We start from the raw sequence: 55318 nt of genomic DNA, 5'->3' as shown, positions 1-55318 counted from the left end.
TCGATTCGAATCACAAAAAAGCGGCTCATTTGGTAAAAGAACTTTGCCGTAAATATTCCAAAGGGTACACCGATATCACCCGAAAGCAGATCAACAAACTCAGGGATCGTTACAGCCTCAAAAACAGTAATGTTGAACCGCGCGTCTTTACCTTTATTGAACCGCACGGGGTTAAAATCAGTGCATGGTATCTGACAAATGCCTACGCGACGTTAACGTTACGCAGTACGATCTCTGCCGATATTATTGATGCATTCAATGGTGAGTCAGATATTACGATTGCCTATCCGACACAGACGTTCTATACGGCTCCGATACCGCCGAAATCTCCGCCGCCGCCGATGGACGTGTAATGAAGCCGAAAGTTTATTTCAAAACGTTCGGTTGCCGCACGAACGTTTTTGATTCGCAGGTGATGATGTCTGCCTTGAGTGACTATGAAGTGACCGAAGATGAGGGGAGCGCCGATATCGTTGTCGTCAACTCCTGCACGGTGACCAACGGTGCCGATGTAAGTGTCCGCGGTTACATCAATCAGATGGATAAACAGGGGAAAAAGCTCTTTTTAACGGGATGCGGGGCTCATACTAAGGGCGAATCTCTTTTCGGTGCAGGGAAAATCCAAGGGGTCTTCGGCCCTTCTGAAAAAATGAAAATCAACACACTACTCTCAACCGAGAATCGCTTTTATGAGATCGGTGATCTGAACTACATCGATGATGCGATTGTCGATGAGTTCGTCGGCAAATCGCGTGCATTTATCAAAATCCAAGAGGGGTGCAACTTCCGTTGCAGCTACTGTATTATCCCTTTTGTTCGCGGTGATGCACGCAGTATGGATGAAGCCAAGATTTTAGAGCAGGTATCACGACTCGCAAGCAACGGTTTCGGAGAGTTTGTCCTCACGGGGACGAATGTCGGAAGTTACGGTCAGGGTGAGGGGCGAAATATCGCGGAATTGATGAAAAAAATGTCGCTGATCCGTGGGGTTCGTCGTATTCGTGTCGGGTCGTTGGAGCCGATACAGGTCAATGAATCGTTTCGGGAAATTTTGGATGAACCGTGGCTGGAACGCCACCTTCACATCGCGATTCAACACAGCAGCGATTCGATGCTTCGCCTTATGAACCGTCGCAACCGTCATGTGAGCGATATTGAGTTATTCGGGATGTTGAATGATAAAGGATTTGCCCTCGGAACCGATTTCATTGTCGGTCATCCGGGAGAGAGTGATGTGATCTGGAAAGAGGCGATGGAGAACATTCGCGCTTTGAACCTTACCCATATTCACCCTTTTACCTACTCAAAACGTGACGGAACACCGAGTGCGCTGATGAAGCCCGAAGTAAACGGAGCCATCTCATCACAAAGAATGGTTGAGCTTAATGGTATCATTGAATCGAACAATAAAGCATTCCGTCAAAAAAAGACGAATGTTCCGTTGGAAGTACTGGTTGAATCGGGTGAGGGGACTCAGTATATCGGATACGATCAGTTTTATAACAAAGTAGTGATTGAATCGCTCGAAGATATTAGCGGCGATTGGATCACACTGCAAAAGTATGAGGTACACGATGAATATAACATGGCCAAATTTTAACCGTAATCAGCTGATTCTCCTCATTTCTGGCGGGATTGTTTTACTCTTGCTCCTTTTCGCTCTTTTACGAGACAGCAGTGACACCGTAACCCTCTCTGAAGCGGCAAAACTTATCGAAAATGATCAGATCGAAAAAGCATTCAGCGACGACGGATACACCTATTTCGCGACGAAAGAAAACGGTGTGGTGAAAATCGCGTCGTCCCAATTACCCTCAGAATTGACCGCTCATCTCATTATCGAACCCAAAGGGGGGAGCGGTTGGGGATGGTTTTTTATCTTTTTTGCCCTGATTAGCGGTGCCGGATTTTGGGCTTGGAAAAGTCGCCTCGGTTTTGAGGATGATACCCCGATAGAGGTACCGGTTGCCAAAGCTTCTGCTGAGCCTGAAGCGCCGTCTTCTTCTATCACTCCGGCGAAATCGACCGTCCGTTTTAGCGATATCGGCGGAATCGGCGATGTTAAAGAGGAACTCGAAGAGATTATCGACTTTTTACGCAACCCGAAACGCTACTACAGCTTCGGTGCGCGTATGCCGCGCGGTGTGTTGCTCGTAGGCCCTCCGGGTGTCGGCAAAACGATGATCGCCAAAGCGGTTGCCGCCGAAGCGGATGTTCCCTTTTTCTACCAAAGCGGTGCGTCGTTTGTTCAGATTTACGTCGGAATGGGGGCGAAACGGGTGAATGAGCTTTTCTCTGCCGCCAAGAAAAATGCCCCTGCCATCATCTTTATCGACGAGATCGATGCGGTGGGTAAAAAGCGTGAGGGGGGACGAAACGACGAACGTGAAGGAACCCTCAATCAGCTCCTAACCGAGATGGACGGATTTGAAGAGACAAGCGGTATCGTCGTTATCGCCGCGACCAATAACATCGACGTTATGGACGCGGCATTGCTCCGCGCGGGACGGTTTGACCGCCGTATTTTCGTCGAGCTTCCGACCGCAAGTGAACGTGAAGCGATTTTGCAAAAATACCTTCGCCATATTCCGAATGATCTCTCGATAGCGGATATTGCCAAAATGACGGTCGGATTTAACGGTGCATCACTCGCGGCATTAGTCAATGAAGCGGCACTTCTTTGTATGCGTCAAAACGAGATTCAAGTGAAGCAAGAACACTTCTTAGCCGTCAAAGACAAGGTGATGTTCGGGAAGAAAAAAATCGCGATGCTCAGTGACGAACAACGCCGTTATCAGGTGCGCTATCAAGCGGGAAAAGTATTTGCCGCCACGTGGTTTGATCTCCCGTATGAAAAGATCACTCTCACCAACGACGCGATTACCCCTCCGACAGCCGAACCGCAATTACGTCATGAGATAGAAGCTCATATACGGGTTCATTTGGCGGGGATCGCATCGTCGCATCTTCGTTTCGGCGAACACGCCAGCAACGCGTCGCATGATCTGGGTGTCGCCAAAGATTTGGTTCATGCGATGGTCTATGAGTACGGGATGGGAAGCACGGTTCTCCCCTCCGATGAGGACGAAGCAAAGTTGATGGATCGCCTTTATACCGAGATGGCTACTCTTTTGGAGCGGAATGAAAAAATTCTTTCCAAATTTGAAGCGATTTTGGATGAGTACGAACACATCTCCAAAACCCTTGCCAAAGCAACGATGAATGAGATTTTATAGCGGTTTCGCTCTGAGTGAGGAGCAATGTTTTTTTGATCCTTATCTCAAACACAGTGACTACACAGTGGCGGGATTTAGCTACGGTGCGATCAAAGCGGCTCAGTATGCGGCTGAATCACATGAGCGTATAGATACCCTCCAACTCTTCTCCCCCGCTTTTTTTCAAACGAAAAAAGAGTCGTTTCGCCGTCTTCAGATGGGGGGATATATCAAAGATGCCGAACGGTATCTGGAAAACTTTTTGACGAGCTGTTTTGCCCCTTCGCCCGTCGCCCCTATTTCTCTTGGAAGTAATGATACCGAATCGTTGCAAGAGCTTCTCTATTATGAGTGGACACCTGAACTGCTGGAGGCTATCCGCACCAAGGGGATACGGATCGAGGTCTATCTGGGGCTTAATGATCAGGTGATCGATGTAGTAGGAGCGAGGGAGTTTTTCCTCCCCTATGCCACCGTCATCTCTATTCGAAGAGGAAACCATTTTTTACAGGAGAATTTATGATTAAAATAGGGGTTATTACCGCATCAGACCGTGCAAGTGCAGGTATATATGAAGATATTTCAGGGGTTGCGATCCAAGAGACGATGAGCGATTATTTAAAATCGGAACATGAGATTGTATACCGCTGTATTCCCGACAATCAAGATACGATTGAAGAGACGATGATGGAGTTGTGTGACCGTGAGGGGTGCTGTCTCGTGGTAACGACGGGGGGAACAGGTCCTGCAAAGCGAGACGTGACCCCTGAAGCGACCGAAAACGTGTGTGAGAAGATGATGCCGGGGTTCGGTGAGTTAATGCGTCAAGTGAGCCTTAAATACGTTCCTACAGCGATTTTATCTCGACAGACGGCGGGAATCCGAGGCAAAAGCCTTATTATCAATCTTCCGGGAAAACCAAAATCTATCCGTGAGTGTCTGGACGCCGTATTTCCTGCCGTTCCGTATTGCATCGATTTAATTGAGGGACCGTATTTGGAGTGTAACGAAGAGGTTATAAAAGCATTTCGACCGAAACAGTAAGAAAAATGAAAATACTCTTTTCATTTTTTATAACGCTTCTTTTCCCCCTCTCCAATCTCTTCGCTCAATCGAGTGTCTGGAAAATCAGTGACGGTATCCACACGATGTATCTCGGCGGAACGATTCACGTTCTCCGTGCATCCGATTATCCTCTACCTATAGAGTTTGATGAAGCGTATTCGGAGGCAGATTATGTCGTTTTTGAGACCGATTTGTCTTCGGAAAATACCCTTATATTGCAGAAAATATTGACTCAAAAAATGATATTGCCCATAGGTCAAACGCTCGGTGATAAACTCTCTCCTCAAACGTATAGAGAACTGAAGCGGTATCTCGATTCCCAAGGTTATTCGATCACACAGTTTGATCGATTGGAACCATGGGCGGTGATGTTGACGCTGACACAGTTAAAACTCTCCTCGATAGGGATTGATCAAAGCGGAGTCGATAGTCATTACCGAAACCGCGCGGTGAACGATCACCTCCCACAACGTTATCTTGAGAGTATTCAGGAACAAAGTGCCATTATTACCGAGATAGGTCAAGGGGAAGAGGATGCAATGATTCTTCAAACGCTTTCGGATATGAAAGAGTTAAGTACGATGATCACGTGGATGGTAGAGGATTGGCGGCAGGGTAAAACTGAACGGTTGGAACGTGAGTTGGTAGATGAGATGATGGTGGAGTCACCGAAAATGTATCGTCGTGTTTTACAAGAGCGTAACGGTATCTGGATGAAGACGTTAGTAAGGATGATGAAAGAAGAGCAGAGGGGATTCGTCCTTGTCGGAGCGATGCATTTGCTTGGGAGTGATGGGCTGTTGGAGCAGTTTCGAAAACAAGGCTACAAAGTCGAATTAACGAAAACCGAATAAACAAAGAACGAGAAGGATACGGCGTGAGCCGTACCGTTTTACCAGTCGCGCACGAGGTTATGACAGCGCATACAGGCACGTTGAATATCGAGATAGGCATTTTGTGCGGTATCACGACGGACGTTATCCATACTCGATTTAATAATATCGACGTTATCGGTGATCAGGTGTGCTGATGTTGTCGCAATTCTAGCTTTATGAGCTTTCTCTTTCGGGAGCATTTTGCTCATCATCGCTTCGTTGCCCAATAGTTTTTGACTCTCTACCCCTAGAGCTTCGGCGGCTTTGAGCGCTTTTTGTTTATCCCCTTCGATAAAACCCGCCTGCATAATCATCATGTAATTATTGAGTTTGTACATATTGTCTTTGAGATCGTATTCACTTGCAGAGAGTACCGAACTAAATGCCAAAGCCGCAACGGCACCGATTAAAAACTTTTTATCCATGAAAACTCCTTGAATGACATTACTAATACTATAAGTTAATATTGATTAAATGAATATTAATTCATGTAATATTCACTTCTCTGCGGACGGCTGAAAAGGAATCCTTGAAATGCATTACATTGCATATCCCTCAAGAGTTCAAATTGCTCAACCGTTTCGACCCCTTCGGCGATTACCTCAAGCCCGAATGTTTTTCCTATTGTAATAATCGTTTGAATAATAATCTGATCAGAGAGGCTATCGGGCAAAGCTTTGACAAACGATTGATCAATTTTTAGTTCGTCAATGGAGAGATTTTTTAAGTAAGAGAGACTTGAATATCCGGTGCCGAAATCATCAATAGAGAGGGTAAATCCGATTGCTTTTAAGGTGTGAATTTTCTCCATCGTATTTTGAATATCGTGTATCAACAGCCCTTCGGTGAGTTCAAGACGTATTTTGGCCGGATTAATCTCAGTAAGGCTAAGTTGTTCTTGAAGTTTTGCTATATAACGTTCTTCTTCAAACTGCTTCGGACTTACATTGACCGAAATACGCCAATTTTGCTTGATAGGGTGGGTATCCCATAATCGGATTTGTTTGGTAACTTCGTTAAAAACCCAATCCCCCAAAGCGATAATCATTCCTGAACTTTCTGCCAGAGGTATAAATAAGGAGGGTGGAATCAGTCCACGTTCGGGATGATCCCATCGTAACAGCGCTTCAACCCCTTGCGTCACTCCCTGAATATTGACTTGTTCCTGATAAACGACATACAGTTGATTCCCCTCTATAGCCATTCTAAGCGCATGTGTTAGACGGGCATTTTCAGCCATCGTCTCTTGGAGGAGTGAATCATAAAAACGGGACGTATTTCGTCCGCTATTTTTTGCCGCATACATCGCACTGTCCGCATATGTAAAGAGCTGGTCTATGGTTGAGTCTTCACCGAAAAATAAGACGATACCGATACTTGCACTAAGATAGAAAGGATGGTTGTCGACGATAAAAGGCTCTTTAGCAGCTTCAAGAATTTTATTGGATGCTGTTTGGATAGCCGCAGCCGCTTCTTGCTGTATGGCTCCGATATTTTCAATCAGGATGACAAACTCATCCCCTCCGAAACGGGCAACGGTATCGGATTGTCGTAAAATTGTCGATAATCTTTGCCCCATCTGTTTGAGGACTTCATCACCGGCTATATGACCGTTGATATCATTAATTGCTTTAAAATTATCCAAATCGATAAACAGGAGACCACCAAATTGCAGTGTACGTGAACTGGTGAGCATGGCTTGTTTAAAGCGCTCTATCAGTAACCGTCTGTTAGGGAGTTCCGTCAAGGGGTCATAAAAAGAGAGTTTTATAATATTTTCTTTTTGGTAAAATGAGTTTATCGCAAATCCCAAATCCCCTGATAATTCATCGATCATGGCTGTCTCTTCGGCCGTAAACCCGTTTTCCTGAGAGGTGCAAATCATCATGACCCCAAATGCCTCTGACGCTAAGTTATCCTTACGCAGTGTTGCTGCATAAACGGCGGTTATACCGTATTCAGCAACTTTACGACGACACTCTTCGGAAATATCGGAACTGAAATCGGTTAAAATAATAGAGGTATTCCGCTCAAGTGCTATCCTCTCAATCGGAAGAATATGCCACTCATTATCTATACCGTTGGAGGCTTTTACTTGTAACTCTCCATTTTCGATTAAGGAGATCTTTACACTTAAAAATGCTTTATTCGCTACTAAACACAAAGCTGTCTGCTGAATCAGTTCTTCAAGCGACTGTGCCGTGATGAGGATTTTATTGCTGTCCGCAACCGTTCGAAGGATGGAGTAGAGGTGTTGCTGGTAGGCATTCGAATCTTTAAGATCCTGAGTTATTTCCTGAAGTTCTGATGTCCGATTTTTTACTTCGCTCTCAAGTAATTTTTTGGCTTTTACCTCTTTGAGGGTCAGTTGACGTATTGCATAATGGATGAGTCCCAATAGAAAAAAGATGATCGTCCAGCTTAATAAAGCTTCTTTCCAAAAGATGGAAAGTGTTTGATCGGCAATCGTTTTACGAGGAATTTTAATACTGGTTACCCCCCGAATATCTCCAATTTTATAATTATAAGCACTCTTATAGCGTTTAGCGATATATGGGATTATTTCTTCCTTTTTACCGTGACATTTTATGCAGTAAGATTCTATTTTTAGAGGAGAAGAGTAAAAGAAATACTCTTGATTATTGTGTTTAATTCGGGTGAGTTTTTCTTTAGCGTCAGAATTCTCAGTAAAGTAGCGTATGGCTGCAAGCTCATAAGCATCGGCTCGATTACTAGGGTTTCGTGGACGGTCGGTGACATTGCGGATCGTTACCCCATCTTGTGAGCGTTTTTCAAACTCGTCACTAATAAATGCTGCTGCATGGGCGGGTAAAAATCCGACGGTTGAATCGTTTAGATCTAAACCGCTTTTCAAAAATTGCTGATGATAGACATAGCGCATTGAGACAAAATACGTTTGAAGGGATCTGGCTTTTTGAAGCGCTCTGGATTCTATAAGAACTTGTGTTTGTTGATAAAGATAAAAAGTGATGAGGAGTGTTGCAACAACTATAAAGGAGGCAATTATTCGAAAAAGCTGCTTTGTAAAATTGATTTTTCGCATACCTGCTGATCCACCAGAGAGATCTTTTTAAGAGTATAGCATTATTTTAAATTATAAAAGTTAAAAAAATTAATTTTTGTTGGAAAAAGTAGAGAATCCCCATAAAGGGGATGAAGATTATACGAAATCGACTTTGGTAACGTGGTGATTGAGACCAAGTTCCGCAGGAGTACATCCAAGGGCAAGACCTACCATTTGCGGCATATGTAAGACCGGAAGTTTGACATCGCGTCCCAGTGCTTTAGATGCACCGTGGTTTTGAACGTCAAGTTTAAGATGGCAAAGAGGACACGGTGTAACCATCCAGTCTGCATTGGCATCCATAGCACCGGCAATTGCATTACCGGTAAGAATAGCCGCTGTACGAGGAGATTGAAGTTCGGCATGGAACCCGCAACATTTATTTTTTTCTTCGTAATGAACGTTGACACCACCGCACGCAATGATCAAATCATCGAGGGATGTCGGAGTATAGGGATTTTCACCGCCGTTACTGAGATTTTGAAGCTCTGAGGGGCGGATGTTATGGCATCCGTAAAATGGTGCAATGTTAAATTGGCTCAAAGGTACTTCTACTTTGGCCGCAAGGTTTTTCAAACCGAAATCTTGGATAAGAGCATAAAGGAAGTGAGTCACTTCTGAACTCCCTTTGTACTCCAAGCCAACTTCCGCCAATTTCACATTGACCTTTGCTTTTAGCTCAGGATTGGTATCGAGGCGGTGCTTGGTCATGGCCGTGTTAAGCTGACACGTATTACAGATGGTCACCATGGTAAGTCCAAGTTTCTCAGCGTAGCAGATGTTACGGGCATTAAGAACCAATGAGAGGAAATCATCGTAATCTTGGAGATGTGACGCACCGCAGCACGACGCTTCGTCTAAAAGAATCAGTTCAATTCCCAATTTGTCGGCAATTGCTAACGTTGATTTTAGAAGCTCAGGCGTACTTTCACGCGCCGTACATCCGGTATAGAGGGCGTATTTTAGTTTTTCCATCATCAGCTCCTAAAATTTTACGGTAGATGAAGATTTGATCAATTTTTTTACTTCATCCAGATTTTTTGATTTCGGCATATTCCACGGCATAACGATTTTCCCTTTGGCAAACATAGCGATCGCTTCAGGGATATGTTTCATAACGCCGATATTCCCTTCGGAATAACGGACTAACTCGCCTTCATCTAATAGACCGTGTTTTTGTATAGAATGGGCAAATCCAACGGCATGGCGGGTAGCAACATTGTTTTTCGCGATACCCGCTTCAAAGACCATATTATGAAGTTTGGTAATTTTCTCAATCGGATTGACATCTTTAGGACAAACCTCTGCACACTCCATACATTTGACACAATCCCAAACCCCTTGAGCCTCTTCGTTTACAGTATGCAAGCGCTGAAGTGATGCTTCATCACGGACATCGGCGCTGAAACGGTATGCCGCAGCGAATGCCGCAGGTCCGATAAACTCTTCATTGATAGCTAATGCAGGACATGAATAGTGACATGCTCCGCATTGGATGCAGTAATCGGCTTCGAGAAGTTTCTCGGCATCGTGCGGGCTGACAAGGTGCTCTGACGCAGGGTGCTCTTCGATCTCACTGACAAGGTACGGTTTAACCGAAGCGTGTTTGTCCCAAAAATCTTTTTTGTCGATAATAAGGTCTTTTACAACACGTTTGGTGCTGAGCGGCTCAATAATGATTTCATTACCGAATACCTCTACAAGATCGAATAGACGTGATTTACAAGCCAAGATACCTTTTCCGTTGACTTTGATCGAGCAGACACCGCAGATACCGTGGCGGCAGCTACGGCGGTACGATAGACTTCCGTCGTGATCCCATTTGATTCGATTAAGGATATCAAGGACAACCTCTTCGTGAGTGACATCCAAAACATAGGTATTATAGTAAGGAAGATAATCGGTCTCTTCGTTGAAACGGAAAACTTTAAATGTTACTTGTTGCGATTTTATCGACTCCATACTCTCTCCCTTAATATGATCGTGCTTTGAGTTCATGGCGACCGAGGGTTACATCCATGTAATCAAGCGTGATTTCACCGTTTTCATCCATGTACGCCATGGTGTGTTTCAAGAATTTTTCATCATCACGTGTCGGGAAATCTTCACGGAAGTGTGCTCCACGGCTCTCTTGTCGGTCCAATGCACTGGCAACGATAAAGAGTGAATAATCAAGCATATGACCGAATTCGATCGCTTCTTGAAGCTCGGTATTGAAAATTTTTGATTTATCGGCGATACGAATACTTTTATAACGGTTACGCAAATCTTTTAAAATTCCCATTTGTGCCGTGAGTGTTTCTGCTGTTCGAAAAACTCCCGCATTATCAGTCATCGATTGTTGAAGTTCTTCGCGCAAGACGCTAACCGATTCTTGACCGTTGTTGGTAAGAACCCATTCCATCTCACCCAACATACGTTCCGCATCTGCTTCGCTCGCTTGGTGCAATGGTATGTTATCCACTTCGTCTACCATTGTTTTTCCGACGAAACGGCCGAATAACAACGCTTCAAGAACCGAGTTTGCACCGAGGCGGTTTGCTCCGTGGACGGATGAGCATGAACACTCACCCGCTGCGTAGAACCCTTCAACAAATTCTGTATTGTTTTTTCGGACATGTCCGTGTTTGTCCATTGGAATACCGCCCATAGAGTAGTGGGCTGTTGCGGAGATTAAGATCGGCTCTTTGATCATATCAAGACCTAGGAAGGTGATCGCAAGGTCACGAAGCTCCGGTAGGCGCTCCATAATTTTCTCTTTGCCCAAATGGACAAGGTCGATATAAACGGCGTCTTTGCGAGGACCGACACCGCGCCCTTCACGAATCTCTTGGATGATTGCGCGGGCTACAACGTCGCGAGATGCGAGTTCCATAGCGTTAGGGGCATATTTTTCCATAAAACGCTCACCGAGTGAGTTGAGAAGTTTCCCACCCTCTCCGCGAGCCGCTTCAGAGATGAGCACACCGTTACCGGAAAGTCCTGACGGATGAAATTGAACGAATTCCATATCTTCGAGAGGAAGACCGTGACGGGCTACGAGAGAGAGTCCATCACCGGTATTGGCGTGAGCATTGGAGTTGATTTTAAATGCACGGGCGTATCCGCCGGTAGCAAACATAACCGCTTTCGCGTTGAAAATCGCTTTTTCAGAGTTACGGATGTTATATGCGCTTACTCCATATACTTTGCCTTCGTTATACAACAAGTCGGCAACATACCACTCATCCCAAAACTCTACACCTTCACGGAAAGCTTGCTCATAAATAGTTTGTAGGAGGGTAAGACCTGTACGGTCTTTTGCAAAACAGGCGCGCGGTGAAGATTGTCCGCCGAAAGGGCGTTGAGCAATGGTACCGTCTTCGTTGCGGCTAAATGCCGCACCCATACGTTCAACCCAACGGATTGTTTCCGGTGCTTTTTCACACATAAACTGGACAACATCTTGGTCTGCAAGATAGTCTGACCCCTTAACGGTATCGAACTCATGGAGCTCAACGCTGTCTGCATCACTAAATGCAGCGTTAATTCCCCCCTGTGCAGCACCGGAGTGACTACGCAACGGGTGAAGTTTTGTGACAACGGCAACTTTTTTGCCGGCTTTTTGCAACTCGCGAGCTGCCGCACATCCGGCTAGTCCTGCTCCGACAATAACCGCATCATAAGTATAAATGGGAATACTCATACGCCTTCCTTGTTGATAAAATCTGTGGATGATTATAGCGCGCCGCTCCTTGGGCAAGATTAAAAAGGGTTATAGAGCGGTGTTAGGAATGAAAGTAGTAAATCTTGTCCAAAATCGTAACAAAATAGGAAAAATTACCATCCAATATGAGTGGAAAAGTTACATATAAGGGAGAACTTAATGATAAGAATCGGCACGATCCCTGAGTTGTGCGATACGGTTTCCACCGTTTTCTTTGGCTTTTTGAATCAATTTAAGGGCATCTTCTGCCGCTTCTTCCACCGATTTTACAGGAATTTTAAGGAGGAATCCTGCGCTGAGTGTTATTTTTATAACCCCTTTTACCGTACTGAAACCGGAAGCCTCAACGGTGTGAAGAATTTTTTCACAATCGTCCAATGCCATTTGCTTGTTGATGCGTGACATCAGAAAAATAATACGGTCATCATCCATATGCGCAATAACGTCGAGCGGTTGTTCATACATAGAGATCATATCGCCGAGTTTTTTGAAAAGATTCACCCTATCGTCTTTGGAGAGAGTATTGACGAGAGAGGTGTATTGGTCAATTTCAAAAAGTACCACAAAAACGTTATTACTGCCACGACTCGATTTTTTGGCATTAAAAGCAGTAATAAGCCCTTTTTGATTGTTCATACCGCTTAGTGGGTGGAGCATGCTTGGGCTAACGGCTGTTTGTGTACATCTTCGCATTAACCGTTTAAGGATAAAGTCGATCTCTTGAGTGATAGCAGCTTTTTGGGTACCGTCTGTGTCAACGGAACATGCTCTATCAATATCACTGTAAATTTGATCAAGCAGGTAACGGTAACGGAAAAATACCCCTAACCCGATAAAAAAGAGGAGAAGCGCTATCAGTTTGGCAGTAGAAATTGCGTCATTGGTGAGATGTATTTGGTAGTCTATCAATCTATCGATATCTTTTAAATAGGGTGTGCTTACACGGAGCATTTTTGCATGTGCGTCATTTTGGCGAGGGGTGCCAAGAGATGCAGACCAATCCGAAGCATAGTTACGGAATGTCTCAGACGAAATGGTTAATGAGTCCAAAAGGCTAAGTTGCTCTTGTTGGGAAGAGGTCAAAGTGGTTAGAAAGGGATCTTCACTCGAGAGTTTAACTGCAAGTGCAATTTCCGCTATTGCACCGTTGATGACAATGGAACCCATTTTAGGATCGGTAATTTCGGCATGAATGATTTTTTCCATGGAGAGATGCTGATTTTTAAGTGCGCTTAAGCGCTCACTATAGGCTGAGATATGGAAGAGTTGCAGGGTTAAAAATGCAACGCCGACACCGAGTATTAATAAAGTAGTTTTTAGATTTTTAAAAACTTTTCGTATAGATAGCAACATTATCTTCCTTTTCAAAAAATGGTTTTTATATACTTTTGTATCATTTAGTTAGATAACATTTTAACACAAATAGGTAAACTTGCAATTTTAACGCCTACATAATCTCCTTTTGTCTATAATAATACTATTTTTAAAGATGGATATAAAGCGTGAACGTAGAAAACTATTTTATTTCCACCTTTTGCTCATCAGGCTCACACATCGGAGATGATGGTGCCCTTATCGGCAAGTGGGTCTACAGTAAAGATCTTTTTTTCGAAAATGTCCATTTTAAGAGAACGTGGCTTAGCTTTTATCAAATCGGCTATAAAGCGATGATTATTAATATTTCTGATGCGATTGCTATGAATGCGATACCTAAGTATGCATTGCTGGGTGTAGCGATGCCGAAGTCGATGAGTTTGTCTCAGATGGATGAACTCTCATCCGGGATTCAAGCGGCAGCGTCGAAATACAATATTGAGATAATCGGAGGGGATACGATCGGCAACTCAAAGCTTGATCTCTCCGTTACGATTATCTCTGAATCTACCGCTCCGTTAACGCGTCGCGGGTTAAAAAGAGGGGATATCATCGCGTATACGGGCGAGCTGGGCAAATCGGCTAAACAGCTCCGTTATCTGTTGGCCGGGGGGAGTGTTCATACGCAATGGCGTTTTGTATCCCCGCAACTGCGCCAATCTTTTGTGATGCAATCTCGTCGTTATTTACGATGTGGTATGGATATTTCCGACGGTCTTTTCAGTGATATGGAAAAATTGTGTAATGCCAATCGGATGGGAATTCGATTTCAGAGAAAAATAGAAAAAAAAATCGGCTGTAGCGGTGAAGAATACGAGATGCTGATAGCGTTTCCTCCTCATCGTCTAAGCGCAATTCGCCGCATTGCGGCACGAAATCGAACAACCATCACCCCTGTGGCTCGCGCAGTGCGCGGAAGCTATGTCAATCGCTGTAAGCGTCATCATTTTTAGGAGTTTCATGGAACGTCAATATTACCTCCCTCACAGTGCAATCGAATTTCATTTTCGCCAATCCCCGCGTGATTTTGTGGTGGATGAGATACCTCTTTACCCATTCAGCGGTGACGGAGAGCATTTGGTGCTTCATGTCCGTAAAAAAAATCTTTCCACATGGCAGATGATCGATATCTTCAGCAACCATTTGGGGATCAAAGGACGCGATATCGGTTACGCGGGGCTAAAAGATAAAAATGCCCAAACCAAGCAATATATTTCATTACCTCGAAAATTCGAAGCGGTATTAGAGAATTTTGAGCATGAGGGGATTAAAATCCTCGAAAAAACGTACCATAACAATAAAATACGTATCGGTCATCTCAAAGGAAACCGCTTTTTTATCCGTCTTAAAAAAGTAAATCCGACATCGGCCATGAAAATTCAAGAAGCGCTTAAAATGATCAAAAAACAGGGGATGCCGAATTATTTCGGATTTCAGCGTTTCGGTATCGACGGGGAGAATTATAAAAAAGGTCAAGCTATCTTAGACGGGAGTCTCAAAGAACGGAATAAAAAGCTGTCGCAGTTTTACGTTAATGCGTATCAAAGCTATCTTTTTAATGGTTGGCTGAGTCATCGTATTCAAATTTCTAAACTCGTCGAGGGTTTCGGAATCGATGAACTCTGCACCGTTTTGCCGCTCCCTAAAGAGGAACTCCTCTCAATGAAGGCTCAAAAACATCCGTTCAAACTGATCCATGGGGATGTGATGATGCATTATCCTCACGGTAAACTTTTTCATTATGAGAGCGATGAAGAGATTGAGCGGTTTAACAAACGTGATATTTCCGTCAGTGGTCTTTTAAGCGGTAAGCGGGCAACACGCGCTACCTCATTTGCTGAGTCTATCGAAAAAGAGTACGACACCATTCACGAGGGAATCGACGGCGCACGCCGTTACGGATGGATTTTTCCTGAAGAGATCGAGGGGGAGTATAAAGAGAACGAAGCGTGGTTTGAACTCCATTTTACCCTTCCAAAAGGGTGCTATGCCACCGTATTGATCGAAGAGATCGCCAAACGACAAATTCAAACGGATGAAACTCAGGAGTAACCATGAAACAACACATCACCTCTGCAATCTCTCAATCTTTTGGTCGATTTGCATCCAAAGAGCATGGGAAAACTTTTCAAAAACTCATTAATCGTACTTATGTACGCTCTATGGGGCTGGATATGTCTGATTTTGACGCTACAGAATCGTATCCGAGTCTCAATGCTCTTTTTACCCGTAAATTTCGCCATATGCGAAAATACTCAACGGATTCTCATGATATGATCAGCCCGTGTGACTCCCTTATTACCGAATGCGGCGTAATAGAAGAGGATATGGCACTGCAGATCAAAGGGATGCGCTACAGTGTTGATGAAGTGTTGGGAGAGGGGATAACAACGGATTCCAAAAAAAGTATCCATAACGGAACCTTTGTCAATTTTTACCTCTCTCCGCGTGATTACCATCGTTATCATGCTCCACTCGATATGCAAGTGCTTCATGTCGTCCATATTCCCGGCAAACTCTATCCGGTTAACATCCCCTCGCTCAAAAAACAGGTAAATCTATTTATCGAAAATGAGCGGGTTGTTATAGAGTGCTTGAGCAGTGAGGGAAAACGGTTTTTCTTGATTTTGGTAGGTGCCCTCAATGTGGGAGAGATGGAAGTGAGTTTTGAACCGCGTATCCGAACCAACACGACGTTGGTTCCGAGCCAATACAGTTACAGAGATTTGCATCTAAGCAAAGGGGATGATTTCGGATGTTTCCGCATGGGATCAACGATTGTTATGTTATGTGAAAAAGATATGGTAGAACTGGGAGTATCAAGCGGGCACAATGTGAAATTCGCCCAAACGATCGGGCGGCTTATTTTCTAAAAAGGATATCGAGACGGACGTTTAGATGTCCGTTTTCCTCGTAAATATCGATCGTACTGTCGATTGGCGGATGGAGTTTAACCAGTGCCCCCTGAATAGAGTGAAAAACGTGGGTAAATTTAGGAAACATCGGGGCGAAGATCGTATCGATATGCCCTTTTTGGATGATATGGGCCAATGAGCTGATCGCACTGTAGTAGACCGTTTTGTTAATAGAGCGGTTAATACGATAGCTACGTAAAAGTTCGATATTTTTAACGAGGACATCGCGCTCTTCTTCACACAATACCCGATTGCTATGTGCACGTTCGAGCTCTTCTTGTATCTCTTGTTCTACGATTTTTTGACGATCTTGGATCTCTTGATCCAAAAGGGGATCATTACGGCGGATGAGTTCAAGTATCTCATCGCAATCCATAGGTTTTTTAGCCGTTATGTGGGTATAGCGTTCGCCTCCCACGTATTCGTGATTTAATGCCTGAATAAGTTCTGCAACGATACTGAGATAAATAAATTTATCATCTTTGTTAAGATCAAAAGTGATTCCATGCGCCGAGATAAGAGGCTTTGGACCGGCATACTTCAAAGACATTAAAAACTCCTATACAAGTGGATAGTGACTAATTATACATTAAATCTGAAGTGCATGATGTCACCATCGGCAACAATATACTCTTTCCCCTCTAGACGCATTTTGCCCGCTTCTTTTGATTTTGCTTCACCGCCGCAGGCAACAAAATCTTCATACCCGATCACTTCGGCGCGGATGAACCCTTTTTCAAAGTCGTTGTGGATAACGGCAGCCGCTTTCGGGGCTGTTGTGTTTTTATGAATTGTCCACGCACGAACCTCTTTGACCCCTGCAGTAAAGTAGCTCATGAGACCCAGTTTATCGAATCCTTTACGGATGATTTGCTCTAGCCCTGATTCTTCGACACCCATGTCGCGTAAGAATTCATCACGCTCATCATCTTCCATCCCGACGAGCTCTTCTTCGATTTTGGCGCACAGTTTGATCACTTCACATCCGTGTTTTGCCGCGTGTTCACGGAGACGTTGAACGAACTCGTTGTCTTCGGTCAGACTGTCTTCATCGACGTTCGCTCCGTACATAATCTCTTTGGCACTCAAAAGTCGAGTCTCACTCATCAGTTTTTCATACATTTCGCTATCCGCTTTCGGAAAGTTGCGTGCGAGGTTCCCCTCCGCCAAAAACTCCGCCAGCTCTTCGGCAAATTCAGCCATAACAGCAGAATCTTTATCGTTTTTCGCCTGTTTTTTGAGTCGTTCGATACGGTTGGTCAACACTTCGATATCGGCAAAGATCAGTTCATTTTCGATGATTTCGACATCGAGAAGAGGATCGATACGCCCCTCGGTGTGGACGATATTATCATCTTCGAAACAACGGACGATTTGGAGGATTACTTCGGTTTCACGGATGTTCGAGAGGAACTTATTCCCCAACCCTTCGCCCTTGCTGGCTCCCTTAACGAGACCGGCGATATCAACGAAATCGAGAGTCGAGTGTTGGATACGCTCAGGGTTTACGATTTTAGCGAGTTCAGTCAAACGGATATCAGGAACCGGAACGGTCGCTTTGTTCGGCTCGATAGTACAGAACGGATAGTTTGCCGCTTCGGCGTTTTGTGCTTTGGTAAGTGCGTTAAAGGTGGTTGATTTTCCGACGTTTGGTAGTCCTACGAGTCCGATTGATAATCCCATGGAGTGTTTCCTTATAGTGTTTCGATGCGTAAAATATTGACGCAATTATAATACAGTGTTGTTGAGTGGGGACTGAGGGGAGAGGCAAGATGTTTAAACATCATGATGTATTGATGATTTTATGCTATAATGCACTAAAAAGGAGATGGTATGAGTGTACGAACCACGATTACTCTCGATGAAAACATCCTCAAACTCCTCAAACTCAAAGCAGTAGAGACCTCCGAATCGCTCTCTTCGCTCGTCAATAATATTGTTGTCGATGCGTTTAGAGAAGATAGCGCTGATCTCAAAGCATTCGATGAGCGAAAAAATGAAGAGACGCTCTCATTTGAGTCGTTTTTAAAACAACTGGAAACTAATGGCAAGTTATAAAATCGAGATCAAAAAATCTGCGGCAAAAGAGATCGAGAATCTTCCCTCGGTGATTTTAAAAAGGGTTGTTTCACATATCCAAGCCCTCGCCAACGATCCCAGACCGCTTGGGTGCAAAAAACTGAGCGGTGATGAAAAATTTCGGATTAGAGTAGGGGATTATCGGATTTTATACGAGATCGAAGATGAGATTGTGACGGTGTATGTCGTCAAAGTAGCACATCGAAAAGAAGTTTATCGGATGTTATAAGCTGGATTCCCGATCAAGTCGGGAATGAGAAAAATTTATTTACACTGTTCCATTAACCAGTTGAGTGTCATACGTACCCCTGCGCCCGTACCGCCATAGGTATGAACATCCCATGCGCTCTCGGTATAGGCAGAACCTGCGATATCAAAATGTACCCATTTCTCTTTCATGTCCTCATTGATAAAATTATCGAGGAACAATGCCGCTGTGATCGCTCCACCGTAAGGTTTGCTAGAGACGTTGCAGACATCGGCGAGGTCGCTTTTGATCAGTTTTTTGAGGTGGCGGTTGAACGGTAAAATACCACAGTATTCGCCGCTCGCGTCTGCCGCACTCAGCCACTCTTGTTTGAGTGACTCATTATGCCCCATAACCCCTGTTGTATACGGCCCAAGAGCAACCATACACGCGCCCGTGAGAGTAGCGTAGTCGAAGAGGTAATCGGCTTTGACGTACTCTTGTGCATAGCCGAGTACATCGGCGAGGACGAGGCGACCTTCGGCATCGGTATTGCGTACTTCGATCGTTTTGCCGTTTTTAGCACGGAGGACGTCATCGGGTTTGTAGGCATTGCCGCTGATCATGTTCTCAACTGCACCGACAAAAGCGTGGACTTCGATATCGAGGTTCAGTTCGCTCACCGCTTTGATGATCCCCATTACGGCACATCCGCCCGCTTTGTCCATCTTCATCGTCACCATTGAGGTGGCCGCTTTGAGGCTTAATCCGCCGCTGTCATAGGTGAGACCCTTTCCGACTAGGGTGATGACACGTTTCGGATTTTCGGGTTTGTAGGCGAGGTGAATCAGACGGGGAGGGTGGGCTGAACCGCGTCCGACGGAGAGCATAGCAAACATTTTTTCATCTTCTAACCCGTTGACATCGAGGATGGTGCATTCGAGATTATTGTTTTTCGCCAATATATCTGCGGTAATAGCCATCTGCTGCGGTGTCATATCATCAGGCGTTTGATTGACCAAAGTACGGACGAAGTTGGTGGCTTTGGCAATGATCGTCGTTTGTTTGAGAATCGCTTCCAACTCATCAATTGCATTACCACTTCCGTCATGATTTTCATTGCTGAAGATAACTTCTGTTAGAGAAGAGGGTTTAGGCTCCGATTTATAGGCTTCAAATCGGTAGCTTCCCAAAAGTACACCCTCGATCAATGCTTTAAAAGATTTCTGTGTATATTGCGCGAGTTTAAGGGTTCCATAGCCGTAGTTCATTGCGCTTCGGATCGCTGCGGCCATAGCAGATCGGTAAAGCTCATCGCTCGCGTTATTGTCGATACCGCACACCAGAAGACGGTGCTCATGTAAAGCGCAGAGCTGTTCAAGGTCGGCTTTAAATCCGGCTTGCTTTAAGAGTGCAGTATGAGGATGAGTTGCGAGCTGCGCAGGTGTGACGAATTCTACGCTCAGGTCGGCATTGATCTGCCCAAGAGGTTGATTAACGATTTTGACGTTCACGGCGTTTCTCCAAAAGATTTTTTTCAATACGGTTAAACATAAAAGCGATACCGCCAATAATGCTGAGGGCTAAAGGTATAGCGAAGTACCAGTGCGCTTTGATCCATGCGAGCAGTTTGAGTAACTCATCTCCGAAATAATAGGCGGGGATAATGGTCAATGAAGCCCAGAAAATAGCACTGACAAAGTTGATGATGGCAAAATCGCGCGAGGAGTATTTAGTAAGTCCTATCGCCATCGGGATAACTGTCCGCATTCCGTACATATAACGCTGTACGAAAATAAGGGGCCAGCCGTATTTTTTGAGCAACAGGTGAGCAATCGCAAATTTACGACGTTGTGAGCGAAGTTTGTCATGGATATAGCTTTTGTTAAAGCGTCCGATATAAAAATAGATTTGATCTCCGACAAATCCGCCGAGAGCTCCTACAACAATCGCTAGGGGGAGAAACATATCTCCCGTATGGGACATGATCCCTGCCATGACAAGACCAAGCTCACCCTCTAATATACTCCATCCAAAAAGGACAATGTAGCCGTATTCTCTCAACCATTCAATAAATAAATGCTCCATACGTGCCCTTAGTTGTCAAAATTTAATATTTGTTTTGCCTGCATCATATCCTTGTCACCGCGACCGGAGAGGTTAACGATGATGAGTTTGTCTTTGATATCGGTCATTTTTTTCAAGTATGCGACGGCGTGAGCGGTTTCAAAGGCGGGGATAATCCCCTCCGCGCGGCTGAGCCATACGAAAGCGTCTAAGGCTTCTTGGTCGGTGATGTTGTCATAGGTGACATTATCATTATCTTTATGGAAAGCATGCTCAGGCCCGATGCCCGGATAATCGAGTCCTGCTGAAATCGAGTGGGCTTCGAGAATCTGACCGTCATCGTCTTGGAGGAGATAGCTCATTTGACCGTGCAATACCCCCGGGCGTCCTTTGAGGAGGGAACATCCGTGTTTATCGGTCTCGACCCCAAGTCCTCCCGCTTCGATTCCGATACAGCGTACCTCTTTATCTTCGAGGAAATGTTGAAACGTTCCGATGGCATTAGAACCGCCGCCGATGCAGGCAATGACGTAATCGGGGAGGCGGTTCTCTTTTTCCAAAATCTGAGCACGCGCTTCACATCCGATAATCGCCTGAAAATCACGTACCATCATAGGATAGGGGTGAGGCCCTGCAACGGTGCCGATGATGTAAAACGTATCGCGTGCATGGGTGACCCAGTGGCGGATGGCATCGTTCATGGCATCTTTGAGGGTTTTAGAGCCGCTTTCCACCGCGTGAACTTTGGCTCCGAGAAGTTTCATTCGAAAAACATTTAGCTCTTGTCGTGCGACGTCTTTCGCACCCATAAAGATTTCACATTCCAATCCCAATAATGCGGCAATGGTAGCGGTCGCGACACCGTGCTGTCCCGCACCCGTTTCGGCGATCACTTTTTTCTTGCCCAAACGTTTTGCCATAAGTCCCTGTGCGATAACATTGTTAACTTTATGGGCACCCGTATGGTTCAAGTCTTCACGCTTGAGATAGATTTTGGCACCCAGCTCTTCAGAGAGGTTTGCGGCATAGTAGAGGGGACTCGGACGACCAACATAATCGGTGAGATAGCCGTCCACTTCGCTCCAAAATGCTTTATCAAAACGGATCTCTTTGTAAGCTTCTTCAAGCTCTAAAAGGGCGGGCATAAGGGTTTCAGGGACATAACGTCCGCCGAAGATACCGAAGTGCCCCTCAACGGGATCAAATTTGGAAGGGGAAGGGATATACATTAATCGACTCCAATCACAGTATAAACTTCAACCATCTCACGCAATTTTGCCTGTCCGCTCAGGAAATCAAGACCCATCACAAAACACGCTTCTATGCACTCGGCACCCACCTTGTTGATAAGGTTTGCCGCCGCATACGCGGTTCCCCCCGTTGCGATCAAATCATCGATCAGCAAGACACGAGGTTTTTCAACCCCATTGAAAGCATCAATGTGGATTTCCACTTCATCCACACCGTATTCAAGAGAGTATTTCTCTGAGACGGTGGTGTAGGGGAGTTTCCCTTTTTTACGGATGGGAACGAAGCCGATGCCGAGCATTTGAGCGAGTGCGGCACCGAAGATAAAACCTCGCGCATCGATCCCCGCAATGTGGGTCAGATCATAGGTACTGTAGCGATCATGCAAGTGGCGCATCAAGACACCGAACGCTTCACCGTCTGAGAGGAGGGTGGTAATATCTTTAAACACGATTCCCGGTTTCGGAAAATCGGGGATATCCCGAATGGCATTGATTAAAATAGCTCTGTCGTTTACAGTGAGATTCATAAAGGTTTCCTTTTTTAAATAAGTGCGTCGATACGCCCTTCTAGCTCTTTGATTTTGTTTTGGAGACGGTCGGTTTCGGAACGGTGTTTCGAGTTACGCTGTTTGAGTGACTTGACTTCGTTACGGAGATTGTTCAGCTCTTCACTGAGAATGTCGACATTCCCAAGTGCACGTTGGAGTTGAATCTGATATTTTCGGATCAGTACTTCAGCCTCTTTGAGAGTCAGCTTCATCATTTCACTGGTGCGCTGTTCTTTGACGGTGATACTCCGAAAATAGAACATCTTAACTAAAAAGAAAAGCGCTCCTAACGTGACAATCGTGAGCAATGACCACTCTAAAAACATACCTTATCCTTTGATCGCCTCTAATTTTTCGACACGGCCGCAATGGCGACCCCCTTCGAATGCACCCGCAATCCATGCATCGAGGATTGATTCGGCAACCCCTTGACCCACGATACGCTCACCGAAGCACAAAACATTTGCATCATTATGCCCCCGTGCGACGGTTGCCGTATAGGCATCGTGGCACAGTGCGGCGCGAATACCGTGATGTCGGTTGGCCGCAATCGACATTCCGATCCCTGAACCGCAAATCAAAATTCCCTGAGAAGCAGTGTCAGCGAGGACATTTTCACACACTTTGATCGCATAATCGGGATAATCGACACGATCTTTTGAAAATGGCCCCAAATCGATCACTTCATGTCCTTTTGAACGGAGCAGTTCGACGGTAAAATCTTTTAGATCGATTCCGGCGTGATCGGTGGCAATGTAAAATTTCATAACTCTCCTTAGTTCAATAAAAAATGTAAGACGCTCTGGATTGGCCAGATAACCAACGGAATTTTCAGTGGAGTAACCAATATGATGATGATAACAATCATTCCATAAGGTTCGGCTTTGACGAAAAATTCGGCAACGGCACGTATTTTATATTTTAGGCTCATATAGGTAATAAAATGGGCTCCGTCAAATCCCGGAATAGGGAGAAGATTGAAAACGGCGAGAACGACATTGATCAGCAGAAGCTTCATAATGAGGAGATAGCCGAAAAGATAGGCGATTGTGTCCGCTTCACTCGGTTGTGCAAGAGAGAGGAGAATGACGGAAGAGAGGGTTGCTAAAAAAATATTATACGCAATCCCCGCCAAACTCACCTGCATTGCCGCATTGTATCCGCCGTTTCGAATCACCGTATGGGTATTGATCGGTACCGGTTTTGCCCATCCGAATAAAAAACCGCTGGAAGCACCGAGGAGCATAGGTATAAAATAGGTCATCAACGGGACGAGAATCGAGCCGAAGGGATCGATATGGATGAGAGGATTAATACTTAGTCGCCCCTGACTTTTTGCGGTATGGTCACCGTATTTATAGGCGACCCACCCGTGCATAATCTCATGTCCGATAATGGCGATGAGAAGAGCGAGTATCGCCGCAGCGATTTCGAGTAGATCAATAGAGCTCATGGTCGTTGGCATCTTCGCGAATGCGCTCAGCTATTGCGCGCTCAAGTGGATCTTGAAGTTCTAAATCACTCGGAGTTTTTCCGATCCGATCCCAGCGTACTTCATAATTGCTGTCTAAACTGAAATAGACAAACCACGGTGTCCCCTCGATGAGTCCGTAGGGGACACTTCCCCAAAAACGGCTGTCGTTCGAGTGGTCACGGTTGTCTCCCATCATAAAGTATTCACCCTCAGGGACTTGGATCGGAGCGACATTGAAAAGCTCAGTAGGGAAGATGCCGTTGTCAACCATTTTTTCATCGTTGTGGATTCCCGGATGCTCTTTGGCATACGGGTTTTTAACCCATAACTTCCCTTCAACCTCTACGAGTTCATATCCGGCAAACGCTTTTTTGGCGTATTCATCCCCTTCTCGCGGGTGGAGGTAAAGGACTTTATCCTGTAAAAAGAGTTCATCCCCCGGCAATGCAACACAGCGTTTGACGTAGTGAAGCTGTGTGTTGTTCGGATAGCGGAAAATGACGATATCGCCGCGCGCAGGTTCATCACCATCGATGATATGTCCATCTGTCCCCGGAATCAGAGGAATTTCAAGAAATGGGATGTGGGGAGTGGAGATGCCGTAAGCGAATTTTTTGGCAAAAAGATGATCCCCTACGAGGAGAGAATCTTTCATCGATCCGCTGGGGATACGAAACGCCTGTGCAATGAAGAAAATGACGAACAAAACGATGATGATAGTTCCCGTCCAAGTATTGGAAAAACGGTAGGCGCTGTGGGCGGCATTAAATATTTTTTTCTTCAAAGGTTATTTCTCTTCTTCTGCATGAATTTTGGCGGCTTTTAGGGTGTTAGAGAGGAGCATCGCGATGGTCATCGGACCAACTCCTCCCGGTACAGGGGTAATGTAGGATGTTTTAGGGGCAACGGCGTCATAATCGACGTCACCGACAAGGCGACCATCTGGCGCGCGGTTGATACCGATATCGATGACGATAGCGTCTTCTTTGACCATATCTTCTTTGATCAGATTAATGACTCCCGCACCGACGAGGACAATGTCGGCATTCAGGGTGTGTTTTTTCAAATCATCGGTGAAAATATGGCAGATTTCGATCGTTGCATTGGCGTTAAGCAAGAGGGCTGCCATCGGTTTTCCGACGATATTGGAAGCACCGACGATGCAGCAGTTTTTCCCTTTCGGATCGATATCGTATTCGCTCAAAAGTTCCATGACTCCCAGAGGCGTACACGGTACAAATCCGTCCAACCCCGTAGCGAGACGTCCGACATTGTAGGGGTGGAAGCCGTCTACGTCTTTGGATGGGGCAACCACTTCGAGGATTTTGGTGGTGTCGATATGAGACGGTAGGGGAAGCTGAATCAAAATACCGTCAATGTTGGGATTGGTGTTCATCATTTCGATGGTTTTAACGATGGCGTCTTGGGAAATATCATCGGGCATTTCGTGGGTAACGGAGTAAAATCCGGCACGGTCACACGCTTTTTTCTTCATTCCGACATAGGCTTGGCTCGCTGGATCATGACCGACTAAAATGACCGCCAAACCGGGAACTCTCCCTGTTGATACTTTGAGTTCTTTTGCTCCGAGAGAGACTTTTTCTTCGATTTTTTGTGCGAGCGCTTTACCGTCAAGAATTTGCATTTAATCACCGTCAAATTGTTTTTGGGTATGATACCGCTAAAAGACTAATAATTGGTTAAAGGGATCAGGTGCGCGGGGTTTTTCTACTATTTTTGACATTTACACTCTCTTACGCAGAGTCGTTTATTACGAAAGAAGAGTATGCCGCAGGACTGTACCATAACCCTCGCGGAGTAGGGTGCCATTTATGTCACGGTGAAGAGGGTGAGGGGAAACTGATCGCCCGCTATCGTGACAAAGGTGAGAAGAAGATTTTCGCCGGCAAACCGATCAACAAACTTCCGTTTCGAGAATTTTACGAAAAAATAAACAGCCGTATTGTCGGAATGCCTCGCTATTATCTCACCGATACGGAGATTCAGACCCTCTACTATTATCTCCACAGAGACGAGTTTAAACGTGCCGCTCAACAACCCCGAAAAGCTCAATAACCTTATTTCCTCAGGCGATATTGCGTCACTAAGAGCATTGGCATTGCCGCAAAAACGGCAACTTAATCGTTCGTTGTCGTTTCGATCCGCTATGATGATCTCTACCCATAACCTCAAACATCTCTCTAAAATTCCGTTCCTTGATGCGGAGTGTGTAATGCTGAACCTCGAAGACGGTGTCAGTCGTGAACAAAAGCCGTTTGCTCTAGCGCTGTGCGCGATGGCATTGGCTTCCAATCCTGAGAGTGATAAAAAACTGGTCGTTCGTGTTAACCCTCTTGATGAGGGGGGTGCTGAGGAGATAGCGTTTCTCAACCCTTTTATGCCTGATGCGATTCGTGTCCCTAAAATCCGCTCGGTTGAGGATGTTCGCCGTATTTTGACCTTGGTGGATGACAATATAGAGATACACCTCTCCATCGAGACGAAAGAGGGATGGTTAGCCCTTTCTCATCTCTCCGTCGATCCGCGTATCAAAGTCTATTATCTTGGTGTCCTTGATCTTTTCGCTGATCTTGGGCTATCTCAGAGTCTTTTGCTCCCCGATAACCCTACCGTCCACTATATGCTTTCCCATTTTTTAATGACGTGCCGTGCATGCGGTGTTAAACCTGTTTCGTTTGTGTATCAAGATTATAAAAACAGCGACGGACTGCGCAACTGGCTGGAGTTGGAGAAGATGATGGGATTTGATGCCAAAGGGTGCATCGCTCCCGCTCAAGTTACTCTCATCCATGAGATTTTCGGGCATAGCGAAGCGGAGATAGAACGGTGTCGCGAGATTGTTAGACTCTTTGAAGAACACTCTGCGCAGGGGATTAGCGGATTTGTCGATGCGCGGTACGGATTTATCGACGAGCCGATTTATAAAGGGGCTATGACTATTATCAACCGTTTATAAATATATTGAAAATTAGTTATAATAAATTAAAGTAATTACAATAACGCTTTAAAGAAGGTTGAATATGAAACTATTTCTACAAAGTATTACAACCCGAATAGCCATATGGATGATTGTTATCGCATCTGTCCCTTTGCTTGTGATAGCGTATACCTTGCTGTATCAAAAAAAAGATGAAATCACAGCGCAGCACCTTTCGAATCTACAAGTGGTGTTTAATCAGACGATTGATAAAATCGAGACAAACCTCCAATACCAGCAGCAGCTTTTAAAAAATATAGCAGCGAAGCAGCGAATAGCCGAAAAACTTCTGAGCACAAATCCAAATGAAACCATGCAACTTGATCCTGTGATTGAAAATTATGTCACGAATGTCGTAAAGGAGAATGGATATTACGATTTTTTCATTTTATCCGAAACCGGCGTCGTTGTTTACAGCTATAAAAAAGAGGGCGACTACGGAAAAAGCATAAATGATTTGAGCATGAAAAAGACTGCTTTGGCAAAAGTGTGTTTTCAAGTATTGGCGACCCGAAGCAGCGCTGTAAGCCCGCTTGAATACTATTCACATTCCAAACGTAAATCGAGTTTTATTGCTACACCCATTCTCAAGAATCAAAAAGTCGTAGGGGTAATCGCGGTACAGCTCAATGATAATCATATTTTTGATTTGCTTAAGCATTATAACGGTTTGGGAAAAACCGGTGAAGTTGTCGCCGGAGCATTAACGCCCGATGGAAAAGTAGTTGCGGCGATGCCCTTAAAATACGATGCAGATGCTTATAAAAATGAACGTGTATTAAATGCGGGTCATAATGCCACCGGTATGGTTCAGGCGGTACGAGGTAAAGGGGGAAGGGGTGAGATTGTCGATTATCGAGGTGTCCCCAGTTTAGCCGTCTGGGGATATGAACCTATATTAAAATGGGGTATTGTTGTTAAAACGGATAAAAATGAAGTATTGAATACATTTTATAAAGATGAAGAGCAACTATTGTATATTTTGATTTTTATCATAATCGCACTTATAGGGACTATATTTATGAGTGCGAAGAGGATTACACGTCCGATTAATAATCTCATAATGTCGATGCGGCAATTTCGAAAAGAAGGGGTGTTTAATTTAAACGTTGCGGAGTGTGAGGGGGAACTATGTTATCTCTCACAAGAGTTTCTTACAATGGCGGAAGAGATTAAAGCCCATCATCACAATCTTGAGGAAAAAATACATCAGCGGACGAATGAACTTCGACTTGCCAAAAGTTCGATCGAAAATTATGTCGGAATTGTTGATCGGTTCGTTATTACCTCTTCTACAGATCTAAACGGGAAGATAACCTACGCATCCAAAGCGTTTGAAGAAATTTCAGGATATTCGAATGAGGAATTGATAGGAAAAAACCATCGGATACTCCGAGACCCGCAAATGCCCAATGAGTTGTTTGAGAACTTATGGGAGACAATTACAAGCGGCAAAGATTGGCATGGAGAGATTCGTAATATTGCTAAAGACGGAAGTTACTACTGGGTCAGTGTCCATATTTCTCCAAACTTTGATGCACAGGGCAAAATGATCGGATATACGGCAATTCGACAAAATATTACCGATAAAAAAATGATTGAAGAAATTTCTTTGAAGGATCAGCTGACCGGGCTATATAATCGACGCCATTTAGATGCCGTGTTGGAAAAAAACTGCCAAATGGCTGAACGTTATAATATCCCCTTTAGTGTTGCCATTATTGATATTGACCATTTTAAGAATGTCAACGACACTTATGGTCATCAAGTTGGTGATTATGTTCTTCAGAATCTCTCAGAAATTCTCAAGAGTCAATGTCGTGCGGTAGATATATTAGGACGATGGGGTGGGGAGGAGTTTTTGATTATTTTCCCCAATACGGAAGAGTCTGAGGCAGAGATAGCTGCTGAAAAAATTCGTAAGGCTATCGAAATATTTCCAATGGAGTATGTTGGAAATAAAACGGCCAGTATTGGAGTTTGCGAATACCATGATAATCTTAATGAAACAATAAAACGGGCGGATGAAGCACTCTATCAAGCGAAAGCTCAAGGGCGTAACCGTGTTTGCACCTATAGGTATAACAAACAGTGAGTTGAATCCGTTTATTTGACGATAATATAAACCCGTATCCGTACCCGTGTGGGCTGTTCGGGTTTCGGATATTTGGGATGGGCGAGGTTGATGGTCTGCAACGTCAGCTCATCAAGTGCCGTTCCGATGCGGTTTTTTTCTAACGTCAGATCGCTGATGCTTCCATCAGGCTTGAGGATGAATTCAACGACATTATTATCCATCGGATCGACATCGGATCGGTCACGAAGCAACCTAGTGCCGACCACTTCATTTATTTTACGGATTCTTTGAAGATTATCGATGATGTAGTGCTGTTCTCCTGCGGAGAGTTCAAAAAATTCATCACCGTAGTGGTGGAGAACGGAATAGGGGAGGCTCTCTCGGTCGGCTTCGGTGATACGTTTGAGCTCTGTCGAATGGATGGGCTGCTGTGCAAGCGGCATCGGTGCATCCGCTTTTTTTCCCTTTGAAATGGCACTGCTCTGAGGCGGAGCGGATGGAGGGGTAATTTTCTCCTTTATATCGGTCTCTTCATTCAGGGTTACGCCGAAACGCTTCTCTTTGTAAAAAGGTTTATCTTCATTCTCTTCATGGGAAATTCCATACCAAACCAAAACAAGTATCACTGAATGAATCAAGAGTGCGATGAGGAGTGAGAGGAGAGATGGATTCGGTTTCATCTAGGATAGCGGTTTAATAACCGGTAAGGTTATACCATACCCGATAGCGGATCAGTGTTTTTTGCTGAGGTCGGGGATATTTGGAATAGGCGAGTTCGATCACCTCTTTGGTCGTGTCATCCAAAATAGCGAGATTGCTGTTTTTGAGAAAGCGTATGTCTGAGATGCTTCCATCAGGGAGGAGATAAAACTCGATCATATTGGTATCGTTTGTCCGAATGCTATCGGGGATGCGGCTTCGTCCGTAGCGATCCAAGACCCCTTGGGTTATACGGCGCATTACCTCTTGGTTATCGAGGATATATTTTTGCTCCCCCTCGGAGAGTTCATTGAACTTATCCCCATAAAGACGTTGGATAGAATCGGCAATTTTGGTAGAACTACGGGTCGGTCGATCCTGTGCGGAGGGGTCAGCTTTTGAGAGGCTGTCATGGAGACTGAACTCTTTTTTCGCTAGGGGTTTTCGCTCTATCTCAGCAACCGGCTTGGCAACATGGCGCTCGAACGCTTTTCTGGGTTCTGGGATCGGCTCAGGGGTGGGAGGAGTCGGTTTAGTTTCAGGTGTCAGCGATTTGGGCTTTTGCGGTTTTGGCAGAGGCTGAGCATCTTTGATCATCTGCTCTCCGCGCGGAATCGAACGGTTTGGAATCACTTTCGGAATCTCGTTTTTAACAATGGCCTCTTTTGTAATGTTCGGGCGTTCTTTCATCGAGAGCCTGAAACGCTCTTCTTTCGGCTCACTCATTTCTTCGGGAGGAGGAGGGAGCGGTTTAAATTGGTCTAATAAAATAAGCACTAGTAGAATGATGAGGTGAACCAAAGCGGCGATTATAAATGCGTAAAGGGAAAAAGATTTGGTTCGTTTCATAACCGCGCATTCTACCTAGATTTTCCTAATGAAAGAAGCCTTTCGGGCAAAAAATGGTCTCTGAAAGGGGCGTGCACGAAAATTGCATTATCTTTTTAAACCGTCCAAGGAAAAGGCCATGAGCGAACTGGATACTTTATGCCGTGAGATAGAAGATTATTTGAAAAAATACGCGATAGATGATGAAGCACGATATGTGATTGCACCGCATATCGCTAAAAAATCACTGGAAATGAACCATCTTTATCAGGATTTGGGCTTTAAAAGCCGTGTACAAATGGGTGCCTATATGGCTACACATTTCCCTCGTCTTGCATCGCTGAAGCCCAAAGATAAACTCTGGAAAAAATTTCTCTACGACGCCATCGGAAAAGTTGCCCCCGCGTGTGCGACGTGTCATGATCAAGAGCACTGCTTTACCTGTTTGATCGCGGAGGCGAGTGCGTGAAATTACGGTTTAAAGGAAAATATCATGAATGAATCAACACTACGGGTTATGCAGGCGATTTTTTCGCTGAGTGACGAGATCGAATACAATATCTACGAGGCGGTCGATATCGCCGAATATGCGCAGATGGATACGGATGAGGTGCGTAGCATCATCAGTAATCTCTACGACGAGGGGTATTTGGGTGAATGCATGACGGCGGGAGACGATGGATTCGATACTTTCTATCTGAACAAAAAAGGGCGTACGCTCATCGGGATGGAATGATGATAAAGTTAGTGGTCTTTTATGAAAAACCTTTTTGTGCCGCCAATGCCAAGCAAAAGCAGATACTCCGTCAAAGTGGCTGTACCCTCATTGAGCGAAACCTTCTCGAACACGGTTTGGATGCTGATACTCTTCGCAGTTTTATGGAGGGTAAAAAGGTAGCCGATTGGTTTAATCCTGCCGCCCCCGCGATCAAAAACGGCGAGATTTTTCCTGAAACACTGGATGAAGGCTCTGCCATGGAGTTGCTGATGGCTAATCCGATTTTGATCCGTCGCCCGCTGATGGTGATCGGAACGGAGAAACTGTGCGGGTTTGATGCGGACAGAGTATCCGAAGTGTTGGAACGCTATGTCAAACCAATGCCGAAAATCAACTGTCTGGAAAAGGGATGCTTGCAGATTCGGGCTGAATAACTTTAAGGCTATTTCATCGTGCCCTGAGCCTCTTTGAGCATGGTATCCATAATAGTAAATAATTCTTGAGAGGCACTTTCGACTTTTTGGAATCGGTCAATTATTATTGTTTTATTCTCTAATAGTGCGTTTTCACTTTCGATCATTTCATCTATTTCATGAATATGCGCATGGATTTTTTTGTGTGGTTCTAAAACAGTGTTATAGGACGGAAAGTGGCTAAACAGTATTTTTCCTTGTCCCGTATCGTACCATTTACCGAATCGACAATTATGATGGTCAACAACATTCCCGTCCATTTTTCGTGTATATACAGCGTTATAGGCATTACCTTTGAAGAGTATATGGTCAATTTTTGCCAGAGTAATATAAGCAATCATCTCAATACTTCCCACAACTTTTGCGGTTTGGAGTGCATTTGTATTGAAGTCGGAGATAGAATCGGTAAAACTTTGAATCAAACTGGTTGATTTTGTAGCAATCGTATTCATGTTGTCTGAGCTGTCTTGAATTTCAGTCGTTTCTTGCTGAAGTGTTTGTATCGCGATGGATATTTCGTTAGTCGCTTTTTGTGTTTTTTCAGCCAATTTTCGTACTTCATCCGCAACGACGGCAAATCCTCTACCGTGTTCACCTGCACGTGCCGCTTCGATAGCTGCATTGAGTGCTAATAGATTAGTTTGATCGGCAATATCTTTAATCAGGTTGATGACGGAATTAATATCATTGGCTTTAGTGCTTAATACGTTGATGGTGTCGTTGGAGTTCTGGACTAATTCAATCAATTGAAAGAGATTGTTTGTTACCTCACCGAGAGAACCGACGGTTTCTGTTGATTGTGTTGCCGTATTTTGGGAGAGTTTTGCGATATTGGATAGATTATCTAACGTATATAAAAGATCTTGCTGTATAACATCCAAACCACCGGTGGAACGGCTGATCTCAGCTAGTTTTCCGTCCAAATCAAAAAGTTTAAGCGAGTTGTGGTGATCTTTCATTTTTTCGACGTTTTGATTAATGTATTCAGCCGAGCGTTTAAAAGATCCTTTTAGACCGGATATTTGAACTTTTCGATGAAAACGGTCTTTGCTCAGTGCTTCAATGACGGAATAGGTATCATTCATATAGACTTGAAGCTGGTCGATCATATTGTTGGTATTCCAGCAAAGTGATTTTAATTCACCGCCTTCATCAATGGAGATGATACGTGAATCCATATGCCCTTGTTCAATCTCTTTCATAACGTCAGCTACTTTTTTGATGGTTGATTGAACTTTACGTATATGAATAAAGATAGCCCAAGCAATGGCAAAATTGATGAGATTCAATAACCGAATCCAGTCAAATCCGATGGTCGCAAGTTCAAAAATGAGTGCAATTGCAAATACAATGATCGCGAGAAGATTTAAATGTTGTAATTTAGAGAGAGAGGACAAATTCATCGTAGGTGACCTTTCGTTTTTGTAACTCAGTATTCAGTAATGCTTCTCCTGATTGAATCCCTCCGCTGCGCTCTGCTATTAATAAAGCTTGATAAAGCGGTTTTATCGCATCCAAGGCTTGTATATCAGGTTTGCGTCGTACGGAATGGTAGGCAATGATCTTATTGTTATCATCTAAACTTGCAGTAATATGTGCAAATACCCAGTAAAAGTCTTGATTTTTGGTACGATTGATAACATAGGCAAAAACTTCTTCTTTTTGTTTAATATGATCCCATAAGTGTTTATAGACGGTTGCTGGCATATCAGGATGCCGTAATATATTATGCGGCTGATTGAGCAATTCGGATTCACTATAGCCTGATATTTGAACAAATAGCTCATTACCGTATATTATTTTTCCGGATGTATCTGTTTTTGAGACAATAAATTGGTTGTCTAGAAAAAATACCTCTTTTCCAGCCATAGGGCTACTCCTCATGAATATAAATTAATTTTGTATAGTGTCAAAAGTGAATGACTATTCATGTATGGTAGCATAGTGCTTTGATTAATATCAAGTAAATCTATTAATTTACTATGAATTTAACATTTGTGTAGCGTTAAGTAAACAAGTGCAGTGGAAGTGAAGGAGATTGGCTATGAAAGAATTTCGGGCATTAGTATGAGAACGGATACTCATTTCCTATATAAAAGGAAATGAGCACTAGGATTACACCGCTCCGAAAGAGAGTTTTCCGCCGCGTTGGAACGATTTGATCTCTTCGTACGTTTTTTCGCTAAGACGGAGGTTACTGCGTAGAACCTCTTTACATACCGCATCAATTTTCTCTTTGTCGGACATCTTTTTCAAATCCCCTTTTGAGAGATCGGCAATATCGAGCAAGTCATTCCATACAGAACTTTCATCCAATGAAAAGGTATGGAAGGTGATTCCCTCATAAACGAATGAGCCTTTTCCGATAATGTCGGAGACGAAAAGAAGATATTTCCCCTCAGGAGTCAAGAACTCTTTGTATTTCGCTACGAAACCTTCAAAAATATCCAATGATGTGAGTTCACACGCCAAGAAGTCAATTTTGTCAGAGTTGGTAGCGAGGATCACTTGTTTCACGATCTCTTTTGGTGGGAGACTTTTATCGGCAGTGATCACTTTACCTTCTGTTACGACGAGGCATCCGCGATAAGCGTATTTGTACGCATCGGTAGGGGCGTTGTAGACGATCATCCATTCGAGTTTGTTCTCGGCGATGTAGCTTTGGATTGACATTAGGGTTCCTTCAAGATTAGTTAACTCTCTCAATACAATTATTGTTCTATCAATAAAGAGGGTAAACTTCCGCTTATGAAACAAAAACTACATGCTAAAGCCGCTCAAATCGCTCAAAGTCCCGCTACGAAAAAAGCCCTTATCGCTATGAAACCTGAAAAGTCGGTGTGGGGATTTTTAGGAATCGTCCTATTTTTGATTGTTCCTGAGATTATCGCTTTTATTTGGGGTGCAGAGATCACTGCCTATGCCAAAGAGGCACTGTTGCACGCCGGAGGGGTAGAGAAATACTATTTTGATTTTTTAGTCATGATGTTTGAAGAGGGGGGAAGCTGGGTAAATCTTGCTATCGCCACCGCTCTGTTGGTGTGGTTCTTTTTTTGATTTTAGATAATTTGTTCGCTGCTCGTATCGACTATCTTTTCAATCTCTTCAAATGAGTCTTGGGTCGTATCTGCGGGGATTAGCTCTTTCCAGCTGCTAAAGGCTTTTAGGTAATCAACACTTCCTGAACTTTTGGGATCAAGGGTGAATTTTGGAGCATTGAAATGTTCCAATGAGGTAGTGTTCTCAATCCCGAGGGCAAAACGATCACGTTTATCGGATCCATTGATTCGTGATTGGACATAAACAATATGTCCATCCGAAGCGATACCGAAATCAAATTCTAGCTGTAGGTTAAGCTCTTTGATGAGCGGTTCGAGTTGGTTCGGATCGCTGATAAACATATACGAACCGTATACCTCTTTGGTAATCAGTGATTCAGAGTACATTTTCTGAATTATCGAATCGGTTACGGTTAAAAGTAGCTTTATCGATTGATTATGATCGAGAGAGATGTGAACTTTTTTGCTACTTCCGCTGTTTTTTTCCAGAGAATTTAGCGGCTTGTAACTAAAATGCGAGCCGTTTATGTCGCTAAAAGCTTTGATCGTCCCCTCTTTGATTGCAGCGTTGATACTGTGAACTTTCTTTTCATCAAATTGTTTCATACTCTCTTCAGTGATGAGGCTACTAATGAGAGTATCATTGAGATCAAACCGTATGAATTTCCCCTCATCTTCAGCCTGCATAGGGAAAATGGTATTTAGAAATGTTTTCCCCATATAGAGTGTTTTGGTCGAATAATCGAACAAAAACGGGAACTTCATCGAGATTTCGACATTGTCTTTATTGTAATGGAGATCATAAATTGCTTCGGATCGGATGGTCTCGCGATAATCAATCGCTCCGTTAATCTCAAACGAGAATCCTCGGATGATATCAATCCCTTTTTTCAGATAGAGAGAGGTCCGTGATGTTGTATTGGTTTCATTTTTAGGGAAAGAGAGTTTTGTAATACGTGTCGTCGATGTATAGTTATATCCGGTGGTATCAAATGTTTTCATCAATCCGTTTTTGAGAGATTCGTGGGGAGTAACTGTCGTACATCCACTAATCACAAGTGCTGATAAAAAAAGGGCACTTGACATTAGAGCAGTTTTCAAAAACATAAAATAACTCCCACTAATACGATTTATTTTGAATTATAGCATTGATAATTAAAAATTAATTTATATCAGGATTGGATTATAACCCTTTTAGTGCTTCGTTGATTTGCTCCAATGCCAGCGACTTGGCATTTTCAACCTCTTTATTATGCCACCAGTATTCGATGATGGCGTGTTCGATTTGCTCTAACTGATCCATTTTCAGGTTGGCAAATACTTCTGCGGAGGTGATCTCTTCAGGGGTTAGCCCTTTGGACGCTGCAACGGCGTTCAGCGTTTCGATAATACTCTCTTCCAGCGGCTTAGGGCTGATCTCGGCTCGGGCCTGATCGATCCATGTGCGGATCTCCTCTTCGAGATAATCATGCCCCCATACCTGATAACACAAGATACGATTTTGGCCATAAAGGATGTTTTCATCTTCTCCCAAAACATCGCTTACTTTTACTGTGCCCTCATTCAGATAGACTTCTATTCGCTCATTTTCCCGTAACGTACATGCCCGCTCAAACGCTACTTTGGCGTGTTTGATGAGGTCATTGCGTAGATTTTCATTCATAGTTTTTCCTTTAAGATGCGATAGGTTTTGTATTATGGTAATCCCACAGCCGCTTATAGTGACTGTCTAGCTCGCTGAGGGTTGAATCGAGCGTGATGAGTTCATTGGTATGTTCAAACCGTTTACTGTGCGCTTCATACCATTGTGCCATCTCGGTTTTGAGAGCGTTGCGCTTGGCGACGGTCTCAACGATAAGTCGACGAATCTCTTCCATTTCATTGGTAATGATCTCACTCATGACTACACCCGCATTCACACGCACCCGCATTGGTACCCGGATCGAGATAACTATCGGCATTTTCAGGGGTAACCCGAACCAGAGATTCAGAGAAGGCGGCCTCAATCGCTTGATTAAGCGCCATTGTCTCTTTCCCGAGCCAATACACTTCCATCCCCTCACGTACCATCACATGAAAAGGACCGTCTCCTAAAAATCCGTACAAAGCGGACGTCGCCCCTTGCTCTAACAGATAATGAGCGGTTTTGATACCGTTGCCGCACCCCTCATTGGGGATAATCGTGTAGTGTTTGTTTTTTGGATCAACTAAGGCGAAAAATTTGGCGTTACCGAAGAGTTTTGTACTCATAGGATTATCGCTGTTTTGTTCCACAGGGATGGCGATCATTACTGCTCCTTTGTCCATTGATATAAACGCTTATGCATATCTTATTCTTTGATTTAGAACGGCAATTGCAATCACATCCTATAAATGAGTAAAAAGAGCAAAGTATGGAAGAGTTGCGAACCCATTATCACTATTTCAGTAATGAAGAGGGGGACGGCTATGAGATATACAGCTGTGATTTCCCTGATGTCAAAGGTTTTGGTGAGAGTTATGAAGAGGCAATGGACGATTTGCGTATAAATTTGAAACGAAATGAGGAGAGAACAATGGAAGCAGAATCATTGATGGAGAGCGCGATTGGAGCATACGATCGTAAAGAGTTCGCCGTGGCAAAATCGATTTGGGAAGGGTTGAGCGCTACGAACACGGACGCTATGGTCAATCTCGGAACGATGTATGTCAAAGGGTTCGGTGTCGCTAAAGATATACAAACGGCATATAAGCTTTTTGATCGTGCAGCGGAACAAGGTCATGAAGTCGCTTCGTTTTATCTAGGCGGTATGTTTGAAAACGGGATCGGTGTCACTGCCGATAAAGATCAATCGATCCGTTACTATAGTGTAGCCGCAGAGGCCAATATGCCTACCGCTCAACTCAAACTAGGTATTTTACTCCGCAACGATGATGTTCTAAACTCGATGAAGTGGATGATTAAAGCTGCCCACGCAGGAGAGGCACAAGCCCATGCACTCCTCACGTACGTCAGTAACCAGAATGCAGCAACCGACATAAATGTCACGTTTCGAATGATGGATGAACCCTCTCAGCGCGCGAAAGTAGAATCGGTTATTACAGAGAATCTGGCTCCTATCCTCGCAAGTGATGGTGGCGGGGTAGCACTTGTCAATTATGTGAGCGGAGATACCCCTGAAATTTGGCTTCGCTATCTGGGTGCGTGTTCGGGATGCCACCTTGGGCCTACGTCTACGGCGGGGATGATACTGGAGCAGTTTGAAAAGGTCATTGATAAAAAAATTGTGATCTATCTCTGGTAGGAGGTTTACCATGAATACCTTTGCGGCACGGGTTGAAGATATTAAAAGCGATCAGTTCTTTAGCTGCATCAACGTCAACGTCAACGGGGTAGATTTGAAACTGCTCAAAACCCAACTCCCTAAATGGCTTCGAATCGGTGATGAGGTCGAATGCCGTATCCAAGAGGCGGCGATAGCGATCTGTACTGAAACCAAAGAGGGGAATGTCTCGATAGAGAACCATCTGGTAGGTGAACTGCAACATTTTCGTAAGGGGTTGGTTCTTAGCGAAGTGAGTGTCGATACCCCATGCGGAATGATGAACTCTCTCATTACGACCGATGCGTTTGAGCGGATGCATTTATGTGAGGGGTGTGAGGTGACACTACTTTTAAAAGCGGTGGATATTAAACTCACTCCCTTACTTGATAGTACCTCGTATGAAAAATGCAAAGAGCAATTGTATAAAACTAACTAAGGAGTCTATTATGGCCGTAATGATTACTGATTCTTGTATTAACTGTGATGCGTGTATCGACGAATGTCCTGTAAGCGCAATCGCGAGTGAGGGTGATTCACCGCGTGATGATTGGGAATATACCTACGTAAAACCGGAAAAATGTATCGAGTGTGTCGGACATGCAACTACACCTGCGTGTGCCGCAGCCTGTCCTACTGAGGGGTGTATCGTTTGGGATATGCCATACACTGCCGAGTTCAACGACTATTATGTAAACAGCTCAGAATATGTTATCAGCGAGTCGAAAAAACGGGGTCTCCTTTCACCTGAAATAGCACCGCAAACGTTCCGTGATGATATCACTATAGCTCAGCGTGAAGCGCGTGAAGCGGTAGCGGTTTAAAAGGATAAGTTGTGCTCATCGCATTCGCTTCCACTGACGGTGTCTTTGTCAATCAACATTTCGGTTGGTCGAAAAGCTTTGAGCTTTATCGTATCACCTCTGAGAGTGCCGAATATGTCAAGACACTCGACAGTTCGGAAGATGCGATTGCGGATGAACACGAAAAACTCGCCTACAAAATCAGTACTATTCAAGAGGCGGATATTCTTTATTGCTCCGCGATAGGGCCTACCGCTTCAAAAATGGTACTGGCTTCGAAAATCTATCCGGTACGCTCCGGTGAAAATGATCGAATCGATGAGACGATTGTAAAGCTTCAAGAACTTTTATTGGGCAATCCGCCGCCGTGGCTTCTTCGAATCGTCCACACATCTAAAGATAAGGAACTACTCTAATGGCTGTTATTATCAACGATACCTGCATCACTTGTGATGCGTGTTTGCAACAATGTCCGGTCAATGCGATTGTGGATGATACTTCTAATCCGACGGGGAAAAAACAATACTACGTTCAGCCTGACAAATGTGTCGAATGTGTCGGACTTTACGATGATCCTCAATGTGCGGCGATTTGTCCGAGTATCGGATGTATTACGTGGGATATGCCGTTTACGGCTGAGTTTGACGAACATTTCCGCAACGAAGAGATCTACAAACTAGGTCACAACAAAGAGGGGAAACTCAGATCACCGACCTACAAAGCCAAAAGCTTCCGCGAGGATATTCCCCTAAGCGAGCGTGGTATCGGAAAATTGGTTCAAGAAGAGCCTGAAGAGATGCAAGAAGTTGGATAAGAGACTCCACTTATTTAAAAACGGTTAACAATATACGATAAAATACGTTACTCATTTAACCTAATCGGAGGTGAAAAAGTGCGATTAATTATCTATGCTTTTATGTTTGCTTTTGCTTTTTTACTGTTTAAAGCATTTTTTTTAGATGAGTATTTGGAAGAGAAACGTATCTCTGATGCGAATACAACGGTCGAAGAAAATAGCGTGCCTGAAGTTGTATCAGCCCCGAATGAAGGGAATGTTAGCGGAATGGCAGAAGAGAAAAAAGAGAGCCCTGAAGTTAAAAAAATGCCGCTTGATCAATTAGGGGACGATTTAACGAAACATATTAAATTGTAAACGCCTATTTTTGCCGAGAGAGTAAAATACCGCTCACAATAATCAATATCCCCCCCGTAACTACCATAGGGGTTGGGAGAACATCCCCTAACATAATCCCGAAAAACGTCGCGAATAACACAACAGAATAACTGACCGTGCTGACAATCCCCGCCTTGGCATAAAAATAGGCGCGTGTCATATATATCTGTCCGTATGCGGCGGCAATTCCCATCAGAGCAATCCACACCCAGTCATTTCCCCTCGGCAGAACAAAAGGATTAAGGGCGAAGGCAAACAGCTCTGAGGTTGTATATTCCGCTATCATCATCAGCACGAGAGGGATCACTACACCCGACACCATAAACGAGAGGACGACGGTTCGCTCATCATAATAGGCTTTGAGACTGCGGACACTGGTATAAGCCAAGGCGGAGAGAAACCCTGTCAAAATCCCCATAATGTGCAAATACCCCATTTCCAAACCGCTGAGCATCGCCACCCCCGCAAATCCGACGATAACAGCGAGGAGGGCGTGTGATTTTAGTTTTTCACCCAGCACTAATAAAGCGAGCAGAGCGGTAAAAATCGGCTCCGTTTTAGCATAGACGATGGCATTGGAGAGAGAAGTCGCACTGATGGTATAAAAAAAGGTGAGTAAGGCAATCGTTCCGATCACACCACGGAAAAGCAGGGTGATCGGTTTGCCTCCGATATTATGGATCGGTTTGCGTAAAACAAATACACCGATAACGGCCAATCCGATAGCGTTACGCCAAAAGGTCACTTCAACCGACCCCATAGAACCTGAGAGGAGTTTGGCAAACACCATCGTAAGGGCAAATAAAAACGAAGCGATAAGCATATACAAAATGCCCAGACGGGTATCGGAAGAGAGTAGTTTCATAGGGGGGATTGTAGCATGATATTGAAATCCAACCACTAATTTTAGATACAATAAAATACTTTCTATGATTTGATTGGGTATTGGATTGGGTTTGATGTTTAAAAGAGAAAATTTTCTAGGTGATTTTTGGGGTGGAACGGCGGCGATGCTGGTGGCGTTACCCGCTGCTATCGCGTTTGGGGTAACGATTTATGCGGTGATCGGCGGACACTATGGCGCTTACGGTGCGGTTGCCGGTATTTTAGGGGTAGCGGCGATGGGTATCGTTGCGTCACTTATGGGGGGGACAGAGCGGTTGATCTCTGCTCCGAGCGCTCCTGCGGCTGCCGTATTAGCCGCTTTTGCACTGCAAACTATTAATCAAGGTATTGGGGCTGATCTTGTTTTTGTGATGCTGATGATCGTTGCTTTGCTGGCAGGATTATTTCAGATCACTTTCGGTGTGATCGGATTGGGCAAACTGATCAAATATATGCCTTTTCCGGTTGTCAGCGGATATTTAAGCGGCGTAGGGCTTTATATCTTTGCATCACAGGCTCCCATATTTTTAGGACTCCCACAGGGAACCCATTTCTGGGATTCGTTTCAAATAACGAGTGCTTGGCAATGGCAGAGTATTGCGGTCGGCTTGATTACCATTGTGACGATGCTCTACGCCGATAGAGTGTTTCGTGCTATCCCTGCCGTTATTACCGCATTGGTCGTCGGGATCGGAGCCTATTTTGCTTTTGGTTTGATCGATCCTACTTTGCTTCAGGCAAATAACTCTTTTGTTATCGGAGAGTTAGGAGGACATGAGGGGATCAACTTTGACCAGATGTTTACAGGACGTTTTGAAACCATGCTCTATATCGGATGGGAAGAGATGGCACTTCTTTTTTTTCCGGCATTGACTTTGGCGGCATTGCTCTCGATTGATACCCTAAAAACGTGTGTTATCCTCGATTCGATGACCCACTCTTTTCACAACTCCAATAAAGAACTGATTGCTCAAGGCTCCGGTAACATTGTTTCGGCATTGATCGGGGGGATGCCGGGATCGGGAACGATGGGGGCAACGATGGTGAATATCTCCAGCGGCGGTAAAACACACCTCTCAGGATTTATCGAGGGGGTAATGGCAGTCGTTGCGTTTCTCGTACTGGCAACCTTTATAGCATGGATTCCGGTTGCCGCATTGGCAGGAATATTGATCGTCATCGGTTTGCGTATGATCGATCGACACAGTTTGAAACTTTTGAAATCACGTCAGACGGCGCTCGATTTTTTCATTATCGCTGCGGTTGCCGTTACGGCGCTCTCCGTGAGTTTGATTGCGGCGGCGGGGGTAGGGCTGATCTTGGCGGTTGTCCTTTATATCGCCCAGCAAATCGGAGCCTCGGTGGTGTACCGTCATCTTGACGGCACTGAGGCAAGAAGTAAGATTGTACGATGCAAAGAGGAGGAAAATCTACTTCGTACCAACGGAATCGATTTTTCGGTTTATGAGTTGCACGGAAGCCTTTTTTTCGGAACGGCCAATCAGCTTTACACGATTTTACAAGAAGATTTACAGCACAAAAAATACATCATCATGGATATGAAACGGGTACAGACCGTCGATTTGACGGCGGCACATATTTTATTGCAAATAAAAGATATTCTGCACGATCGTGAGGGGTATCTCCTTTTATGCCGATTACCGCACAAACTCCCCAGCGGAGATGATTTGGAGAATTATTTCAATCATGTCGGCTTGCTTCGGCATTTGAGTCCGATTAAAGTGTTTGATGATCTGGATGATGCGATTGAGTGGGCAGAAGACAAGATCATTAAAGAGGGGTTGCTTGAGCAAAAAGGGGAAGAGCTTCTGGATCTGAGCAATTTCGATCTTTTTAAAGGGCGAAAAGAGGAGACGTTAGAGGAGATACGGAGTCTGGCGGAACTCCGAACGTACAAGAAAGGGGAGCTCATTTATTCGGAAGGGGATGGAAACGGAGAGATTTTTCTGATTCGTCGCGGTTCAGTGAGAATTATGCTCCCCTATCCCGGACGTAAAAGTGTTCATCTCAGTACCTTGGGGCAAAACAATTTTTTCGGAGAATTTTCATTTTTGGAAGGTGCACCGCACTATACCGATACCATTGCCGGCAGTGATACTGATTTGTACTGCATTTCACGTGAAGCCTACGATTTGTTTTCTAAGCATCACAAAAAAGCATCCCTCCATTTTATGTTGTCGCTTGCCGCGGTATTAGCAGAGAGACTTCGATTGACCCGCTCAGAGCTTGGAGCAGAATATGATGTTTAAAGTTTATGACAAAAGTGCTAGAATAGTTTTATTTAAATCCGAGTAGCTAATAAGAGAGAACTCTTTTTTAGGAAAGGGGTGCGTGATGAAAATATCTCTACATCGAGCCGGCAAGCGTGGTATATCTGATAAAGATTCATTTATCAGACACGATGATGCCAACCATTGTGAGAAGAATAGATTTGGGGCTTTATGTTTTCTCAATGAGACAGAAATAGAGCCTTTAGGGAGCTGTGAGTTCCATCTGCATCGTGATACCGAGATCATTACGATTGTTACACAAGGCTCCTTGGAACATAAAGATATGGATGGCAGTCATGGAGTGATTAGGGCAGGGCATATTCAGTATATGTCTGCCGAAAATAATTTTAGACTTTTGGAGCATAATCCTTCCCCGATTGAGAAGACTGAATTATTGCAACTATGGATTATCCCACGTCAAAAAAATTCTGTTCCCCGATATGAACAGCGCAGTTGTGATATGGACAGATTTAACCGCTGGGCACTTATTATCAGCGGAAACGGACGAAAAAACTCTTTGCAAATAAAACAAGATGTGAGCATACGGGTATCGCATCTCTTTATGGGGCATACTCTTGTTTCTGATCCTATGAAACCGGGATACGGGAGACTTTTATTTGTTCTTGACGGTGAGGTCAATGCGTGCGGACATATTTTGAAACGGCGTGATGAACTCCAAATAGTTGGGGATGAAACCTTTGAGATTACAGCCAATAGGGATGCTCATTTGTTTTTATTTGATGTGCCGATGGCACATTTCGAGTAATAAGTTGTGGATTGGAAATTAGAGGAGAGTTGTTTTTGAGGTATCGGAGGATTGTCGTAATGCACTTTCGGCACGGGTGATAATCTCTTCGATCTCTTCTTGGTCTATTTGCACACTCGTACCGAGACGCATACTGATCGTTTTTAGGTTCTCAAAAGGTTCTTCACTCATAACACTGAGTAATTTTCGGCTGAACTTCATCGCATTTTCAGGGCTCTCAACCAAATAAGCCAGTAAAAATATTTTTTTGTCCCACCGTACAAGCATATCGCTCTGACGAATATTGCATTTGATACTGGAGGTAAAATCGTGCAGATATATGTGGGCCTCACTATCCGATGACATCAACTCTATCATTGTAATCCCGATCGCTTTTTTATTGAATTCTGCCGCGTTTTGAAAACTTTTAGAGGTGTGGATAAAATAATCTTTGTTGAATGCACCGCTCTCTTTATCGATACTGACATCATTCTCGATCATGATCCGTTTGATAAGATCTTGCGAAATATCGGTAAAGGAAACAATCGTGTACTCTTCTACCGGTTGATCAAGGGTAACCGCAAAAGCGTACGGTTCGGCACGGTAATTGATCATACTGACAACTCTGTCGGTTTCGGGCAGATTCAAGAAACTTTCCGTCCAGTTGTCTTGATTTTCGGCTTTGCCTGCGTGAAAGTAGGCATCATGCGGTACAAAACGGTTCAAAAGAGAACCGAATTCACGGAGAAACATTTTGACATTCGGCATACCGGTAAAAGTTTGAAACGCTTTATTAAAAAGTACGGGAGTATTGTGATGCATGAGGATGATTAAATTAGTTTGAGTGTCGATGGCGGATTGGAAAAGCTTACTGCATACATCATTTTCAGTGATTAAAAATACCTCTTTTTCCGGGAGACTCATCAAAAACCTTTAATCAAATTTGCGTACTATAATAGCACATTGCCGAGGTATTTGTATAAGAATAAGCGATTTTGCTAGGAAGCTGATTGTTGGGTATTTTTCATCAGCGGATAGAGCTGCCCGTAACAATCGCAAAACTTTTTACAGCCGCACGCATAAAATATATTTTTTCCCGTATCGAGGGAGTAACTTCCGAAATCGGTTTTAATCACATCCCCTTGGATGCGCTCTATCGTGAGTGTACGTACCAAAGAGGGGTCAAGCGGATCAAGGCGATGATATTTTTCTCTGGCAGTATGTACCCAGAGGATGTGTGCGGGGAGCGCTAGGGAGAGGAGAAATTCTCTGTTCCATTCGCGCGTTGCACCGAGTGCTTCGAGTTCCGAGTCACTGATATTGCGGTAAGGGCGCATCAGCCAACTTCGTTCGTATAGGCATAGGTTGAGGAGATCGAGCGCAGACGTTCCGCCGCTTTGATGAATACGTCGATGGTGTAGTCGATCTCATCGGCGGTGGTGAAACGGCTGAGGCTGAGACGGATCGCGGTATGGGCGAGTTCAGGGTCTTGTCCTATCGCGCTCATAACGGGATTGGCTTCGAGCGATTCGGAAGCACATGCACTCCCCGTAGAAGCCGCAATACCTGCACGGTTGAGATCCCACAGCATCGATTCCCCCTCGATGCCGCGCAGTGAAATGAGGATGGTGTTCGGGGTACGGCGTGCACGATCACCCACGACGAACGTATCAGGCAGCTGAGAGATCGCGTCTTCGAGACGGTCACGCAGTGCTCTCACATCGCTGTTCATTTTTGCCAAATGTCCCACCGACTGTTTCATTGCTAGACCCATCCCGATGATATAGGCGACATTGAGCGTTCCCGCACGCTTGCCCCCCATCTGTTCACCGCCGTGGAGGAGATTCGGGAGTTCAGACCCTTTTTTAACATACAATCCGCCGATCCCCTTCGGTCCGTGGAATTTATGTGCCGAAAATGTCAGATAATCGATCGGCGTTGCGGTCAAATCAACTTTTACTTTTCCGATTGCTTGAACCGCATCAGTATGGAACAAGATTCCCCGCTCTTTCGCGATGGCGGCGACTTCTTCGACAGGGAAAATCATCCCCGTTTCATTGTTCGCCCACATCATCGAGATGAGAATCGTTTTATCGGTGATCGCCGCCGCAACACGCTCAGCACTCACATAACCGAATGAATCGACATCGACAAAGGTGATCTCGGCGCCGTTATCTTCGAGGAAATGGAGAGTTTCGAGAACGGATGGATGCTCAACCGCCGAAGCGATGATATGATTTTTGGATGGATCGCGGAGGATGTGTTTGAAAAAGACTCCCTTGAGGACGGTGTTGTTGCTCTCGGTCGCGCATGAGGTGATGAGGATGTCATCGGCATCGGGGGCATTCAGCGCGTCGTACATATTCCCCATCGCTTCGTTGAGATAAGGGCGCACTTCGATACCGTATTGGTGCAATGAGTTCGGGTTACCGTAAAGCTCTTCGAAAAACGGCTGCATTTTGACTTTGACGATAGGATCGAGTTTTGTGGTGGCGTTGTTATCTAAATAGACTCGTTTCATTGTTTGTCCTCATATGTCGGATAGTATGAGGAGAGAATGCAAGATTTGTTCGAGAAATTTGTTAGAATTTATATTTTATATTATTTGATGGTAAAGTTAAATATTTATGTATGAAGTGGTAAAATATATGCACTTAATAAATTCATCATGTGGTAAAGTGATTCAAACCCTTATGAAATTGTAAAATAAAGAAGAAAAATGGCTCATTTAAATCTGAAAAACTTTGCAAAAATAAAAGATAGTGATTTTGATATACAAGATATAACTGTTTTTACTGGTAAACCAGGTTCAGGTAAAAGCTATATTATGAAACTTTTGTATGCATTTGACGAGTCGTTTCATAAAACGAAATCAGAGTATAAAGTTGGTTTAGAAGTCGCGAAGGAAGTACTGAGTGACTATGATAAATTTAAAAAAAATGTTATGCCAAATTTATCAAAAGAAAAAATTGATGAAATTTTATTTCATCTAAAAAATTATAGAGATATAAATGAAAAAATTTCTCAAAAAGAAAAAGATATAGAGGAACTGGTAAAGTTTTCATACAAAAATATATTAGAATCGATTTTTGGAAACTTAAATCAAATATCAAATAAATTTGAAATTACAAGCGACTTTTTTAACTTGAAATATGATGAGAATAACTTGTCAATTGATGTTATAACTTCTAAGCAAGATGATTGGGAAGTACCGGATAATGTACTTTTTGTTGAAACACCACTTATCCTTGAGTTTAAAAAATTTATGATTCGAGATAAAGGAAAAACACCTTATCACATTGAATCTTTACTTAAAATACTTGATAAAGACTATTCATTTACAGATGAAGAACAAGACGAGTTTATAAAATCTTTTATAATAAAATCAAAAGCAATTATCAAAGGTAACATCGAGGATAGTGGTGACAGCTTTATATTTAAATCAAATGATAAGATTTTTGATATAGTAAATGCTTCTTCCGGTATAAAAAGCATCGGATTGCTCCAATATCTTGTTACGAATAAGGCTCTCAAAAAAGGTTCAACGCTATTTTGGGAAGAACCTGAAGTACACCTTCATCCTACATGGCAGTTGAAAATGGTAGAGTTGTTTATAGAACTCATGAATGCAGGAGTAAAGATTGTATTTTCAACACATAGCCCGTATATGGCTGATTATCTTAATGCTTTAGCAAAAAATAAAGGCATTAGAGACCGTGTTTCATTCAATCTTTTGAATGAAGTAGATGGTGTTGTCTCGAATACCATTTTAAATGAAGAAAATTGGCAAAATCTACAAAAAGAATTATTGGGTCCACTTGAGGATGTAATGTGGCAATACCTTTAAGTAAAGTTCAAGAAGGTTGCTGTGATAGCAATCTTCATTCATACACTATTATTGATGGTGATCCTTTGGATTCAAAAGGATCTACCTGTGATAAAATCATTGAGTGTGCAGATAAGTATATTTTAGTAGAAGAAAAAAGTTTATTGCTTTCTTTTTTTGACATGTGTTGCAAAGAATTAGGAAAAGATCTGGAAACATATAAAGAAGATAGAGGTGGAATAACTCATCTTAAGCTCACAGATGTAATGTTATTAATCAGACCAATGGATATAGATGTCAAAAAACGAATTTTTCACCAAACTATTAGTGATTTATTATCCACTTCATTAAGAAAAGTATCTAACACCACACATATATTGGCAACACAATATAACCCAGCTAAAACTGCCAATATGCCTGTTTTTTATTTATATTGTCATAGTGGTACACCAATAGATACTATCATGAATGTTTTAGTATCAACAATTCATAGAAAAGCTCCATTTATTGAGTGTACTTCTTTGCAGTCTAAATTATCGACAATCTGTTCCTAATTATTTTATATAACATAGACTGCCTAGTCGTGCGAGTATGACTGTATCGTCTTCAATTGGAAAAAGGAAAAAGAGGACAGGTTGCTTTTTTTGCAACTGAAGAATCATACTATTGTTAGGGTTTCAATCAGCAGAGCCTTTTCAGGCATAGATCGCTTCTTTTTGGATTCGTTCTTTTAAGAACGTGTGCATGCTCTCACGGTAGCTGATGAGATCGACATGGGTGTGCATCAGTTCTTCGAGATCGAGACGGATACGGGAGAGTTTAAAAAGATTGGGATGCTTCGTCTCAATAACGACATTGACGTCGCTTTCTTGTGTCGCTTCATCTCGTGCCACGGAGCCGAATATACCGATGCGAACAATTCCGAATTCCTCAGCGTGGTTACGTTTGTACGATTCTAATACTTCAATGGCATCTTGCAGTTTCATACGATGATTATAACCTAACTGACACCCCATAGGCAATAGGGTGTATTTCAACTACGCTTCTGCGTGCTCTTCTTTGTAGACGTAGATAGGCTCATTGTCCGGATTGTCGATGACCGATTCGGTGATAGTGACGCTTTGGAGATTCTTCTTCGACGGACAGCTAAACTGCAACGGAAGCATTGCCTCCTCGATAATCCCCCGTAATCCCCGCGCACCGACACCTCTATCGATTGCTTTTTGCGCGACCGCTTCGAGAGCTTTTGGCTCGAAATTCAACTCGATGCCGTCCATGTCGAACAATGCTTGGAACTGTTTGATGAGGGCGTTATCCGGTTCTTGGAGGATTTGGATCATTTGAGCTTTGGTGAGTTCACCCAGCTGTGCGACGACGGGGATACGTCCGATAAATTCGGGGATCATCCCGTAATGGACGAGCGCTTTGGCATCGATTTTTTTCGGTTTCGCATCGGCAGAGGCACTTTTGCTGAATCCTACTTTGTTCGTTTTTTTCGTGTGGGTGTCAGGGACGAGACCGACAAAGGCTCCTCCGCAGACGAAGAGGACGTGAGCGGTGTTAAAGAGTACCGTCTCCGTCGTAGAGTTCTTACGGCTCCCTTTGACGGGGACGTAGACTTCGGCACCCTCTAGGATTTTGAGCAATCCTTGCTGTACTCCCTCGCCTGAGACATCGCGACCCATCGTGGAGCTTTCACCCTTGCGGGCGATTTTGTCCACTTCGTCGATGTAGATGATCCCCCGTTGTGCGAGTTCGATGTCATAGTTCGCGGCGGCAAGGAGGCGGCTGAGGATACTCTCGACGTCTTCACCGACATAACCCGCTTCAGTGAGGGCTGTCGCATCGGCAACGGCGAAGGGGACTTGCATGATTTTAGAGAGCGATTTGGCGAGCAAGGTTTTACCGCTTCCCGTCGGTCCTACGAGCATAATGTTCGATTTTTCAAGTTCGACATTATTGTAGATCGGGTTTTCGATCCGTTTGTAGTGGTTGTAGAGGGCGACGGCGAGGACTTTTTTCGCGTCATATTGACCGATGATGTATTTGTCCAAAAACTCGACGATCTTCTCAGGGGTCGGGAGTTGTTGTTGCATCGCGGAGCGTTGCTCGTAACGTACCTCTTTTTGGAGTATTGCCGAGCAGGTGGTGACACACTCGTTACAGATATGGGTCGTCTCCGAGGAGAACATTTTTTTCACTTCGCTTTGCTTTCTCCCGCAAAATGAACACGATTTTTCAGTACTCATCAGACATCCTTTGAGGTGAATTTTGTGAGGATTTCATCGGCTAGACCAAATTCGATTGCCTGCGAGGCTTCCATATAGTTGTCGCGGTCGGACTCTTTTTCGATTACTTTAGCACTTTTACCCGTTGCTTCTGCGAGGATTACGTAGAGGCGGCGTTTGAGGTTCAGGATATGTTTGGTATGGATTTCGATGTCGCTCGCTTGACCCGAATACCCTCCCAGAGGCTGATGGATCATCACTTCAGCATTTGGGAGCATATAGCGATGCCCTTTTTCGCCGCAGGTAAAGAGTACCGCCGCCATCGACGCGACAAGACCCATAGCGTAGGTATGAACAGGGGCATTGATGAGATTCATAGTATCTAATATGGCTAATCCCGCCATCACCGAACCACCGGGTGAACTGATATACATATGGATCGGCTCTTCAGGATCCATCGCCTCCAGATAGAGGAGCTGGGAGACGATAACTCCCATCATATGATCATCTATTGCTTCGGTGATAACGATAACACGATCTCCGAGGAGTTTGGAAAAGAGGTCAAAATAACGCTCTCCACGCGGTGAAACATCTTTGACGGTTGGAATAAACGGCATACGAGGCTCCTTATACAAATGCTTTGATGAATTCAGGAAGCGACATAGGGATCACTTCAATATGGTGTTTTTCGATGAACTTTTTCTCTTTTTTACCCAGCTCTTTGTCGGTAATGACGTATCCCCCCTCTAAATCCAGACTCAGCTCATTGGCCACCATACGGTCGGTATCACGGTCGAACGACGTTCCCAAAAAGAGGTATTTTTTCGCTTTGCGGTAAGTTTTGAGGATCTTCGGAACGGCAAATCCCCCCATCGCTTCGGTGAGCCAATCGACGTAGTCGGCGTCAGAGATGACGAAGGTTGGATTGGGAAGGGGTGAACCCATCGGTTTAAAGAGGATTTTTTCGGCAGTTTCGAGCACTTCGTCATCCACTAAAAAATATTTTTGGTTTTCAACATCGTATTCGTACACTTCATAACGGTTCAAATGACCCATAATCCGTGATTTACCGATGATAAGACAGTGCGGGGTGTAGGCTAAGAGTTCTTGAAATTTGGTGTCACGATTCGTATCGACAATGTAGCGCGGAGACATATCGGCTATCGCTTTGTGCAGCGGGGTGGATTCGAATGGTTTTGTATAGATATGGGTCATAAGCTGTGTCATATACTCAACCCCACGACGCTGTTCGAGATGCATCGCGGCACGGGAGTATTCGAACATGAGGCGCGGTGACATCGCACGTCCCCCGTTCATCGCCAAAATAAGCGAATCGCTATCATGCGGGACAGCTTCTCCCTCTTTGGTTAGTATTCCCTCAAACACCCCTAACCCGAAGTAGGGGATCGTGGTCTGATTCCGCAACTCTTTTTTGATCGTCTCTATTATGGTGTCCATCGTGATCCCTTGTGGAGCTTTGGAAAGTAAGATGCATTTTATGTTCTTATACAAGGGAGATAAAATCGTATTTAATCCGCTTGACACCTAAATAAACTTATACTTCCTCTACTATTTACGAGGAACTTCCATGCCATTTTCACAACTCGGACTTTCACCTTTGCTTCACCGTGCGGTGAGTGAAGAGGGCTACACTGAGCCAACCGCTATTCAGGAAAAAGTGATCCCTCTCGTCTTAGAGCACAAAGACGTACTCGCTCGTGCACAGACGGGAAGCGGCAAAAGTGCCAGTTTCGTCTTGCCGATTTTACAGCTTTGGTCGGCAACGCGCGGCGAAGGGAAAGGGAAGATCAAAGCCCTCATTCTCACTCCGACGCGCGAATTGACACTGCAGGTAGCGCAGACGTTCGAGACGATGGGAAAACATTTGCCGACAAAACCGAAGGTGGTGAGTGTCATCGGCGGAGAGAGTATCGGTGATCAGCTCTACGCAATACAACAAGGGTGCGACATTCTTGTCGCAACTTCGGGGCGATTTCTCGACGTACTGAAAAAAAAGCAGATGAATTTGTCGCATTTGGAATTTTTTGTCCTTGATGAGGCGGACAAAATGCTCGATCTCGGATTTGCCGAAGAGTTGGAATTGATTTTAGAAGCTATCCCCTCACAGCGTCAAAACCTCCTCTTCTCCGCGACCTATCCGCCGAAGATGGATATGATCGCCTCCCGTATCACTCAAAACCCGATCCATATCTCCATAGAATCAGAGATGCCGACCGTACAGAGTATCCGACAGCGGGTTATCGAGGTGAATCCCGAGAATCGGGGGCCTTTGCTGAGACACCTTCTTGAGAGTGAAAAATGGGAGCAGGTACTGGTCTTTATGGCGAACAAAAGAGCCTCCGACAATATCGCCGCAAAGTTTCGCAAGTACGGATTTTCGGCCGATTCGTTTAACGGTGATCTCCTCCAAGAGGATCGTAGGTATGTATTGGAGCAGTTCAAAGCGAAAAAAATCCGTATCCTCTTTGCCACCGATATCGCCGCGCGCGGGCTGGACATCGACGACATCACCTGCGTTATCAATTTCGATCTTCCCCGCTCTCCGGCAGATTATATCCACCGTATCGGGCGGACGGGTCGTGCGGGCAAATCGGGTCTCGCGATTTCGTTTATCGGTTACGAGGAACGGGATCATTTTAGATTGATCGAAAAACGCTCCTCTATTAAACTGCCGCGTGAGCAGATCGAGGGGTTTGAACTGGTCGGAACTCCGCCGCCCAAAGTCAAAGGACCCGAACCGATCAAGGGAAAAGGGAAGAGTAAAAAAGACAAAGCGCGTGAACTTGCCGCCAAAAATGCTAAAAACTCAGGAAACTAATGAATAGCCTCATCGATTTACTTTCAAAAAAAACGGGACTCACTCTCAAAACCGTTACCAATATCCTAAAACTCCTCGAAGAGGGCTCTACTATCCCTTTTATCGCCCGCTACCGCAAAGAGATGACAGGCGGTGCTACCGATGAGCAGTTGCGTGAGTTCGAGAGCATCTACGGCTATTCGAAAAAACTGTTGGATCGTAAAGAGGAGGTCTCCCGTCTCATTGCAGAGCGCTCGGAGTTAAATAGCGATTTGCGTACACGACTGAACAACGCTCAAACGTTGCAAGAGGTCGAAGACATCTATCGTCCTTTTAAAGAGAAGAAAAATACCCGTGCCAGTATCGCTATCGCCGCAGGGTTGGAACCGTTGGCGGATCTGTTGGAGCGTGCGCAGTTAGAGTTGGGAGAATTTACGAAGCGTGCTGAAAGTTTTGTAAAAGGTTCTATCACTTCGCGTGAAGATGCGATCAAAGGAGCTCAGGATATTGTGGCGGAGCGTTACAGCGACGACCCGAAAGAGCGCGACCATTGGCGACGTCAGATACTCGATTACTCCTCGTTTGAGATCAAAGCGGCCAAAGGGATGAGTGAGGAGGGGTTATTTGCCAAGCTCGCCGGAAAGAGTGAGAAGATAGCCTCCATCCCCTCGCACCGTTATCTCGCGATTATGCGCGGGGTGAGTGAAAAAGAGTTGAGTGTCAAGATCACCCTCGATATGGATCGGGTGGAGAATACGATTAAAAATTACCGTATCCCACGTAGTGCCAAAAGCTCTCAGACTTTGCTGTTGGCGAGCTATCTCGACGGGTTTAAACGGCTCCTTTTCCCCTCGTTGGAGCGGGAAGTGCACGCGATGATTAAAGAGAAATCGGATATCCAAGCGATCAATACGTTCGGCAAAAACCTCTCCCAGCTTTTGGGTTCCCCTCCCGTCACGAAGCGTGCCATTTTGGGAGCCGATCCAGCGTATCGCACGGGGTGTAAGCTTGCCGTCGTCGATGAAAACGGTACGTATTTGGATCACGCCGTCATCTATCCGACACCGCCGCAGAGCGACTATGAGAAGAGTGCAAAGGTTGTAAAGCAGTTGTGTGAACGTTACGGGATCAATGCCGTTGCTATCGGTAACGGAACGGCCTCACGGGAGACACAGGAATTTTTCGCGAGACTAAACCGTGATGAGGGGCTGAATCTCGCCTATACCGTCGTTTCCGAAGCGGGGGCATCGGTCTACTCCGCCTCCAAAATCGCCCAAGAGGAGTATCCGCAGCTCGATGTGACGATACGCGGTGCGATCTCGATAGCCCAGAGGTTGCGCGATCCGATGGCGGCACTGGTGAAGATCGATCCCAAATCGCTTGGGGTTGGGCAGTATCAGCACGACGTCGATCAAAAACTGCTTGAAAAGAAGCTCGGAGACGTTACCGAAGATTTGGTTAACCGTATCGGGGTCGATCCTAATAGCGCTTCGGTCTCACTCCTCTCCTACGTCGCGGGGGTGGGGGCGAAAGTTGCCAAATCGATAGTAGAGTACCGCGAAAAAAGCGGAGCGTTTAAAAGCAAACAAGAGCTTCTCAAAGTCAAAGGGCTGGGGGCGAAAGCATACGAGCAGTGTGCGGGATTTTTTCGGATACGGGAGGGGAAAAGTCTATTGGACAACACGGGTGTTCACCCCGAGAGCTACGAAGCGGCGAATACCCTTTTAAAATGCTATGATCTCTCGATGATCACCAAAGATCAGATTCCCCGTATTGCGCAGGAGTTAGGGGTAGGGGAAGCGACACTCAGTGATATCATCGCGGAGCTACGAAAACCGGGGTTTGACCCCCGCGAGAGCTTGCCCCCTATTATGTTTCGCTCCGATCTTACCGACATCAAAGAACTTCGTGAGGGGTCAATCGTCTCAGGGGTTGTTCGCAATATCGCTGATTTCGGCGCGTTTGTCGATATTGGACTCAAAAACGACGGATTGATCCATATCTCCCAGATGTCGGAGAAGCGGATTTCTCATCCCCTCGAAGTGCTGAGCGTCAATCAACAGCTCTCTGCTATCCGTGTCGTTGAAGTCGATGTGGCCAAAGGGAAAGTGGGGCTAAGTTTGAGGGATATAATAATTTAATTTGTTTTTTAATGTATCTTTTAATGTCTGTAGAGTTAGAATGGAGAAAATAAGCAGGGGGCGGTAATGTCATCTTTAGCATGGCTCTCGTCAAAACTCTCGGACGGACGGATTGCGTGTGAAGCGTGTTCTCAGCACTGCAAGCTCTCAGAGGGGGAATACGGTATCTGCGGTATCCGCAAAGTAGAAAACGGCGAACTCTATCTTCTCACCTACGGCCTTGCCGCGGCACTCAATATTGACCCCATTGAGAAAAAACCGATGTTTCATTTTTTACCCGATACGAGCATTTTTTCGTTCGGTACGCTCGGGTGCAATTTCTCATGCAAATTTTGCCAGAATGCCGATATCTCCCAATACCCTAAAGAGCATCATCACGAAATCATCGGACGTCCCCTCTCACCGAAAGATGC

The 55318-nt window shown here is 44.5% G+C and carries 65 protein-coding genes (2 of these 65 cut by a window edge); 31 read left to right on the top strand and 34 right to left on the bottom strand.

Annotation, left to right across the window (positions count from 1 at the left end; translation table 11 throughout):
• The 6 genes in view from Q8O20_RS07270 to Q8O20_RS07245 are tightly spaced (at most 5 nt apart) and all read left to right on the top strand, a layout consistent with a single transcriptional unit that may run on beyond the window.
• Positions 1 to 353: the final stretch of a mechanosensitive ion channel domain-containing protein gene (locus Q8O20_RS07270; protein WP_305530620.1), read on the top strand. It extends 1270 nt beyond the left edge of the window; only the last 353 of its 1623 coding nucleotides appear in the window; the start codon falls outside the window, past its left edge; its stop codon occupies positions 351 to 353.
• Entirely contained in the window at positions 353 to 1600 is a 1248-nt protein-coding gene (mtaB, locus tag Q8O20_RS07265; protein ID WP_305530619.1) for a tRNA (N(6)-L-threonylcarbamoyladenosine(37)-C(2))-methylthiotransferase MtaB, read from the top strand. Before Q8O20_RS07270 ends, mtaB begins: the two co-directional genes overlap by 1 nt.
• On the top strand, positions 1575 to 3236 hold the full coding sequence (locus tag Q8O20_RS07260) for an ATP-dependent metallopeptidase FtsH/Yme1/Tma family protein (RefSeq protein WP_305530618.1): 1662 nt from the start codon (positions 1575 to 1577) through the stop codon (positions 3234 to 3236). The genes mtaB and Q8O20_RS07260 overlap by 26 nt, the downstream gene beginning before the upstream one ends.
• Positions 3223 to 3738, top strand: coding sequence for a pimelyl-ACP methyl ester esterase BioV (bioV, locus tag Q8O20_RS07255; RefSeq protein WP_305530617.1), 516 nt, complete (start codon positions 3223 to 3225; stop codon positions 3736 to 3738). The genes Q8O20_RS07260 and bioV overlap by 14 nt, the downstream gene beginning before the upstream one ends.
• Complete coding sequence (gene mog / locus Q8O20_RS07250) at positions 3735 to 4259, top strand: molybdopterin adenylyltransferase (RefSeq protein WP_304740658.1); 525 nt, start codon at positions 3735 to 3737, stop codon at positions 4257 to 4259. Before bioV ends, mog begins: the two co-directional genes overlap by 4 nt.
• 5 nt (positions 4260 to 4264) lie before the next feature.
• Entirely contained in the window at positions 4265 to 5134 is an 870-nt protein-coding gene (locus Q8O20_RS07245) for a TraB/GumN family protein (RefSeq protein WP_305530616.1), read from the top strand.
• Positions 5135 to 5172: 38 nt separating this feature from the next.
• Here the strand turns inward: Q8O20_RS07245 and Q8O20_RS07240 are convergent, their stop codons facing one another.
• The 6 genes from Q8O20_RS07240 to Q8O20_RS07215 form a co-directional block, all read right to left on the bottom strand.
• The gene (locus Q8O20_RS07240) at positions 5173 to 5580 is read right to left on the bottom strand and encodes a hypothetical protein (RefSeq protein ID WP_305530615.1); all 408 of its coding nucleotides are present in this window, start codon (positions 5578 to 5580) and stop codon (positions 5173 to 5175) included.
• 56 nt (positions 5581 to 5636) lie between these two features.
• Positions 5637 to 8219, bottom strand: a complete 2583-nt coding sequence (locus tag Q8O20_RS07235; RefSeq protein WP_305530614.1) for an EAL domain-containing protein — start codon at positions 8217 to 8219, stop codon at positions 5637 to 5639.
• A 117-nt stretch (positions 8220 to 8336) separates the two neighbouring features.
• Entirely contained in the window at positions 8337 to 9215 is an 879-nt protein-coding gene (locus Q8O20_RS07230) for a CoB--CoM heterodisulfide reductase iron-sulfur subunit B family protein (RefSeq protein ID WP_305530634.1), read from the bottom strand.
• Between the two features lie 9 nt (positions 9216 to 9224).
• Positions 9225 to 10202, bottom strand: a complete 978-nt coding sequence (locus tag Q8O20_RS07225; protein ID WP_304740647.1) for a succinate dehydrogenase/fumarate reductase iron-sulfur subunit — start codon at positions 10200 to 10202, stop codon at positions 9225 to 9227.
• A 10-nt stretch (positions 10203 to 10212) separates the two neighbouring features.
• Complete coding sequence (locus Q8O20_RS07220) at positions 10213 to 11925, bottom strand: FAD-dependent oxidoreductase (protein WP_305530613.1); 1713 nt, start codon at positions 11923 to 11925, stop codon at positions 10213 to 10215.
• Between the two features lie 177 nt (positions 11926 to 12102).
• Complete coding sequence (locus Q8O20_RS07215; protein WP_305530612.1) at positions 12103 to 13299, bottom strand: diguanylate cyclase domain-containing protein; 1197 nt, start codon at positions 13297 to 13299, stop codon at positions 12103 to 12105.
• A 149-nt stretch (positions 13300 to 13448) separates the two neighbouring features.
• Here Q8O20_RS07215 and Q8O20_RS07210 point away from each other — a divergent pair, with 149 nt between their 5' ends.
• The 3 genes from Q8O20_RS07210 to Q8O20_RS07200 are packed head-to-tail and all read left to right on the top strand — an operon-like array spanning position 13449 to position 16193.
• On the top strand, positions 13449 to 14273 hold the full coding sequence (locus Q8O20_RS07210) for a thiamine-phosphate kinase (protein ID WP_305530611.1): 825 nt from the start codon (positions 13449 to 13451) through the stop codon (positions 14271 to 14273).
• A gap of 7 nt (positions 14274 to 14280) precedes the next feature.
• Positions 14281 to 15372, top strand: coding sequence for a tRNA pseudouridine(13) synthase TruD (gene truD, locus Q8O20_RS07205; protein WP_305530610.1), 1092 nt, complete (start codon positions 14281 to 14283; stop codon positions 15370 to 15372).
• 2 nt (positions 15373 to 15374) lie between these two features.
• A complete protein-coding gene (locus Q8O20_RS07200) occupies positions 15375 to 16193 on the top strand; it encodes a phosphatidylserine decarboxylase (RefSeq protein ID WP_305530609.1) in 819 nt (272 codons plus the stop codon).
• On the opposite strand, the gene Q8O20_RS07195 is transcribed toward Q8O20_RS07200, so the two are convergent.
• Together Q8O20_RS07195 and ychF are read right to left on the bottom strand one after the other, a co-directional pair.
• A complete protein-coding gene (locus Q8O20_RS07195; protein WP_305530608.1) occupies positions 16183 to 16785 on the bottom strand; it encodes a hypothetical protein in 603 nt (200 codons plus the stop codon). The two genes, Q8O20_RS07200 and Q8O20_RS07195, sit on opposite strands and share 11 nt — an antisense overlap.
• Positions 16786 to 16817: 32 nt before the next feature.
• Positions 16818 to 17918 carry a redox-regulated ATPase YchF gene (gene ychF / locus Q8O20_RS07190; protein ID WP_304740342.1) on the bottom strand — a complete coding sequence of 367 codons (1101 nt, stop codon included), beginning with the start codon at positions 17916 to 17918 and terminating at the stop codon, positions 16818 to 16820.
• Positions 17919 to 18068: 150 nt separating this feature from the next.
• On the opposite strand from ychF, the gene Q8O20_RS07185 reads away from it, so the two are divergent.
• Both Q8O20_RS07185 and Q8O20_RS07180 read left to right on the top strand, forming a co-directional pair.
• A complete protein-coding gene (locus Q8O20_RS07185; RefSeq protein ID WP_305530607.1) occupies positions 18069 to 18293 on the top strand; it encodes a hypothetical protein in 225 nt (74 codons plus the stop codon).
• A complete protein-coding gene (locus tag Q8O20_RS07180) occupies positions 18280 to 18543 on the top strand; it encodes a type II toxin-antitoxin system RelE/ParE family toxin (RefSeq protein WP_304740338.1) in 264 nt (87 codons plus the stop codon). The genes Q8O20_RS07185 and Q8O20_RS07180 overlap by 14 nt, the downstream gene beginning before the upstream one ends.
• A 35-nt stretch (positions 18544 to 18578) precedes the next feature.
• Here Q8O20_RS07180 and Q8O20_RS07175 read toward each other — a convergent pair whose 3' ends face one another.
• From Q8O20_RS07175 to folD, 9 genes are read right to left on the bottom strand one after another with little or no spacing between them, the layout of a single operon-like run.
• A complete protein-coding gene (locus Q8O20_RS07175) occupies positions 18579 to 20015 on the bottom strand; it encodes a leucyl aminopeptidase (RefSeq protein ID WP_305530606.1) in 1437 nt (478 codons plus the stop codon).
• Positions 19996 to 20589 carry a DedA family protein gene (locus tag Q8O20_RS07170; RefSeq protein WP_304740334.1) on the bottom strand — a complete coding sequence of 198 codons (594 nt, stop codon included), beginning with the start codon at positions 20587 to 20589 and terminating at the stop codon, positions 19996 to 19998. The genes Q8O20_RS07175 and Q8O20_RS07170 overlap by 20 nt, the downstream gene beginning before the upstream one ends.
• An 8-nt stretch (positions 20590 to 20597) precedes the next feature.
• Positions 20598 to 21797 carry a tryptophan synthase subunit beta gene (gene trpB, locus Q8O20_RS07165; RefSeq protein ID WP_304740331.1) on the bottom strand — a complete coding sequence of 400 codons (1200 nt, stop codon included), beginning with the start codon at positions 21795 to 21797 and terminating at the stop codon, positions 20598 to 20600.
• The gene (locus Q8O20_RS07160; RefSeq protein WP_305530605.1) at positions 21797 to 22345 is read right to left on the bottom strand and encodes an adenine phosphoribosyltransferase; all 549 of its coding nucleotides are present in this window, start codon (positions 22343 to 22345) and stop codon (positions 21797 to 21799) included. The genes trpB and Q8O20_RS07160 overlap by 1 nt, the downstream gene beginning before the upstream one ends.
• A gap of 14 nt (positions 22346 to 22359) precedes the next feature.
• Complete coding sequence (locus Q8O20_RS07155; RefSeq protein WP_294894237.1) at positions 22360 to 22692, bottom strand: hypothetical protein; 333 nt, start codon at positions 22690 to 22692, stop codon at positions 22360 to 22362.
• Positions 22693 to 22695: 3 nt separating this feature from the next.
• The gene (rpiB, locus tag Q8O20_RS07150) at positions 22696 to 23133 is read right to left on the bottom strand and encodes a ribose 5-phosphate isomerase B (RefSeq protein WP_304740325.1); all 438 of its coding nucleotides are present in this window, start codon (positions 23131 to 23133) and stop codon (positions 22696 to 22698) included.
• A gap of 8 nt (positions 23134 to 23141) precedes the next feature.
• Complete coding sequence (locus Q8O20_RS07145) at positions 23142 to 23819, bottom strand: site-2 protease family protein (protein WP_304740323.1); 678 nt, start codon at positions 23817 to 23819, stop codon at positions 23142 to 23144.
• A complete protein-coding gene (gene lepB, locus Q8O20_RS07140; protein WP_304740321.1) occupies positions 23806 to 24624 on the bottom strand; it encodes a signal peptidase I in 819 nt (272 codons plus the stop codon). The genes Q8O20_RS07145 and lepB overlap by 14 nt, the downstream gene beginning before the upstream one ends.
• A gap of 3 nt (positions 24625 to 24627) precedes the next feature.
• Positions 24628 to 25485 carry a bifunctional methylenetetrahydrofolate dehydrogenase/methenyltetrahydrofolate cyclohydrolase FolD gene (folD, locus tag Q8O20_RS07135; protein WP_305530604.1) on the bottom strand — a complete coding sequence of 286 codons (858 nt, stop codon included), beginning with the start codon at positions 25483 to 25485 and terminating at the stop codon, positions 24628 to 24630.
• Positions 25486 to 25553: 68 nt separating this feature from the next.
• Between folD and Q8O20_RS07130 the strand changes: the two genes are divergently transcribed.
• The 3 genes from Q8O20_RS07130 (at position 25554) to Q8O20_RS07120 (ending at position 28933) form a co-directional block, all read left to right on the top strand.
• Positions 25554 to 25916: a cytochrome c gene (locus Q8O20_RS07130; protein ID WP_305530603.1), complete on the top strand. Its 363-nt coding sequence runs from the start codon at positions 25554 to 25556 to the stop codon at positions 25914 to 25916.
• Positions 25885 to 26817: a CoA ester lyase gene (locus Q8O20_RS07125; protein ID WP_305530602.1), complete on the top strand. Its 933-nt coding sequence runs from the start codon at positions 25885 to 25887 to the stop codon at positions 26815 to 26817. The genes Q8O20_RS07130 and Q8O20_RS07125 overlap by 32 nt, the downstream gene beginning before the upstream one ends.
• Before the next feature lie 64 nt (positions 26818 to 26881).
• Positions 26882 to 28933: a diguanylate cyclase gene (locus tag Q8O20_RS07120; protein ID WP_305530601.1), complete on the top strand. Its 2052-nt coding sequence runs from the start codon at positions 26882 to 26884 to the stop codon at positions 28931 to 28933.
• 11 nt (positions 28934 to 28944) lie between these two features.
• Here Q8O20_RS07120 and Q8O20_RS07115 read toward each other — a convergent pair whose 3' ends face one another.
• Positions 28945 to 29595, bottom strand: a complete 651-nt coding sequence (locus tag Q8O20_RS07115; protein WP_305530600.1) for an energy transducer TonB — start codon at positions 29593 to 29595, stop codon at positions 28945 to 28947.
• Positions 29596 to 29608: 13 nt separating this feature from the next.
• Complete coding sequence (locus tag Q8O20_RS07110; RefSeq protein ID WP_305530599.1) at positions 29609 to 30463, bottom strand: energy transducer TonB; 855 nt, start codon at positions 30461 to 30463, stop codon at positions 29609 to 29611.
• 118 nt (positions 30464 to 30581) lie between these two features.
• On the opposite strand from Q8O20_RS07110, the gene Q8O20_RS07105 reads away from it, so the two are divergent.
• The 3 genes from Q8O20_RS07105 to Q8O20_RS07095 are packed head-to-tail and all read left to right on the top strand — an operon-like array spanning position 30582 to position 31594.
• The gene (locus tag Q8O20_RS07105; RefSeq protein ID WP_305530598.1) at positions 30582 to 30911 is read left to right on the top strand and encodes a nitrogen fixation protein NifQ; all 330 of its coding nucleotides are present in this window, start codon (positions 30582 to 30584) and stop codon (positions 30909 to 30911) included.
• 24 nt (positions 30912 to 30935) lie between these two features.
• On the top strand, positions 30936 to 31178 hold the full coding sequence (locus Q8O20_RS07100) for a hypothetical protein (RefSeq protein WP_304740303.1): 243 nt from the start codon (positions 30936 to 30938) through the stop codon (positions 31176 to 31178).
• A complete protein-coding gene (locus tag Q8O20_RS07095) occupies positions 31175 to 31594 on the top strand; it encodes an ArsC/Spx/MgsR family protein (protein ID WP_305530597.1) in 420 nt (139 codons plus the stop codon). The genes Q8O20_RS07100 and Q8O20_RS07095 overlap by 4 nt, the downstream gene beginning before the upstream one ends.
• 8 nt (positions 31595 to 31602) lie before the next feature.
• Here Q8O20_RS07095 and Q8O20_RS07090 read toward each other — a convergent pair whose 3' ends face one another.
• From Q8O20_RS07090 to Q8O20_RS07080, 3 genes are all read right to left on the bottom strand, one after another.
• On the bottom strand, positions 31603 to 33036 hold the full coding sequence (locus Q8O20_RS07090; RefSeq protein ID WP_305530596.1) for a methyl-accepting chemotaxis protein: 1434 nt from the start codon (positions 33034 to 33036) through the stop codon (positions 31603 to 31605).
• Positions 33014 to 33502 carry a PAS domain-containing protein gene (locus Q8O20_RS07085; protein ID WP_305530595.1) on the bottom strand — a complete coding sequence of 163 codons (489 nt, stop codon included), beginning with the start codon at positions 33500 to 33502 and terminating at the stop codon, positions 33014 to 33016. Before Q8O20_RS07085 ends, Q8O20_RS07090 begins: the two co-directional genes overlap by 23 nt.
• Before the next feature lie 246 nt (positions 33503 to 33748).
• Positions 33749 to 34306: a hypothetical protein gene (locus Q8O20_RS07080; RefSeq protein ID WP_305530594.1), complete on the bottom strand. Its 558-nt coding sequence runs from the start codon at positions 34304 to 34306 to the stop codon at positions 33749 to 33751.
• Between the two features lie 75 nt (positions 34307 to 34381).
• Here Q8O20_RS07080 and Q8O20_RS07075 point away from each other — a divergent pair, with 75 nt between their 5' ends.
• Entirely contained in the window at positions 34382 to 34690 is a 309-nt protein-coding gene (locus Q8O20_RS07075; RefSeq protein WP_305530593.1) for a hypothetical protein, read from the top strand.
• A 2-nt stretch (positions 34691 to 34692) separates the two neighbouring features.
• Here the strand turns inward: Q8O20_RS07075 and Q8O20_RS07070 are convergent, their stop codons facing one another.
• From Q8O20_RS07070 to Q8O20_RS07055, 4 genes are all read right to left on the bottom strand, one after another.
• Complete coding sequence (locus Q8O20_RS07070; RefSeq protein WP_305530592.1) at positions 34693 to 35778, bottom strand: hypothetical protein; 1086 nt, start codon at positions 35776 to 35778, stop codon at positions 34693 to 34695.
• A gap of 97 nt (positions 35779 to 35875) precedes the next feature.
• Positions 35876 to 36355 (bottom strand): hypothetical protein, encoded by a 480-nt coding sequence (locus Q8O20_RS07065; protein ID WP_305530591.1) that lies wholly within the window; start codon positions 36353 to 36355, stop codon positions 35876 to 35878.
• Positions 36356 to 36365: 10 nt separating this feature from the next.
• On the bottom strand, positions 36366 to 36593 hold the full coding sequence (locus tag Q8O20_RS07060; RefSeq protein ID WP_304740285.1) for a hypothetical protein: 228 nt from the start codon (positions 36591 to 36593) through the stop codon (positions 36366 to 36368).
• The gene (locus tag Q8O20_RS07055) at positions 36586 to 36981 is read right to left on the bottom strand and encodes a NifB/NifX family molybdenum-iron cluster-binding protein (protein ID WP_305530590.1); all 396 of its coding nucleotides are present in this window, start codon (positions 36979 to 36981) and stop codon (positions 36586 to 36588) included. Before Q8O20_RS07055 ends, Q8O20_RS07060 begins: the two co-directional genes overlap by 8 nt.
• A 104-nt stretch (positions 36982 to 37085) precedes the next feature.
• Between Q8O20_RS07055 and Q8O20_RS07050 the strand changes: the two genes are divergently transcribed.
• The 6 genes from Q8O20_RS07050 to Q8O20_RS07025 all read left to right on the top strand — a co-directional run bounded on the left by Q8O20_RS07050 (position 37086) and on the right by Q8O20_RS07025 (position 39950).
• On the top strand, positions 37086 to 37976 hold the full coding sequence (locus tag Q8O20_RS07050; RefSeq protein ID WP_305530589.1) for a NifU family protein: 891 nt from the start codon (positions 37086 to 37088) through the stop codon (positions 37974 to 37976).
• A 10-nt stretch (positions 37977 to 37986) separates the two neighbouring features.
• Positions 37987 to 38433: a molybdopterin-binding protein gene (locus tag Q8O20_RS07045; protein ID WP_305530588.1), complete on the top strand. Its 447-nt coding sequence runs from the start codon at positions 37987 to 37989 to the stop codon at positions 38431 to 38433.
• 10 nt (positions 38434 to 38443) lie between these two features.
• Positions 38444 to 38818: a 4Fe-4S dicluster domain-containing protein gene (locus Q8O20_RS07040; RefSeq protein WP_305530587.1), complete on the top strand. Its 375-nt coding sequence runs from the start codon at positions 38444 to 38446 to the stop codon at positions 38816 to 38818.
• Positions 38819 to 38829: 11 nt separating this feature from the next.
• Positions 38830 to 39213 (top strand): NifB/NifX family molybdenum-iron cluster-binding protein, encoded by a 384-nt coding sequence (locus Q8O20_RS07035; protein ID WP_305530586.1) that lies wholly within the window; start codon positions 38830 to 38832, stop codon positions 39211 to 39213.
• Entirely contained in the window at positions 39213 to 39611 is a 399-nt protein-coding gene (locus Q8O20_RS07030; protein ID WP_305530585.1) for a 4Fe-4S dicluster domain-containing protein, read from the top strand. Before Q8O20_RS07035 ends, Q8O20_RS07030 begins: the two co-directional genes overlap by 1 nt.
• A gap of 78 nt (positions 39612 to 39689) precedes the next feature.
• Complete coding sequence (locus Q8O20_RS07025; protein ID WP_305530584.1) at positions 39690 to 39950, top strand: hypothetical protein; 261 nt, start codon at positions 39690 to 39692, stop codon at positions 39948 to 39950.
• A gap of 4 nt (positions 39951 to 39954) precedes the next feature.
• Here the strand turns inward: Q8O20_RS07025 and Q8O20_RS07020 are convergent, their stop codons facing one another.
• Positions 39955 to 40836, bottom strand: coding sequence for a DMT family transporter (locus Q8O20_RS07020; RefSeq protein WP_305530583.1), 882 nt, complete (start codon positions 40834 to 40836; stop codon positions 39955 to 39957).
• Between the two features lie 94 nt (positions 40837 to 40930).
• On the opposite strand from Q8O20_RS07020, the gene Q8O20_RS07015 reads away from it, so the two are divergent.
• Positions 40931 to 43126, top strand: a complete 2196-nt coding sequence (locus Q8O20_RS07015; protein ID WP_305530582.1) for an SLC26A/SulP transporter family protein — start codon at positions 40931 to 40933, stop codon at positions 43124 to 43126.
• An 85-nt stretch (positions 43127 to 43211) separates the two neighbouring features.
• Positions 43212 to 43913, top strand: a complete 702-nt coding sequence (locus Q8O20_RS07010) for a pirin family protein (RefSeq protein ID WP_305530581.1) — start codon at positions 43212 to 43214, stop codon at positions 43911 to 43913.
• Between the two features lie 18 nt (positions 43914 to 43931).
• On the opposite strand, the gene Q8O20_RS07005 is transcribed toward Q8O20_RS07010, so the two are convergent.
• The 3 genes from Q8O20_RS07005 to Q8O20_RS06995 form a co-directional block, all read right to left on the bottom strand.
• On the bottom strand, positions 43932 to 44816 hold the full coding sequence (locus tag Q8O20_RS07005) for a diguanylate cyclase domain-containing protein (RefSeq protein ID WP_305530580.1): 885 nt from the start codon (positions 44814 to 44816) through the stop codon (positions 43932 to 43934).
• A gap of 74 nt (positions 44817 to 44890) precedes the next feature.
• The gene (locus Q8O20_RS07000) at positions 44891 to 45229 is read right to left on the bottom strand and encodes a hypothetical protein (RefSeq protein WP_305530579.1); all 339 of its coding nucleotides are present in this window, start codon (positions 45227 to 45229) and stop codon (positions 44891 to 44893) included.
• Positions 45229 to 46413 carry a NifS family cysteine desulfurase gene (locus tag Q8O20_RS06995; protein WP_305530578.1) on the bottom strand — a complete coding sequence of 395 codons (1185 nt, stop codon included), beginning with the start codon at positions 46411 to 46413 and terminating at the stop codon, positions 45229 to 45231. The genes Q8O20_RS07000 and Q8O20_RS06995 overlap by 1 nt, the downstream gene beginning before the upstream one ends.
• Before the next feature lie 198 nt (positions 46414 to 46611).
• Here Q8O20_RS06995 and Q8O20_RS06990 point away from each other — a divergent pair, with 198 nt between their 5' ends.
• Both Q8O20_RS06990 and Q8O20_RS06985 read left to right on the top strand, forming a co-directional pair.
• Positions 46612 to 47739, top strand: a complete 1128-nt coding sequence (locus tag Q8O20_RS06990) for an ATP-binding protein (protein WP_305530577.1) — start codon at positions 46612 to 46614, stop codon at positions 47737 to 47739.
• Positions 47724 to 48272 carry a hypothetical protein gene (locus tag Q8O20_RS06985; protein ID WP_305530576.1) on the top strand — a complete coding sequence of 183 codons (549 nt, stop codon included), beginning with the start codon at positions 47724 to 47726 and terminating at the stop codon, positions 48270 to 48272. The genes Q8O20_RS06990 and Q8O20_RS06985 overlap by 16 nt, the downstream gene beginning before the upstream one ends.
• A 141-nt stretch (positions 48273 to 48413) precedes the next feature.
• Here Q8O20_RS06985 and Q8O20_RS06980 read toward each other — a convergent pair whose 3' ends face one another.
• Genes Q8O20_RS06980 through Q8O20_RS06965 form a run of 4 tightly spaced genes read right to left on the bottom strand, consistent with a single transcriptional unit; the run spans position 48414 to position 51404 of the window.
• Entirely contained in the window at positions 48414 to 48704 is a 291-nt protein-coding gene (locus tag Q8O20_RS06980) for a nucleotidyltransferase family protein (protein WP_305530575.1), read from the bottom strand.
• A gap of 51 nt (positions 48705 to 48755) precedes the next feature.
• The gene (gene clpX / locus Q8O20_RS06975; RefSeq protein WP_305530574.1) at positions 48756 to 49967 is read right to left on the bottom strand and encodes an ATP-dependent Clp protease ATP-binding subunit ClpX; all 1212 of its coding nucleotides are present in this window, start codon (positions 49965 to 49967) and stop codon (positions 48756 to 48758) included.
• On the bottom strand, positions 49967 to 50563 hold the full coding sequence (locus Q8O20_RS06970; RefSeq protein WP_305530573.1) for an ATP-dependent Clp protease proteolytic subunit: 597 nt from the start codon (positions 50561 to 50563) through the stop codon (positions 49967 to 49969). Before Q8O20_RS06970 ends, clpX begins: the two co-directional genes overlap by 1 nt.
• Positions 50564 to 50573: 10 nt before the next feature.
• Entirely contained in the window at positions 50574 to 51404 is an 831-nt protein-coding gene (locus tag Q8O20_RS06965; protein ID WP_305530572.1) for an SIR2 family protein, read from the bottom strand.
• A 130-nt stretch (positions 51405 to 51534) separates the two neighbouring features.
• Here Q8O20_RS06965 and Q8O20_RS06960 point away from each other — a divergent pair, with 130 nt between their 5' ends.
• The 3 genes from Q8O20_RS06960 to amrS all read left to right on the top strand — a co-directional run.
• A complete protein-coding gene (locus Q8O20_RS06960) occupies positions 51535 to 52785 on the top strand; it encodes a DEAD/DEAH box helicase (RefSeq protein ID WP_305530571.1) in 1251 nt (416 codons plus the stop codon).
• Positions 52785 to 54905 carry a helix-hairpin-helix domain-containing protein gene (locus Q8O20_RS06955; protein WP_305530570.1) on the top strand — a complete coding sequence of 707 codons (2121 nt, stop codon included), beginning with the start codon at positions 52785 to 52787 and terminating at the stop codon, positions 54903 to 54905. The genes Q8O20_RS06960 and Q8O20_RS06955 overlap by 1 nt, the downstream gene beginning before the upstream one ends.
• Positions 54906 to 54971: 66 nt before the next feature.
• Positions 54972 to 55318 carry the start of an AmmeMemoRadiSam system radical SAM enzyme gene (gene amrS / locus Q8O20_RS06950; protein WP_305530569.1) on the top strand. 679 nt of this gene lie beyond the right edge of the window, so only the first 347 of its 1026 coding nucleotides appear in the window; the start codon lies at positions 54972 to 54974; the stop codon falls past the right edge of the window.

It is taken from the genome of Sulfuricurvum sp., from assembly GCF_030691015.1.
GTDB lineage: Bacteria > Campylobacterota > Campylobacteria > Campylobacterales > Sulfurimonadaceae > Sulfuricurvum.
Note: the sequence above shows the minus strand (reverse complement) of the source record. Positions and strands in the feature narration are given on the sequence as shown.

Excerpts from the sequence above, each read along its gene's own strand:
- mtaB (WP_305530619.1), top strand. The coding sequence starts at position 353 with ATGAAGCCGAAAGTTTATTTCAAAACGTTCGGTTGCCGCACGAACGTT.
- Q8O20_RS07260 (WP_305530618.1), top strand. The coding sequence starts at position 1,575 with ATGAATATAACATGGCCAAATTTTAACCGTAATCAGCTGATTCTCCTC.
- bioV (WP_305530617.1), top strand. The coding sequence starts at position 3,223 with ATGAGATTTTATAGCGGTTTCGCTCTGAGTGAGGAGCAATGTTTTTTT.
- mog (WP_304740658.1), top strand. The coding sequence starts at position 3,735 with ATGATTAAAATAGGGGTTATTACCGCATCAGACCGTGCAAGTGCAGGT.
- Q8O20_RS07245 (WP_305530616.1), top strand. The coding sequence starts at position 4,265 with ATGAAAATACTCTTTTCATTTTTTATAACGCTTCTTTTCCCCCTCTCC.
- Q8O20_RS07240 (WP_305530615.1), bottom strand. The coding sequence starts at position 5,580 with ATGGATAAAAAGTTTTTAATCGGTGCCGTTGCGGCTTTGGCATTTAGT.
- Q8O20_RS07235 (WP_305530614.1), bottom strand. The coding sequence starts at position 8,219 with ATGCGAAAAATCAATTTTACAAAGCAGCTTTTTCGAATAATTGCCTCC.
- Q8O20_RS07230 (WP_305530634.1), bottom strand. The coding sequence starts at position 9,215 with ATGGAAAAACTAAAATACGCCCTCTATACCGGATGTACGGCGCGTGAA.
- Q8O20_RS07225 (WP_304740647.1), bottom strand. The coding sequence starts at position 10,202 with ATGGAGTCGATAAAATCGCAACAAGTAACATTTAAAGTTTTCCGTTTC.
- Q8O20_RS07220 (WP_305530613.1), bottom strand. The coding sequence starts at position 11,925 with ATGAGTATTCCCATTTATACTTATGATGCGGTTATTGTCGGAGCAGGA.
- Q8O20_RS07215 (WP_305530612.1), bottom strand. The coding sequence starts at position 13,299 with ATGTTGCTATCTATACGAAAAGTTTTTAAAAATCTAAAAACTACTTTA.
- truD (WP_305530610.1), top strand. The coding sequence starts at position 14,281 with ATGGAACGTCAATATTACCTCCCTCACAGTGCAATCGAATTTCATTTT.
- Q8O20_RS07200 (WP_305530609.1), top strand. The coding sequence starts at position 15,375 with ATGAAACAACACATCACCTCTGCAATCTCTCAATCTTTTGGTCGATTT.
- Q8O20_RS07195 (WP_305530608.1), bottom strand. The coding sequence starts at position 16,785 with ATGTCTTTGAAGTATGCCGGTCCAAAGCCTCTTATCTCGGCGCATGGA.
- ychF (WP_304740342.1), bottom strand. The coding sequence starts at position 17,918 with ATGGGATTATCAATCGGACTCGTAGGACTACCAAACGTCGGAAAATCA.
- Q8O20_RS07185 (WP_305530607.1), top strand. The coding sequence starts at position 18,069 with ATGAGTGTACGAACCACGATTACTCTCGATGAAAACATCCTCAAACTC.
- Q8O20_RS07180 (WP_304740338.1), top strand. The coding sequence starts at position 18,280 with ATGGCAAGTTATAAAATCGAGATCAAAAAATCTGCGGCAAAAGAGATC.
- Q8O20_RS07170 (WP_304740334.1), bottom strand. The coding sequence starts at position 20,589 with ATGGAGCATTTATTTATTGAATGGTTGAGAGAATACGGCTACATTGTC.
- trpB (WP_304740331.1), bottom strand. The coding sequence starts at position 21,797 with ATGTATATCCCTTCCCCTTCCAAATTTGATCCCGTTGAGGGGCACTTC.
- Q8O20_RS07160 (WP_305530605.1), bottom strand. The coding sequence starts at position 22,345 with ATGAATCTCACTGTAAACGACAGAGCTATTTTAATCAATGCCATTCGG.
- Q8O20_RS07155 (WP_294894237.1), bottom strand. The coding sequence starts at position 22,692 with ATGTTTTTAGAGTGGTCATTGCTCACGATTGTCACGTTAGGAGCGCTT.
- rpiB (WP_304740325.1), bottom strand. The coding sequence starts at position 23,133 with ATGAAATTTTACATTGCCACCGATCACGCCGGAATCGATCTAAAAGAT.
- Q8O20_RS07145 (WP_304740323.1), bottom strand. The coding sequence starts at position 23,819 with ATGAGCTCTATTGATCTACTCGAAATCGCTGCGGCGATACTCGCTCTT.
- folD (WP_305530604.1), bottom strand. The coding sequence starts at position 25,485 with ATGCAAATTCTTGACGGTAAAGCGCTCGCACAAAAAATCGAAGAAAAA.
- Q8O20_RS07120 (WP_305530601.1), top strand. The coding sequence starts at position 26,882 with ATGAAACTATTTCTACAAAGTATTACAACCCGAATAGCCATATGGATG.
- Q8O20_RS07115 (WP_305530600.1), bottom strand. The coding sequence starts at position 29,595 with ATGAAACCGAATCCATCTCTCCTCTCACTCCTCATCGCACTCTTGATT.
- Q8O20_RS07110 (WP_305530599.1), bottom strand. The coding sequence starts at position 30,463 with ATGAAACGAACCAAATCTTTTTCCCTTTACGCATTTATAATCGCCGCT.
- Q8O20_RS07105 (WP_305530598.1), top strand. The coding sequence starts at position 30,582 with ATGAGCGAACTGGATACTTTATGCCGTGAGATAGAAGATTATTTGAAA.
- Q8O20_RS07100 (WP_304740303.1), top strand. The coding sequence starts at position 30,936 with ATGAATGAATCAACACTACGGGTTATGCAGGCGATTTTTTCGCTGAGT.
- Q8O20_RS07095 (WP_305530597.1), top strand. The coding sequence starts at position 31,175 with ATGATGATAAAGTTAGTGGTCTTTTATGAAAAACCTTTTTGTGCCGCC.
- Q8O20_RS07090 (WP_305530596.1), bottom strand. The coding sequence starts at position 33,036 with ATGAATTTGTCCTCTCTCTCTAAATTACAACATTTAAATCTTCTCGCG.
- Q8O20_RS07085 (WP_305530595.1), bottom strand. The coding sequence starts at position 33,502 with ATGGCTGGAAAAGAGGTATTTTTTCTAGACAACCAATTTATTGTCTCA.
- Q8O20_RS07080 (WP_305530594.1), bottom strand. The coding sequence starts at position 34,306 with ATGTCAATCCAAAGCTACATCGCCGAGAACAAACTCGAATGGATGATC.
- Q8O20_RS07075 (WP_305530593.1), top strand. The coding sequence starts at position 34,382 with ATGAAACAAAAACTACATGCTAAAGCCGCTCAAATCGCTCAAAGTCCC.
- Q8O20_RS07070 (WP_305530592.1), bottom strand. The coding sequence starts at position 35,778 with ATGTCAAGTGCCCTTTTTTTATCAGCACTTGTGATTAGTGGATGTACG.
- Q8O20_RS07065 (WP_305530591.1), bottom strand. The coding sequence starts at position 36,355 with ATGAATGAAAATCTACGCAATGACCTCATCAAACACGCCAAAGTAGCG.
- Q8O20_RS07060 (WP_304740285.1), bottom strand. The coding sequence starts at position 36,593 with ATGAGTGAGATCATTACCAATGAAATGGAAGAGATTCGTCGACTTATC.
- Q8O20_RS07055 (WP_305530590.1), bottom strand. The coding sequence starts at position 36,981 with ATGATCGCCATCCCTGTGGAACAAAACAGCGATAATCCTATGAGTACA.
- Q8O20_RS07050 (WP_305530589.1), top strand. The coding sequence starts at position 37,086 with ATGGAAGAGTTGCGAACCCATTATCACTATTTCAGTAATGAAGAGGGG.
- Q8O20_RS07045 (WP_305530588.1), top strand. The coding sequence starts at position 37,987 with ATGAATACCTTTGCGGCACGGGTTGAAGATATTAAAAGCGATCAGTTC.
- Q8O20_RS07040 (WP_305530587.1), top strand. The coding sequence starts at position 38,444 with ATGGCCGTAATGATTACTGATTCTTGTATTAACTGTGATGCGTGTATC.
- Q8O20_RS07030 (WP_305530585.1), top strand. The coding sequence starts at position 39,213 with ATGGCTGTTATTATCAACGATACCTGCATCACTTGTGATGCGTGTTTG.
- Q8O20_RS07020 (WP_305530583.1), bottom strand. The coding sequence starts at position 40,836 with ATGAAACTACTCTCTTCCGATACCCGTCTGGGCATTTTGTATATGCTT.
- Q8O20_RS07015 (WP_305530582.1), top strand. The coding sequence starts at position 40,931 with ATGTTTAAAAGAGAAAATTTTCTAGGTGATTTTTGGGGTGGAACGGCG.
- Q8O20_RS07010 (WP_305530581.1), top strand. The coding sequence starts at position 43,212 with ATGAAAATATCTCTACATCGAGCCGGCAAGCGTGGTATATCTGATAAA.
- Q8O20_RS07005 (WP_305530580.1), bottom strand. The coding sequence starts at position 44,816 with ATGAGTCTCCCGGAAAAAGAGGTATTTTTAATCACTGAAAATGATGTA.
- Q8O20_RS07000 (WP_305530579.1), bottom strand. The coding sequence starts at position 45,229 with ATGCGCCCTTACCGCAATATCAGTGACTCGGAACTCGAAGCACTCGGT.
- Q8O20_RS06995 (WP_305530578.1), bottom strand. The coding sequence starts at position 46,413 with ATGAAACGAGTCTATTTAGATAACAACGCCACCACAAAACTCGATCCT.
- Q8O20_RS06990 (WP_305530577.1), top strand. The coding sequence starts at position 46,612 with ATGGCTCATTTAAATCTGAAAAACTTTGCAAAAATAAAAGATAGTGAT.
- Q8O20_RS06980 (WP_305530575.1), bottom strand. The coding sequence starts at position 48,704 with ATGAAACTGCAAGATGCCATTGAAGTATTAGAATCGTACAAACGTAAC.
- clpX (WP_305530574.1), bottom strand. The coding sequence starts at position 49,967 with ATGAGTACTGAAAAATCGTGTTCATTTTGCGGGAGAAAGCAAAGCGAA.
- Q8O20_RS06970 (WP_305530573.1), bottom strand. The coding sequence starts at position 50,563 with ATGCCGTTTATTCCAACCGTCAAAGATGTTTCACCGCGTGGAGAGCGT.
- Q8O20_RS06965 (WP_305530572.1), bottom strand. The coding sequence starts at position 51,404 with ATGGACACCATAATAGAGACGATCAAAAAAGAGTTGCGGAATCAGACC.
- Q8O20_RS06960 (WP_305530571.1), top strand. The coding sequence starts at position 51,535 with ATGCCATTTTCACAACTCGGACTTTCACCTTTGCTTCACCGTGCGGTG.
- Q8O20_RS06955 (WP_305530570.1), top strand. The coding sequence starts at position 52,785 with ATGAATAGCCTCATCGATTTACTTTCAAAAAAAACGGGACTCACTCTC.